Below are 57,671 nucleotides of genomic sequence, written 5' to 3'. Positions count from 1 at the left end.
AGCTCCCGGTAGATGCGGTACACCCACTTGTGGTTCCAGCCAAAGCCCTTCACGTTGCGTAGATGCAGGAAGCACAGGCCGAACCCCCAATCGCGATAGGTCGCGGTCAGTCTCACAAGCCAATCAGCAATCTGGGTGTTCTGCTCGCTGGCCTTGGGCTGATAACGAAAGCAGGTCTCGCTCAGAGCAAAGCTCTGGCAAACATGCCGGATGTTCGTGCGGCCTTCTTCCACCGCCCATCGGGCCATCTCCCGGCGTTGAGATGGCCTCACCATTTTTTGCCATCGCCTCCTTCAGCAGGTCAGCGCTGAGTTGGGCATCGGCGTACATCTTCTTCAGCCGCCGATTTTCGTCCTGCAGCTCCTTGAGCTGGGATATCAACGACGCATCCATGCCGCCGAACTTGCTGCGCCACTTATAGAACGTTGCCGAGCTGATGCCGTGTTCGCGGCACAACTGCGGCACTGGCGTGCCGGCCTCGGCCTGTTTGAGCACGGCGATGATCTGGCTGTCGGTGAAGCGGGATGTCTTCATGGAACCTACTCGGAAAAGGGTAAGAGAAAATTCCACTTCTGGCGTCAGCTAACCTGCGGGGGGATTACCCTACCGCTGCGAATTATCTTCGCGGCCTGTTTGACTGGCTATAAGGTGTGGCCCAGTGCTGCTGTGACCTTGCCGCCATTGTTACTCATGCCATTGAGCCGGGCCATTGCCGTTGGAGTTGATGAGTCAGATGTGCTCTCTCTCTTCATGCTAGCTGAGTGGTTCGCCTTGGTAAGCGCAATCCTAGGTGGTTGAGCTAGTGCCTGCGTAATCGCTTTATAGCCTGGCACCCAACACCAACACACCTCAGCCAATCGCCAATGCCCGCGAGCCGAGGATGATCATGCGCAGCATCGCGGTGATCTGGCGGATCAGTTGCGGATCTTTTTCCGGTGGCAAATCCATCGCTGTCGCGCCCATCGCGAAGACTAGCCGGGTGATCGCTTTGGACACCAGCGCCGGCTCGTGCAGCGGTGCGCCCTCCTGCGCAGCCAGGCGGATCAAGTCCACGCGGAGTTCGTCTTCGAAATAATTCAACTCACGGTCCACCGCACGCTTGAAGGCGTCCGAGCCGACCGTACCCTCGCGCAAGAGGACGTGCAGTAACTTGTCGTCAGCACGTAACTGCTCCATGAACGTCTCCACGGAGCTGAGGATGATGCTGCGGCGGTTGCCGGCGGCGCGCTGCCGGGCCTGGCCGATGATAGTGCGCAGCGAGCTGCCGGCCAGGTCGATCAGCGCCACCGCGAGCTCGTCCATGTCGCGGAATTGGCGGTAGAAGCTGTTCGGCGCGATGCCGGCCTCGCGGGTGACCTCGCGCAGGCTCAGCGTTGAGACGCTGCGGTGCGGTCCGATCAGCTTCAGCGCCGCCGCCAGCAGGTCTTCACGCGAGATCGCACCCTTGCGCGCGGGAAGCGCATCCTCGGGCTGGGGCAGGTGGATCGACGTCATGGACTGGGCCGGAGCAGGCAATGACGGATCATAGCGCTTTTGCTGAATATACAACTGTATAGACATTCGTATCTGTGTCTGTATAGTGTGTGCCATGAATGCCGCCCGCCGCCCCGCCAAGCTCCGTCCCGCCATGCGTGCGTTGCATGCTTGGGTGCGGCCGGATGTTTTCGATTTCTGGTCCACACGCCTGCATCCGCTGTGGACCTGGCAACGCCCGCGTGCGCGGTTGCTGCAGCGCGAGGCCGCCAGCAGCGATGCGGTGACCCTGGTCTTGCAGCCCAATCGCCACTGGCGCGGGTTGCGCGCCGGTCAGCATGTGGAACTGGGCGTGGAGATCGAAGGCCGTCGTTTGTTGCGCAGTTACAGCCCCACGCTATTGCCGGACGGGCGTCTGGCGATCACGGTCAAGGTGGTCGACGGTGGCCGGGTCAGCCAATATCTGGCCAATACGGCGCGGATCGGCGAAGTGTTCGAGCTGGGCCAGGCGTTCGGCGAGATGGTGCTGCCGGCGGCCTCGCGTGGTCGCTGGTTGTTGCTGGCTGCTGGCAGTGGCATCACGCCGATGCGTGCGTTGCTGCGGCAGTTGGCGGCGGAAGGGATGCCTGCCGATGTCGATCTGATCTATTGGGCGCGCCGCCACGAGCAAGTGTGCTTCCGCGACGAACTGCAGGCGCTGGCTGCAGCGCATCCGCGCTTCCATCTGCAATTGGCGATCACCGGCGAGGGCGATTCTCCCGCGCCGCGTGTGGACACGTTGCCGCTGGAGCATCTGCACGGCCTGGAGCAGGCGCAGGTGCTTGCCTGCGGCCCGGGCGGTTTCGTGCAGGCTGCGCGTGCGCGTCTGCAGCCGCATGTCGCGCGCTTCCAGGCCGAGGCGTTCAGCCCGCCGCCGGCGCTGGACGATATCGAGCAGGGCACGGTCGCGGTGACTCTGGCGCGCAGCGGCCGTGTGCTGCAATTGCCGCGCGGACAATCGCTGCTCACCGCGCTGGAAGCCGAGGGCCTGCGGCCCAAGCATGGGTGCCGCATGGGCATCTGTAATAGCTGCGCCTGCGGCAAGCAGTCCGGTGCGACCCGCGACATGCTCAGCGGTGCCCACACCACCGAACCCGGTTCGCTGAAGCTGTGTATCAACAGCGCCAGTAGTGACCTGACCCTGGACCTTTGAAGGATTTTCCCATGGCGGCTCCCCGTAACCGCGCACTGACTCCGGCCGAATTGCAAGCCTTTGGCGATGAACTGGACGCGCTGCGCACGCGCACACTCGCCGATTTGGGCGCACGCGATGCGCGCTACATCCGTCGTATCGTCGCGGCGGTGCGCTACACCGGTCTGGCGGGGCGCGCGTTGTTGTTCCTCGGCGCGTTCGTGCATAGCGTGTTGCTGCCGGCGTGGATCGCGGGCGTGTTGCTGCTCACGTTGTCCAAGATCCTGGAGAACATGGAGTTGGGCCACAACGTCATGCACGGCCAGTACGACTGGATGGGCGATGCGCAGTTGAATGGCAATACCTACGAATGGGACATCGTCGCCACTGGCGATAACTGGCGCAAGACGCACAACTTCAAGCACCACACCTATACCAACGTGCGCGGCATGGACGACGACATCGGCTATGGCCTGTTGCGCATCTTCCCCGAGCAGCGCTGGCGTCCGTTCTACCTGGCGCAGCCGTTCATCGCGGTGGTGTTCGCGGTGTTATTCGAATGGGGCGTGGCGATCCAGGATCTGCGCCTGGGCCGCTGGTTCGCGGGCAAGATGAAGCCTGGCCAGTTGCGCCGTGCGTTCGCTCCGGTCGGGCGCAAGATGCGCCGGCAGATCATCAAGGACTACGTGGTGTTTCCGGCGCTGGCTGGCCCGTTCTTCCTGCCGGTGTTGCTGGGAAACCTGGTCGCCAACGTGTTGCGCAGCATCTGGACGTTCGTGATTATTTTCTGCGGCCACTTCACCGCAGAAGTCGAGACGTTCCCCAAGGAGTCGATCAAGAACGAGTCGCGCGGTCACTGGTATCTGCGCCAGTTGCGCGGCTCGTCCAATCTGGCCGGCGGCAAGCTGCTGAATCTGCTCTCGGGCAATCTGAGCCATCAGATCGAACACCATTTCTATCCCGATGTGCCGGCCAACCGCTATGCGGGGCTAGCGCTGGAGGTGCGCAAGATCTGCGCGCGTTACGGTCAGCACTACAACACCGGGTCGCTGCCGCGTCAGTTCGGCCAGGTGATGTGGCGGATCGTGCGCCATGCTTTCCCCAGTCGGCCCCGGCCGGTGCGTGCCTTGCGGGCGGCGGCACAACAAGCAGGTTGAGTAAACGGCACGGCGCTGCAATAACGCGCCTTGGCCCGTCAGTGACGCAGCAGTCATGAGCTTGTGCGTATGCCCAGCGCATTCTCATGGCTGCCCTCAGATCGTGACCGCAAATGCGGCGCTGATCGTGGCGAAAAACGCCGCACCGTAACGTAACCGATCAACCTCATGGCGGTTGTCCCGTCGCAATGGCGCTGCATGTACTGCCTGCGCGTATCGCACAGATGCGTGCGCGTGTCGCCGAAGCAGGTTGGTCCGAGCATTGAGAACGACGCGTCATACGGTGCGCTGCGTCCCGCGCATGGCCGTGGCTTCGCCCCGCAGGTACGATCGGCTTCGTCGTTTCGTTTCGTGCAAAGGTCAGCCATGCCCCGTTCGCTGCTGCGCCAACTCCTGCTGATCTGGATCGTCATCGTCGCCGCCTGTGTCGGCATGGCGGTGGTGCTGGTCGGGCTGTATCGGCACAGCGAGGGCGTGCGTGCGCAGCGGGCGCAAGCGCAGTTGCAGGAGGTGTGTGCACACATGGTGCAGCGCTACAACGGCGCCAGTGTCGCCGCGCACGGCAGCGATGGCACCGGCCTGGCGGCGGTGGTGACGCAATTGGTTCTGGCCGATGCCGCTGGCGTGGAAGGTGGCATCTGGGATCGCCAGCGCGGCTTCCTGGCTTATGCCTACCCGACCTACGATGGCAGCGAACACAAAACCGACGTGCCCGCGGCCGAACGCGCGATGATCGTCGCCACGGCGCAGCGCGGCGTCGATGCGCGCCAGGCGGTGAGCTACCGGCGCGACGGGCAGCGCGAGACCTTGCTGATCGCGGCGTGTCCACTGGATCGCCATGCCGCCGCCTGGACCATGACCCGAGTCGCTTCCAGCGATGCTGCGGCCAGTCTGCCGCTGGCGCTGGGCATGGCGCTGATTCTGGTCTTGGTGGTGGGGTCGGCACTGGCGCTGGGATGGGTCGTGCGGCGCTGGAGCCAGCGCTTGCAGCGTATCCAGCAGGCGCTGGCGACGCAGGCCGAAATACCCGCCATTCCCGCGACCGGCGCACCGGAATTGGACCGCCTCGGTGCGGCGGTCACCGATTACGCCCAGCGCAGTGCGCAGGCGTTGGCGCAGACGCGTCAGCTTGGTGAGGAACTGTCGCGACACGAACGGCTGGTCGCGCTCGGGCGCATGACCGCCACCGTGGCGCATGAAATCCGCAATCCGATCGCAACTCTGCGTCTGGCGTTGGAGAATCAAATCGCAGCCGGTGGAGATGGGTTCGACGATGCGCAAGCGCAATTGATGCTGACGCAGATCCAGCGCTTGGATGGAGTGGTCGAGAGCCTACTCGGCATGGTCCAGCCGATCCGCCTGCAACAGCAAACCGTGCAGTTGCGGCCGTGGTTGCAGGCGTTGCTGGAGCCAGCCGAATGGAATGGGCAGGCACCGCCGATCGCGCTGCACATGGACGCGGCGCAGGTGCAGTGGCGGCTGGATCCGCAGCAGAGCGCGCGTGCCTTACACAACCTGTTGCGCAACGCGCTGCAGCACGCCGAGGCAGGGAGCGAGGTGATGCTGGTCGTGCACGTCGATGCGGATCTGCTGCGGCTAAGTGTGTGCAATCGCGGCGAACCGGTCGTCGCGCCAGTCGCCGCGCACTTGTTCGAGCCATTCGCCAGTGGTCGCAGCGATGGCAATGGGCTGGGTCTGGCATTGGTGCGTGAGATCGCCCGCGCACATGGCGGCGAGGTGCGTTACGCGCACCACGATGGCATCACCACGTTCACTTTGGAGCTGCCATGGCGCGCATCCTGATCATCGACGACGACCAGGCGTTCCTTGCGACGTTGCAGGCGACATTGCGCTCTTTCGGCCACGAGGTGATCGCGCTGGCCGATCCGCACGCTGGGCTGGCGCGATTGGGCGAGGGCGACATCGACCTGGCCTTCGTGGATTTCCGCATGCCAGGGATGGATGGCATCGCACTGATGCGCGCACGCCAGGACGATGTGCAGGCCGCGCGCGTGCCGTTGGTGATGCTCACCGCCCATGCTTCCAGCAGCAATACCATCGAAGCGATGAAACTTGGCGCGTTCGATCATCTGGTCAAGCCGGTGGGCCGTGCCGATATCGCCGCGGTGGTCGAACGCGCACTGCTCAATAGTGCCGAACAGGCGCCAGCGTCAACGTCGGCGGCACTGGTCGAGGACGACGATGCACTGCTTGGACACAGTGCGGCGATGCGCACCGTGCACAAGCGTATCGGTCTGGCTGCTGCTTCCGATCTGCCGGTGTTGATCTGCGGCGAAACCGGCACCGGCAAGGAATTGGCCGCGCGTGCCTTGCACCGTGCCAGCGCTCGCGCCGGGCAGCCCTTCGTTGCGGTCAATTGCGCGGCCATTCCCACCGAGCTGATGGAGAGCGAGTTGTTCGGTTACCGCAAGGGGGCGTTCTCCGGCGCGGTTGCCGACCGCAGTGGCCTGATTCGCGATGCCGACGGTGGCACGTTGTTCCTCGACGAAATCGGCGACATGCCATTGCCGATGCAGGCCAAACTGCTGCGCTTCCTACAGGAAGGCGAAGTGTCGCCGCTGGGCGGGCGCGGCGCGCAAAAAGTGGACGTGCGGGTGATCGCCGCAACGCACCGCGATCTGGCTCAGGCGGTGGAGGCGGGAAGCTTCCGTAGCGATCTGCGCTACCGGCTCAACGTCGTGCCGATCGAACTGCCGCCGCTACGCGAGCGCGGCGACGACATCCTGCTGTTGGCGCAACACTTTCTACAGGCCGGCGCGAGCAGCGCGCAGACGTTATCGCCCACGGCGCAGGCACGACTGCGCGCCTATCCCTGGCCGGGCAACGTGCGCGAATTGCGTAACGCCATGCAGCGTTGCCAGGTGCTGGTGCGCGCGCCAGTGATCGAAGCGCACGATCTTGACGAACTACTGGCCGAGCCGAGCGATGCGACGGTTGTCGACACCGATGCGATGACCCTGCCGCAGGCGATTGCGCAACTGGAGCGACGCATGATCCAGGCGGCGTTGGCGCACACCCATGGTAATCGCGCCGAGGCAGCGCGTCGGCTCGGTATCCATCGCCAATTGCTGTACCGCAAGCTCGACGAATACGGTTTGCAGTGAGTGTCCGTCGCGGGCGGCGTAGGCCGGGAAGGTGTCCGAAAAACGGACGGATGTGGATGCAATGAGGACGTCGCGATGCTGAGAGTTCCCTTCTATTTCTTTATATATCAATGATTTGAAGGTTGGCACGGTGCCTGCTTTATCTCTATGCAAGCGGCCCTCCTTGCCGCTTTGGAGAACATCTCATGATCCGTCGTCACGCACTCGCTCTGTCCTTGGTCTTTGTTGCCACCACTGCCGGCGCACAGGTGTATGCGCAGCCCGCTCCGCCGCCTGTCCCGCCCGCACCGCTGGGAGCCGACGCGCCAGTGGCTGCCGCGCCGGTGCAGGTGGACGGCACCGTCGAACGTTTCATGATCAACCCGAATGGCGATGTCGATGGGATGTGGTTGGTGGACGGTACCCAGGTCAACTTCCCGCCACATCTATCGGGCGATCTGCAAGCGGCGGTGCGCCGTGGTGATGCGGTGTCGGTGCAGGGCTATCGCCTGGGCAGCCTGCCGGTATTGCAGGCCAGTACGATCACCGCGCGCCGCAGTGGCAAGCAGGTGGTGGACCGCCCGCCGAACCCGATGACGCCGCCGCCCGCCCCGCCGTCGCCGCCGTCGCTCACCCCGCTGCAGACCGATGGCCGTATCGAACGGTTGATCTACGGGCCGCGTGGCGAAACCGCTGGTGCGTTGCTCAGCGACGGCACGGTGGTGCGGATGCCGCCCCCGGCCGCGCTGCAATACAGCGAGTTGTTGCGTCCCGGCGCACGCCTGAGCGTGAGCGGCTTTGGTGTGATCACCAATGTGGGGCGTGCGGTGGAAGCGACTCAAGTGGGTCGTGACCGTGCCTCGCAACAAGCGGTGTTTGCGCAGCCGGCCCCGCCGCCGCCGCCGGCTGTGCCGGGACAACCTGGCGTTCCGGTGGTGCCGCCGCCTTCGCGTTGATCGGTTGCCCCTTGCGACATCGTGCCCGCCGTATGCGGCGGGCACGTTCGTTTGCCTGACGCCTGCGTTTTATTTTTTGAGCATGCTTGGAGCATGCAATACATTGGGTCGATCCCGATGTGCGCCCCGCAACCTGCGGCACGCTCTTCGCATTCCCTTCGATACAAAGCCGATGTCGATGGCCTGCTGGTGGACGATGGCACCGACGTGCATGCCTCGCCACAATCGGGGTGATGGGCGATGACCCGGTCCTGACGGTATGCGCATCGTCATCGCTGCCGCAGTTGCTTGCCTGGAGCGGGTTTGTATTCTTGAGCCGAGCTGCGTTGACGATCAATCGTGCGCAGAGGCGGATGGTCAAGGCCAAGCGCACGTTTTGTCGGTGCGCTCCGCTGCTTCGCACGCATCTGTACGGATAGCGCACGCGCGCTGCGCTTGCCTTAATGCAATGCGACGCCGGGGATCACATCGCAGGCAATGCCGGCGGCAGTGAGCTCGGCGGCCAGCGTGGCGTGTGGGGGCTGTCGGAATGCATCGCCGGGCAACAGACTGACCACGCGCTGTCCCGCGCGGGCCTGTTCGCACAGCAGCGTCAGGTGTGCGGCTGGATCGCCAGGCAGTGGCTGGCGGGTGGCGTCGCGGCGCGCCAGGCTCAGCACCGCGGCGCTGACGTCGGTACCGCACAGCAGCAGATCGGCCTGATTGAGTGCGCGCAGTGCTTTCAGCGTCAGCGCACCTGGGTCACCGGTGCCGGTGCCGACCAAGCAGGCGCTGCCTTGTCGCGGTACTGCGTCGTTGCGCTGCAGGCTGTCGGCGAACGCCTGTTCGGCCGCGTCGTGCTGGCCGCTCTGCAGCAGCGTCTGCACCGGCCCTTCCAGCACTTGCTCGAACCAGCGCCGGCGCTGTGGCAACTGCGGCAGGCGTGTGCGGATCGCCTCGCGGTGGCGCGCGAACAATTGCGCCAGTGCGGCGTAGGAGTGATCCAATTCGGTTTCCCAGCGTTCGCGCAGACGCCGCGCCAGCATCGGCGCCGCGCCGCTGGAAGAGATCGCCACCAAGAGCGGATCACGGTCGATGATCGCCGGCACCTGGAAGGTGGAGAGCGCCGCGTCGTCGACCACGTTGACCCACTTGCGGCGCAGCCCGGCTTGTTCGGCCAGATGTCGATTGAAGGCCTCGTCGTCCGTGGCCGCCACCACCAGCCAGGCGGCATCCAGCCACTGCGGATCGAAATCGCCATCGACACGCCGCAGCCGGCCCTGTGCCAGCCACTGCGCCACGGTGTCGTTGAGCGCATGCGCGTAGACCAGCAGGTCCGCACCAGCATGCAGTAGCGCTTCGATCTTGCGCATCGCCACCTCGCCCCCGCCGACCACCAACACGCGGCGCCCGAGCAGATCGGCAAACAAGGGATACAACGGCATGCGGACTCCTGGAAGCTGAGGGGGACGGCTCGCGGCAGGGCATGTCGCATGGCACCATGCGGTGAAGCCAACCACCGTTCGCCATGACCGAATGCTGCGTGTCCTGCTGGTCAACGATACCGAAAAGCCGATCGGGCAACTGCGCCAGGCGCTGCTCGATGCCGGCTACGCGGTGTTGGACGAAGTCGCCGCGGCACCGGCGTTGCTCAAGGCGGTGTCCACCCAGCAGCCGGACGTGGTCATTCTCGATGTCGATTCGCCTTCGCGCGATACGCTGGAACAACTGGCGCTGATCCATCGTCAAGCACCGCGCCCGGTGGTGATGTTCTCCGCCGATGGCGACGACCAGTTGATCCGTGCCGCAGTCGGCGCCGGCGTCACTACCTACGTGGTCGATGGTCTGGCGCCGGCGCGGCTGGCGCCGATCGTGCAGGTTGCGTTGGCGCGTTTTGAACAGGAAGCGGGCATGCGCCGGCAACTGGACGAAGTGCAGCGCAAACTGCGCGAACGCGAACGCATCGACCGTGCCAAGCGCCTGCTGATGGACAAGCGCGGCATGAGCGAGAACGATGCCTACGCCGCGCTGCGGCAACAGGCGATGAAGCAAGGACTGAAACTGGCCGAGGTCGCCGAGCGCATCCTCGCCATGGCCGATTTGCTGGGATGAGGCACCGATGAACGCACCATTGCACCCCATCCCGCCCACGCTGCGCCTGGGCTACCTGCCGCTGATCGATTGCGCGCCGCTGATCGTGGCCGCGCGCCTGGGCCTGGATTTACGCTATGGCCTGCGCTTGGACTTGCAGCGCCAAGCGTCGTGGGCAGCGGTGCGCGACAAGCTGCTATCTGGCGAGCTCGACGCCGCGCATGCACTGGCCGGCTTGGTCTATGGCGTGGAATGCGGCATCGGCGGCCCGCAGGCGGAACTGGCGATCCTGCTCACCCTCAACCAGAACGGTCAGGCCATCGTGTTGGCACCGACACTTGCCGCCGCGCTGACGCAAGGCACGCCGTTGCCCGCAGCGTTCGCCGCGCTGGGTCGTGTGCCGGTGTTCGCGCAGACCTTTCCCACCGGCACCCACGCCATGTGGTTGTACGCCTGGCTGGCAGCGCAGGGCGTGGACCCACTGCGCGACATTCGTGCGGTGACGCTGCCGCCAGCGCATATGCCCGACGCCTTGGCGCGCGGCGAACTGGATGGCTACTGCGCTGGCGAACCCTGGGCCGCCCAGGCCGAGAGCGTCGGCGTTGGCCGGCGCATCATCCGTAGCGGTGAACTGTGGCCCGGCCATCCGGAAAAGGTGCTGGCCTGTCGCCGCGCCTTCGCCGCGTTGCAACCCGAGCTCGCCATCGCGCTGACCGCCACGGTGCTTGATGCCTGCCGCTGGCTCGACGATGCCGCACACCGTCGTGAGGCCGTGGCCTGGCTCGCCGACCCGAGCGTGATCGATCTGCCCGCCGAGCGCATCGCCGCCTGCCTGCTGCCGGGTGGCCTGGCCGACCACGGCGCCGACCCGCACGGCTTGCGCTTCCACGCGGGCGGCCTGACGAACTTCCCGTGGCTGTCGGACGGACGTTGGTTCCTGCAGCAGTTCCGTCGCTGCGGCTGGCTACCGGGCAGCGGCCCGGGGAGTGAGCAGGATGCGGCCCATGATGCGGACCTCGTGGCGCGCGTGCATCGGTTGCAGACGTATCGCGCGGCGGCGGCGTTGGTGGGGGTGGAGGTGCCACGGTGCGACGAGAGGGTGTATGGCTTGCTGGATCGGCATGCCCAGCGTTTGTCTGATTAGCACCTGGGTGTGCCGGAGTTACGCAATATCGGCATTCATCGGCATAGTTCATGCGGTTTTTCAGATGGGCGTGAACTATATGAAATTAAATCAATGTGGTGCCGTGATGAGTGCCGTATGTATGCTGCTGGCTGCGTTGGATAAACGTCGTGTTGTGGTTACATCGTATATATAGTAGTGGCTGTGCAGGAGTGCTTTTATAGGCATGTATGGATAATTTGGAAAAGGGAGGTGCGTTATTCGATGCGCACCTGAAGAGTGGTTCGGTGATCCGTTGCATGTTTAGAGGACGGGTTCTTTGTGGGGATTTTGCAGCTTAATACCTTCAGATCGATTGACGATTGCATTGGCTGTATGACTTCGTGTGCAGTGTCGGAGCTGGCGGAATGGTCGCTGGAATAGCGACGTCAGAATGATCTGTCCGCCGCGAAATGCGCGCTGGGTTTGGGTAATGTAGTTAATATTCGCGCATTGAAGTTGGTAAATTTACGTTTCTTGTCGGTCGTAGGTAAGTGCCTATGGGGAAGAGCTCTAGTGAATTATTTCTATCGGAATTTAAAAAATTATAGGGGGAGTGATGGTGGCGATAACAGAATTGAAGGGGCGTGCTCAGCAAGCGCAGGAGATTCTTCACCTGGCTCGTAAAGCAGTGGCAGATCTGGGCTTGAAGGCTGACGAGCGCGTTGCCACTTCTCTACCACTCGTACTGGCATCCATGGATCATGCAGACACGATCCTAGTTCTTCTGTGTGATCTACCTTATCGTTTCTGGTTGTCTAGTTTGGTGTTGCAGCGTACCCAGATGGAATACGTGCTTCGTGCTGCGTTCTTCGCCAAGGCCGCGAGTGAGAATGAGCTTAGGCGCTTCCGTGCGAAAGGAAAGATGCCTAACAGAGGGGAATCCAAAATCCACCTAGGGCGTATGGCTGAAGAAGCAATTGACCACCTGGGGTGGGAGGACAAGGAAAATTTTCTTGCCTCAGTGAGGGCTCATCAAAGACAACTTTCCACTATCGTCCATGGTGGTAAGGAAATCCTGTTGATCTATACCAAGAATAAAGAATGGGGCAGCAGCGATGCCGATGGGGCTAAGCTTGCGGGAAGCATCGATACGGTCTTGGTTTACGTTATGGTTGCTATGGCTGTTGTTATGTCACTTTCCCCTTTGGATAACGTCCAGATCGATGCAGTGGTACGGCCCGCTTTCGAGGCGTTCGAGCAGTATTCTAAGTTTGTCAATAATCCAATTGAAGATGAATGTCATGGAAGAGAGGCGTAGGCCCAACTCCAGCGGAGGGTGCCATTGCAGCAGCGATCAAGCGAAAAGCCAGCATCGTTGAAATTGCCGCAGAGCACAATAAAGGTGCGTCGCGCACCATTTCTGTTCGTTGATGCCTGACGCGGCGGCCGCGGAACGCGGCCGCAGTGCGCAGATGGCGTCTATAAGTCATTAAATTTAAAGTAAATAAAATCTCAATCCCTGTCCTGCGGACAGTTGGCACACCCCTTGCGATAGTTCCACCTGCGGACGCAACGGCGCGTCCGCATCAATCTGATCCGGCAGGCGGGCCAACGGCGGTCCTCCTGCTCCGACAACGGCGTCTTCCGGTGCGAACCGGACGGCGCCGTTTTCGTTTTTCTCCCTATGACTTTCCGCGCGCTGCGGGTGGTGTGCAGCGCTGCGGCCCCACGTTTCTCGGAGATGGCGCGGATGAATCGATCGTTCTGGCAAGCCGGGCATACGCCCACGCTCTTGGCGGCGTTCCTGTATTTCGATCTGAGTTTCATGGTCTGGTATCTGCTCGGTCCGTTGCAGGTGCAGATTGCGGCCGCGCTAGAACTGCAGACGCAGCAGCGCGCGCTGATGGTGGCGGTACCGATTTTGTGCGGGGCGGTGTTGCGATTGTTCCTGGGCATGTTGGCCGACACGATCGGAGCCAGACGGGCGGGGTTGCTGGCGCAGGGGGTGGTGATCGCGACGCTGGCGGTGGCATGGCAGGTGGGCGTGCACAGTTTTGCGCAGGTGCTGTTGCTGGGGCTGATGCTGGGTGTGGCCGGGGCTTCGTTCGCGGTGGCGTTGCCGCTGGCCTCGCGCTGGTATCCGCCGCAGCATCAGGGCACGGCGATGGGCATCGCCGGGGCGGGCAATTCCGGCACGGTGTTCGCAGCGCTGTTTGCGCCAGTGTTGGCGGCCGCGTTCGGTTATCAGGCGGTGTTCGGGTTTGCCTGCATCCCGTTGTTGTTGACGTTGCTGGTGTTCGCGCTGTGCGCCAAGGATGCGCCGGTGGTGGTGGGACGCAAGCACCTGGGCGATTACGCACGGGTGCTGGTCGGTAATCGCGATGCGTGGTGGTTCATGCTGTTTTACGCGATCACGTTCGGCGGTTTTGCCGGATTCGCCAGTGCGTTGCCTGGCTATTTCCATGATCAGTTCGATTTTTCGCCCAAGCAGGCTGGCTGGGCCACTGCGGCTTGCGTGCTGGCCGGTTCGGTGATGCGGCCGTTGGGCGGGGCGATTGCTGACCGCATCGGTGGTACCCGCACGTTGTTGGCGATCTATCTGTTGGTGGCGTTGCTGGTGTCGGCGGCGGCGGTCGGTGTCGGCGGGTCGGCGGCGACGGTGGCGCTGTTCGTACTCACTCTGCTCAGCCTGGGCACTGGCAATGGTGCGGTGTTCCAACTGGTGCCGCAGCGCTTCGGCGGCGATATCGGATTGATGACCGGATTGATCGGCATGGCCGGTGGCATCGGTGGGTTCGTACTCGCTGCGGGGTTGGGCGTGGTCAAGCAGCACACCGGGAGCTATGCGCTTGGGTTGTGGTTATTCGCTGGTTGCGCGCTGCTCGCCTGGGGGTTGCTGTCCAACGTCAAGCAGCATTGGCGCCAGCAATGGTCGGCCGCCGGTGCGGTGCGTGTCTGATTGCCACGGGAGCCAAATGCGAATGAACAAGCCAAGACTGGTGGTGGTGGGCAACGGCATGGCCGGCATCCGCACCGTGGAAGAACTGCTCAAGCTGATGCCAGGTATGTACGACATCACCGTATTCGGAGCAGAGCCGCATCCGAACTACAACCGCATCCTGCTCTCGCCGGTGTTGGCCGGTGAGCAGCAGTTCGACGAGATCGTGCTCAATTCGCTGGAGTGGTACGCCGAGTACGGCATCCGTTTGCATCTGGGCAAGGAGGTGGCGCGGATCGACCGGGTCAAGCGCAAGGTGATCGCCGTCGATGGTACCGAAGCGCCCTACGACAGGCTGTTGCTGGCGACCGGTTCGCTGCCCATCGTGTTGCCGGTGCCGGGCAAGGATCTCAAGGGCGTCATCAGTTACCGCGACATGCACGACACCCAGACGATGATCGACACCGCCGCGTGCAAGCGTCACGCGGTGGTGATCGGTGGTGGTCTGCTGGGGTTGGAGGCGGCCAACGGATTGAAGCTGCGCGGCATGCAGGTGACGGTGGTGCATTTGGCCGGTTGGTTGATGGAGCGCCAGCTCGATCCGGTGGCCGGAGCCATGTTGCAGCGTTCGCTGGTTGAACGCGGGTTGGAGTTCCGTCTCAACACCTCCACCACCGAGTTGGTCGGCAATGTCGCCGGTGAGGTGACAGCGGTGCGCTTCTCCGACGGCAGCCAGGTGCCGGCGGATCTGGTGGTGATGGCAGCCGGCATCCGTCCCAACATCGCGTTGGCGCAGGCTGCTGGCATCCATTGCACGCGCGGTATCGTGGTCAACGATACGCTGCAAACCTTCGATCCGCGGGTGTACGCGGTGGGCGAGTGCGCCAGCCATCGCGGCATCGCGTATGGCTTGGTGGCGCCGTTGTTCGAGCAGGCCAAGATCTGCGCCAATCACTTGGCCGGTTACGGGATCGGCATTTATCGCGGCTCGGTGGCCTCGACCAAGCTCAAGGTCACCGGCATCGATCTGTTTTCCGCGGGCGATTTCATGGGAGGGGAGGGCAGCGAGGAGATCGTGTTGTCCGATCCGGCCGGCGGCGTTTACAAGAAATTGGTGCTGAAGGACGACAAGCTGGTCGGTGCCTGCTTGTATGGCGATACCAACGATGGTGCCTGGTATTTTCAGTTGCTCAAGGACGCCAGCCCGATCGGCGAGCGTCGCGAGCGGCTGATGTTTGGCGAGAGCGCGCTGGGCGATGCTGGCACCGCCGGTCAGGATCGTGCCAGCGCGATGCGCGACAGCGACGAGGTGTGCGGCTGCAACGGTGTGTGCAAGGGCACCATCGTCAAGGCGATCAATGCGCAGGGCCTGTTCACCGTGGACGAGGTCAAGAAGCACACCAAGGCCGCCAGTTCCTGCGGTTCGTGCACCGGCTTGGTCGAGCAGATTCTGATGAATTGCCTGGGCTCCAATTTCCAGCAGACGTCCAAGACCAAGGCGGTGTGCGGTTGTACCGATCTGAGCCATGGCGATGTGCGCAAGGCGATCCGTCAGGGCAAGTTGCTCACCCACGCGGCGGTGTATACGCAACTGGAGTGGCGCAGCCCCAATGGATGTGCGATCTGCCGCCCGGCGATCAATTACTACTTGCTTTCGACCTGGCCGCGCGAGGCGGTGGACGATCCGCAGTCGCGTTTCATCAACGAGCGTGCGCACGCCAACATCCAGAAAGACGGCACGTTCTCGGTGATTCCACAGATGAAGGGCGGAGTGACCAACGCCTCGGAGTTGCGCCGCATCGCCGATGTGGCCGACAAGTACGCGGTGCCGATGGTCAAGGTCACCGGCGGCCAGCGCATCGATTTGCTCGGGGTGAAGAAGGAAGACTTGATCGACGTGTGGAAGGACCTGGGAATGAACTCCGGGCATGCCTACGGCAAGTCGATCCGCACGGTGAAGACCTGCGTGGGCACCGATTTCTGCCGCTTCGGCACGCAGAACAGCACGCAGATGGGCATCGACCTGGAGACGATGCTGGCCAATATGTGGAGCCCGCACAAAGTGAAACTGGCGGTGTCCGGCTGCCCGCGCAATTGTGCCGAGTCCGGAATCAAGGACGTGGGCATCATCGCGGTGGAATCGGGTTGGGAGATCCACATCGGCGGCAACGGCGGCATGAAGACCGAGGTCGCCAAGTTTTTGGTCAAAGTGCGCAGCGCCGAGGAGGTCAAGGAATACACCGGCGCGTTCCTGCAGTTGTACCGCGAGGAGGCGTACTACCTGGACCGCACCGTGCACTACATCGAGCGGGTGGGCATGGAATACGTGCGCCAACGCGTGGTCGAGGATGCGGATAACCGCCGCGCGTTGTACGAGCGCCTGCTGTACGCGTTGGAAGGTTTGCCTGATCCGTGGGCCGAGCGCATCGCCGGGGCCAAACAACGCGAGTATCAGCCGCTACGCGTGGCGCCGCCGCTGGCGCTGGTGGAGGACTGAACCATGGCGAGCGTTTCCGACCCGAGTGTCAGCGTGGCTGTCGGCAGCATCGGCGATGGCATGCGTCAGTGGATTCGCATCTGCCACCTCGACGACATTCCCGTGCTCGGCGCGCGCGTATTGCAGATGCCAGGAGTGGAGCCGATTGCGTTGTTCCGTAGCGAGGGCGAGCGTGTGTTCGCGCTGCTCGATCGCTGCCCGCACAAGGGCGGCCCGCTGTCGCAGGGCCTGGTCGCTGGCGATAGCGTGACCTGTCCACTGCATGCCTGGCAGATCGATCTGAACAGCGGCCAGGCCTGCGCGCCGGACGTGGGCTGCGCACGGCGTTTCCCGGTGCGTGTGCAGGCCGGCGAGGTCTGGTTGTCATTGCAGGATCCCGGCTGATGGAGAACGCGTCGATGCCGACCTCGTCCGTCAGCGCGCCGCGTCGCGTGACCCACTCCACCTGTTGCTATTGCGGTGTGGGCTGCGGCGTGCGTATCGAGACCGAACACGCCGCCGACGGCACCGCGCGGATCGTCGGCATCGATGGCGATCCGGCGCATCCTGCCAACTATGGCCGCTTGTGCAGCAAGGGCCGCACGCTGCCGCAGACCACGCACAGTCTGCACGGTCGCGCGTTGCAGCCGGAGCTGCGCGCGCACCGCGATGCGCCACGGCGCGCGGTGGATTGGGCGGTGGCGCTGGACAGCGTGGCCGAGCGGCTGACCAGCATCATCGAGCGGCACGGCCCGGACGCGGTGGCGTTTTATCTGTCCGGGCAATTGCTGACCGAGGATTACTACGTCTTCAACAAGTTGGCCAAGGGGTTGATTGGTACCAACAACATCGACACCAACTCGCGCTTGTGCATGTCCAGCGCGGTCAGCGGCTACAAGCTTGCCCTGGGCGCCGACGGTCCGCCGACCTGCTACGAGGATCTGGAACTGGCCAAGACCGTGCTGCTGGCCGGCAGCAACCTGGCCTATGCGCATCCGGTACTGTTGCGCCGTTTGGAAGAGGCACGCGCACGCGATCCGGACGTGCGCTGGATCGTGGTCGATCCGCGCCGGACCGACACCGCCTCGCTGGCCGATCTGCACCTGGCGATCCAGCCCGGCACCGACGTGGCGTTGTTCAACGGCATGTTGCATCACCTGATCTGGGAAGATCGCATCGACCGTGCATTCATCGCCGCGCACACCGCCGGTTTCGCCGAACTGCGGCAGACCCTGCGCGATTACACGCCCACGATGACCGCAGATTTATGTGGCGTGCCGGCAGCCGATCTGGTGCAGGCGGCGGAGTGGTTCGCGCGCGATCTGCCGGCGCTGTCGCTGTACTGCATGGGCTTGAATCAGTCCGCGCACGGCACCGACAAAAACCTTGCGCTGATCCATCTGCATCTGGCCACCGCGCAGATCGGCAAGCCCGGCGCTGGTCCGTTTTCGTTGACCGGTCAACCCAATGCGATGGGCGGGCGCGAGGTCGGCGGCATGGCGACCATGCTCGCGGCGCATCGCGAGATCGCTGACGCCGGCGACCGCGCTGAATTGGAGCGGCTGTGGGGCTTGCCGGAGCATCACCTCTCCGCGCAGCCTGGACTGCCGGCGGTGGCGCTGTTCGACGCGCTGCGTCGCGGTCAGGTCAAGGCGGTGTGGATCGCCTGCACCAACCCCGTGCATTCGATGCCGGATATCGCGCAGGTACGCGAGGCATTGCGTCAGGCGGAACTGGTGATCGTGCAGGAGGCCTTTGTCCATACCGACACAGTGCCGTTCGCCGACGTGCTGTTGCCAGCGGCGAGCTGGGGCGAGAAAGATGGCACCGTCACCAACTCCGAGCGGCGCATCTCGCGCGTGCGTCAGGCGCTGCCGGCGCCGGGCGCGGCGCGACCGGATTGGTGGATCGCCAACGAGGTGGCGCGGCGTCTGGAAGCACGCCTGGGCGCGCATGCTCCGCTGACGCGGTTCGGCTTTGCCGATCCGGCGTCGGTATTCGCCGAGCATCGCATGCTGACGGTTGGTCGCGACCTGGATATCGGCGGTCTCGATTACGCGCGGCTGGAGACGCAGGGACCGCAACAGTGGCCGCTGCCGGTCGGCGCTGCGCAGGGGCAGGCGCGGCGCTATGCCGATGGCGTGTTCGCCACCGCCGATGGTCGCGCGCGTTTTCATCCCACGCCCTACAAGCCCGTTGCCGAGCCGACCTCCGCGCGCTTCCCGCTGCGCCTGCTGAGCGGGCGCCTGCGCGATCAATGGCATGGCATGTCGCGTACTGGCCGGGTGCCGGCGTTGTTCGCGCACAGTCCGCAACCGTGTCTGCGCATGCATCCACAGGACGCGGTGCGGCGCGGTCTGCGCGAAGGCGAACTGCTGCGTATCGCCAGCAAGCGCGGCACGCTGGTGTTGCCGTTGCAGCTTTGCGAGGAGATGCGTTCGGGCGACGTATTCGCGGCGATGCACTGGAATGGACAATTTCTCGCCAGTGGCGGGATCAACGAAGTCAGTCTGGCGGCGGTGGACGCGCGCTCACAGCAGCCGGAACTCAAGCATGCCGCGGTGCGCGTGGAGAAGGCCGAGTTCGGCTGGCATCTGCTGTTGGCGCGGCGGGGGGATGCGCTGGCGCTACAGGCGGTCGCGCAACCGTGGTTGCGCAGCTTCGCCTATGCGTCGCTGAGTTTGCAGCCAGAGGCGCGGCAGGGCGCAGATCCGAACGCGGATGCGCCTGCATGGCTGGTGCTGCGCGCCGCCGCTGAACAGCCGCCGGCACAGGCGACATTGGAGGCATTGGCGGTGGCGCTGGATCTTGCAGGTGGCACCGACACCCTCGAATACCGCGACGCGCGCCGTGGCCTGCTCAAGCGTGTGGTCTGGCGCGGCGATGCTGGTGCTGGCTATCTGGATGGTCTGCTGCTGGCCGGCAGTCAGCCCGATTCTGGCGGCGATGCCCTGCTTGAGCGTGCGCTCACCGGCACGGTCTGGGATGGGCCGCGTTTGGCGGTGTTCGCCCAGGCCGCTGGCGGGGTGCGTGATCCGCTGGTGTGCCAGTGCGTGCAGGTGCGCGCCTCGGCGATCTGTGCCGAGGCCGCGCGTGGCGCGACGCCGGCGCAGGTCCGTGCACGCCTGGGGTGTGGCAGCGTCTGCGGGTCGTGCATGCCGCAGGTGCAGCGGCTGTGCGCCGAGGTGGTGGTCGCATGAGCGGGCCTGCGCGTCTGGCCAGCCTCAGCGCACGCTGCGTGCGAGGTGGTGCCGAGGAGCGTGGCGGAATGCCATTGCGTTTTCGGCGTCGTTTGCCGCGATCGATCTTGGTATCGGCGAGGGTGTATCGATCTGCTGGCCGCCAATCCGCTGGCGTCGTTGCCAGCCGTTTTTGTGGGGGTGGATGGTTGCGCGCGGATCCAGGGGTGGTGTGTGTTCCTTCGATGGGGAGTGAGCGATGAAGCATGTCAGTGTGTCCGCCGCGCGTGGCGACGGCGAGGTGGTGTTGTTGTCGGCTGGTCCGGGCGATCTGCAACTGTTGACGCTCCAGGCGGTGAATGCGCTACGCAGTGCGCAGGTGTTGCTGCTCGACGATCTGGTCAATCCGCAGATCGTGCAATTCGCGCCGCAGGCACGGGTGATTCGCGTCGGCAAGCGCGGCGGTTGTCGTTCCACGCCGCAGGCGTTCATCTGCCGATTGATGCGTCGCTACGCGTTGCAGGGGGCGACGGTGGTGCGTGCCAAGGGGGGCGAGGCGTTGTTGTTCGGGCGTGCCGGCGAGGAGATCGCGTTCTTGCGCGCAGCCGGCGTGCCGGTGCGCATCGTCAATGGCGTCAGTGCCGGCATCGCCGCAGCGGCCGGACTCGGCATGTCGCTGACCCACCGCACGCATTGCCATGGCATCACCTTCGTGACCGCACACACCCGCGACCATGGCGAGCCGGACTGGGCCGCGCTGTGCGCCACCCGCACCACGTTGGCGATCTACATGGGCATGGCCCGCGTCGCGACGCTGGCCGACAGCCTATTGCGGCATCTGCCCGCCGATACGCCGGCGGCAGTGGTGCAGTCGGTGAGCCTGCCGCGGCAGGTGCAACTTTTGACCACGCTGGCGCGTTTGGCGGCCGATGTCGCGATGCTCGTCCCGGGCGCGCCAGGAGTGATCCTGGTCGGCGAGGCGGTCGCCGAGGCGCGCGTGCAGGAGGCGCCGCTGCAATCGATGTGTGCGATGGTGTGAGTCGGCAATACAACGCTGCGTGCGTCATTGCGAACCGCTCGTGGGTACGGCTTCGGACGATCTTGAGCCATCCGCCTCAGCGCGATGCAATAGCGCGTCTTCGAGGGCGCGCGAGGTGGAATAAGAAAAAGCGATGTGCTTGCGAGTATCGAAGCAATTTTGCGCTGTTCAATCAGGCGCTGATTCACGCAATAAACGGTGCATGAAATGCCGCCTTGTCTAAGCTGGTCAGCAGGTGGCGTTAGAACGCAAAACCGTTGTCATGCAGATGCAGCAAAACATGTGCGTCAATGAATCGTTTAGTTTTACTGTGCGTGGATGATGCGCAGACACTGTGCAATGACTGTGGTGTGCGCTGTCATTTCTGCGGTGCTGGTATGCAGTGGCGAGATGATGCGAGTTGCGGTGCGTTCGCCACTGGAATTGAACGGGAATTGAACGGTTTTATTTTTGTGGGCACATTCAGCGTGCGGTTCGATGGCGCGCTGGCGTCGGTCGCCGATGCTAGACGCTTCCACTTTGCAAGCGATGCAGTGCGGCGAGCAGTTCGCTGCGGCGGTATGGTTTGGGCAGAAAGTCGGTTTGCGCGGGCAGATGGTCTGCCTCTGGGGTGTGCAGGCCCGAGGTCAGCAGGACTGGGAGCTCGATCCCTTTGCGCCGCAGTTGGCGGACCATGCCGAGGCCGTCGCAACGGGGCATCTGCACATCGCTGAAGATCAGATCCACGTCCGGATGCCGCGCCAGCTTCTCCATGGCTTCGTGCGCTGTACTTGCCGCCAGCACGCGGTAGCCATCGGCGGCGAGCATGTCGGCGGCGAGCTCGCGTATGGTTTGATCGTCTTCCACCAAAAGAATGGTGGCCAGGGCGCGTGTTGCGCGCATAACGCTGTCACCGCAGAATGCTGAGGTACGCAGCTTCGCGGTTTTCCAGTGAAGCGCTGGTGATGCTGGGGCAATCCCGATACTCTCGACTTCATTATGACTGCGAGAAGCAGCTTGTCCACTCACGCCCGCTATCGGCAGATCGTCGAACTCTCGCACGATTGCATCAAAGAAGTCGGTTGCGATGGCGTCGTGCGTTCGATCAATACCCACGGGCTGACCTTGCTTGGGGTGGCCGAGCCCAAGAGCATCGTCGGGCGGCCCTGGGTGGAGCTGTGGCCGGAGGATATGCAGCCGCTTGCCGATGCCGCGTTCGCTGCGGCCTTGCGCAACGAGCAGAACGAATTCTGGGCGCAGCGTCCCTCCCAGGATGGGCGGCAACGGTGGTGGCATGTGATGGTCAGTCCGCTGGCCAATGCGTCGGCACTGGTCGAAAGCGTGTTGGTGATCAGTCGCGACGTCACTCCGCAACGCCAGATCGAGCAGGCACTGCGTACCCTGGGCGATCTGACGCTCGGGCGCGCACAGAGGCATGCCGAGGCTGAGGCCATGGTGCAGGCCGAGGCTGCCGCGCTTGGTCGGCATTGGCAGGTGCAGCACTCGCAGTTGCGTGGGCAACTGGATATCGCTCTGGCGGCGCAGCGCGTCGCCGAGCGCGCCATGGCTCAGGCGCAGAAGGGCGAGGCAGTCGGACAGATGCTCGCCGGCGTCGTTCATGACTTCAACAACATGCTGCAGACCGCGATGACCTCGGTGAGTATGGTCGCCGACCAGCCGCAGCGTCTGCAGCCGGACCAGCTCAGGTTGCTGAGCATCGCCGGCGATGCGCTACAGCATGGTGCGCGGATGACCCGGCGCCTGCTCGGCTTCGCGCGGGCGCATCCAGTCAAACCAGAGTGGTTGGACCTGTGCGACTTGGTCGTGCAGATGCAGCCGCTGCTGGCGCAGGCACTGGGAAGCGAGATGCGGCTGCAGTTGGAGACATCCGCCAGCCCCGCAACGACCTATGCCGACCGCAATTCGGTCGAACAGGCGGTGATGAATCTGGCCCTGAACGCGCGCGATGCCTGCCGCCCGGGCGACGTGGTCTGGATTCGTTGCGGGACGCTGGAAGTGCCGCCTTTGCGCGCGGCGGCGATGCGCCAACCCGGTACATACGTCACCCTGACGGTGAGCGATCACGGCGAGGGGATGTCGGAAGAGACCAAGTCGCGTCTGTTCGAGGCGTATTTCACCACCAAGCCGGAGGGAAAGGGGACCGGGCTGGGGTTGGCTCAGGTCTATGGTTTGGTGCGTCAGGCTGGTGGATTCGTCGATGTCGATTCCGAATTGGGTCGCGGCACCACGATCACGCTGGCCTTTCCGCTGGTGCCACGGCCGCTTGGCGATAGCGCCGATTCCATCGTTTCCTAGCGCGCTCAGGTGTTCGCCCGTGCCGGTGGCGGTTGCCGTCGTTTCTGGCCCGAGTCTGGGTGGGCTCCGGATCCTGGGTGGCGGTGAAGGCTGGCATGCCTGAACGGATCTGACGCTGGGACCGCCGTCACGTCTGTGACAGCCTTCGTGAAGGCTTACTATCTAGGCTTTACAGTGGCAGTGGTGCGTGCCTGCGCACAGGAGCGAACGTGGTATCGAGTGGCGAACACAACAAGGCTCGCGCGGTCGCGACGTTAAACGTCGCGATGTCTGTGCGCGCACAGGTCCAATGCTGGCGTGGCGCTGTCCGAAGCGGTCGGCGGATCGCATGAGTACCATCGCCCCACCCATGCCCATGCCCGCTGTAGTGTCCCTGGATGCCGGTCATGCGGTGTTGCCGCCGGAGTCACCGCTGGCGATGCCGCTGCAGTCGCTGGGCGAGGGTAAGTTGCGCAATGAGCGTCTGCCCAGTACGCCAGTCGGTATCGGTTGGCGGCGTTTGTATGTCTTCGGCACCACCGCAGCGATGACCGCCTATGCCAGCATGCTGATCGGCAAGGTCTTGCTGATCGGCGGAGTCAGCGTGCTCGAAGGCTGTCTGATGGTGTTGTTCGTCCCGATGTTCGCCTGGATCACGCTGTCCTTTGTCAGTGCGCTGGCCGGATTCTTCACCCTGGTGTTCGGCCATGGCCGCAAGCTGGGCATCGATCCGGATGCGCCGCTGCCCAGCGTGCATTGCCGCACCGCCTTGTTGATGCCCACTTACAACGAAGATCCGCATAGGCTGATGGCCGGTTTGCAGGCGATCTACGAGTCGGTGCAGGCCACTGGTCAGCTCGATCGCTTCGATTTCTTCATCCTCAGCGATACCACGCGTCCGGCCATCGGCGCAGAGGAAGAAGTGGTCTATGCCGACCTGGTGGCGCGTGTCGGCGGCCATGGCCGGTTGTTCTACCGTCGTCGTGCCAGCAACACCGGGCGCAAGGCCGGCAATATCGCCGATTGGGTCCGCCGCTTCGGTGGCGCCTATCCGCAGATGTTGATCCTGGACGCGGATAGTTTGATGACCGGCGACAGCATCGTGCGCCTGGCAGCGGGGATGGAAGCCAATCCGGATGTCGGCCTGATCCAGACGCTGCCGGAAGTGGTCAATGGCAATACCCTGTTTGCTCGCATGCAGCAGTTCGGTGGCCGCGTTTACGGCCCGGTGATCGCCTTCGGCGTGGCCTGGTGGCACGGTGCGGAAAGCAATTATTGGGGCCACAACGCGATGATTCGTACCGAGGCCTTTGCCGCGCATGCTGGCCTGCCGGCGCTGCCAGGACGCAAGCCGTTCTGCGGTCATGTGCTCAGCCACGATTTCGTCGAGGCCGCGTTGATGCGTCGTGGCGGTTGGGCAATGCACATGGTGCCGTATCTGCAGGGCAGCTACGAAGAAGGCCCGCCGACGCTGACCGATTTGCTGGTGCGCGACCGTCGCTGGTGCCAGGGCAATTTGCAGCATTCCAAGGTAGTGACTGCGCGCGGCCTGCACTGGGTCAGTCGCATGCACATGCTGGTCGGTATCGGCCATTACTTCACCGCGCCGATGTGGGGCATGTTGATGTTGATCGGCATCGCCGTCCCGTTACAGAACGGCGGCATTGATCTGGTTGCCTCGGTGTTGGCGCCGTTTTCGCCTGCGCGCTACTGGCACCAGCAGGATTCCAGCCGGATGTTCTGGGTGTTCGCGGTGACCATGTTCGTGCTGTTGGCACCCAAGATGCTGGGTTATCTGGCGATGGTATTCGCGCCTGAGAAACGACGCGCTTGCGGCGGTGCATTGCGCGCGCTGTTGAGCATGTTGCTGGAGACGCTGTTGGCTGCGTTGATGGCGCCGGTGGTGATGTACGTGCAGTCGCGCGGTGTTGCCGAGGTGCTGGCCGGCAAGGATTCGGGTTGGGATGCGCAGCAGCGCGACGACGGTCGTCTGTCGTGGCGGGCGCTGTTGCGCAGCTATGGCGGGTTGAGTGTGTTTGGCTTGTTGATGGGGAGCATGGCCTATGCGGTTTCGCCATCGCTGGCTGCGTGGATGGCGCCAGTCGTGATCGGAATGGCGTTGGCCGTGCCGGTGGTGGCGATCAGCTCCTCGCGCGCGGTGGGCCTTTGGTTGCGCAAGCTGCGTATTCTCGCCATCCCCGAGGAATCGCAGCCGCCGGCGGTGTTGTTGCGCGCGGCAGAGTTACGCCGCGAGGCCGCCGCTCGGCGCGCCGAAGCGTGAGGCACCGGGCATAATGTCGGGCATCACGATAGGGGTCTGACATGCTGGAAACCGTGGAGCACGAAACCGGCGCCGCGCCGCGCTGGAGCGTTCTTTGGCTGCATGGGCTGGGGGCGGATGGTCACGACTTCGCGCCATTGGTGCCGCAGTTGGTCCGGCCGGGCTGGCCGCCGTTGCGCTTCGTGTTCCCGCACGCGCCGATGCGCGCGGTGACCATCAACAACGGCGTGCGTATGCGTGCCTGGTACGACATTGTCAGCATGGACTTTGCACACCGCGCCGATAGCAGCGGAGTCGCTGCCTCGGTCGGCCAGGTCGAGGAGCTGATTGCGCGCGAGCATGCGCGTGGTGTTCCAGCTGAGTGCCTACTATTGGCCGGTTTCTCCCAGGGTGGGGCCATCACCCTGGCGGCTGGGTTGCGCCGGGAACAGCCGTTGGCAGGTCTGATTGGTCTGTCGACGTATTTGCCTGAATTGGCCGAGGTGGCCCGCTGGCATGCTCCAGCGGCGCTGTCGCAGCCGCTGTTCATGGCCCATGGTCAGAGCGATCCGGTGATCCCGCAGGTCTATGCCGAGCAGACCGCGCAGGCGCTGCAGGCGCTAGGCATGCCGGTGCAATGGCAGCGTTATCCGATGGCGCATCAGGTGTGTGCCGAGGAAATCGCCGATCTTGGCGATTGGATGGCGGCGCGTTTCGCTGCCGTCTGAGTCCGGGTTTGCTGCTGGCGGGATTGCGTGCCCCGATGGCAGGTGGCAAGGGTGCCCGCTACTATGCTCCAGAGCGCACGCCAGCCGACCGAGGAGACGCAGGTGAAAGTGCTGATCGCCGACGACGAACCCCTGGCCCGCGAGCGTCTGCGTGTCTTGTTGGCCGAGCATTCCGGTGTCGAGGTGGTGGCCGAGGCCAGCAGTGGCTTGGAGGCCTTGGATGCCTGCGATCAGTGGCGTCCGGATCTGGTGTTGCTGGATATTGCGATGCCCGGTCTCGATGGCCTGGAGGCCGCCCGCTACCTCGCTGCGTTCGAGCCCCGGCCGGCGGTGGTGTTTTGCACGGCTTACGACGCGCATGCCTTGTCCGCGTTCGAAGCGGCGGCGATCGACTATCTGATGAAGCCGGTGCGTGCCGAGCGTCTGGCGGCGGCATTGCAGCGTGCGCGCATGTTCGTGGCCGGGCGTGCCGACAGCGCCGCTGTGCCGATGCAACGCCGTACCCAGTTGTGCGCACGTTTGCGCGGTAGTCTGCGCTTGATTCCGCTCGATACCATCCACTATCTGCAGGCCGAGGAAAAGTACGTGGTGGTCCACCATGCCGCGGGCGAAGATTTGATCGAGGAATCGCTGCGCTCGCTGGAGGAGGAGTTCGCCGAGCGCTTCGTTCGCATCCATCGCAACTGTCTGGTCGCGCGCCAGGAACTGGTCGAACTGCGTCGCCTTGGCGATGGCCAGGTGCAGGCGGTATTGCGCCATGGCAAGCAGCCGTTGGAAGTGAGCCGTCGTTGCTTGGCGCAGTTGCGGCAGGGGATCCGTCAGCGCTGAAGGTGCTGCATTCCCATTGCGGCAGCGTCACATGCCGGCTTTCCGCGATAATGCGCGGATGAAGATCCTGCGTATCGCCACTCGCAAGAGTCCGCTCGCCTTGTGGCAGAGCGAATATGTCGCCGCCTGTCTGCGGCGCGCGCACCCGCAACTTGAGGTGGTGCTTGTGCCGATGAGCACACGCGGCGACGAAGTGCTGGACCGCTCGTTGGCGGCAATCGGCGGCAAAGGGCTGTTTCTGAAGGAATTGGAGCTGGCGATGTTGCGCGGCGAAGCCGATTGCGCGGTGCATTCGCTCAAGGATGTGCCGATGGAATTGGAGCCGCCGTTCGTGCTGCCGGCGATCCTGCCGCGTGCCGATTCGGCCGATGCACTGATTTCCAATCTGTACGCGGCATTGGATGCGCTGCCGCTTGGTGCCCGCGTGGGAACCTCGTCGTTGCGCCGGCAGGCGCAACTGCGCGCGCGGCGTCCGGACCTGCAACTGCTGGACCTGCGCGGCAACGTCAACACGCGTCTGGCCAAGCTGGACAATGCGGATTACGACGCGATCATACTGGCCTGTGCCGGCCTGCAGCGGCTGGGTCTGGAGCCTCGCATCACTCAGCGGTTGCAGGCGCCGGACTGGCTGCCGGCTCCGGCGCAGGGGGCGATTGCGCTGGAATGCCGCCAGGACGCGACCGCGGCACGGGCGTTGTTCGCCGTGCTGGACGATGCCGCGACGCGTGCCTGCGTGGAGGCCGAGCGGGCGATGAATCGCGCGCTGCACGGCAGTTGTCACGTTCCGGTCGCTGCCTTCGCCCAGTGGCGGGGCGAGGATCTGTTGTTGCAGGGGCTGGTCGGTGATGCTGCCGACGGACGCCTGGTACGCGCGCAGTTACAGGGCAGCGCACAGGATCCTCAGGCACTGGGTCAGGCTGTGGCTGATGCCCTGCTCAGTGCTGGCGCTGGCGCATTGCTCGACATCGACCGAGCCACTTGAACGTGTGCTATTGCCGCACGAGCAGGCATCCATCCGCTGTCGCCTGATGCCGCCTGCGACGCAGTGAGTGCCCAATCGCGAGTTTTATTTGAACTTGTAGACCACGTTCACCGTCGTCAGCGTGTCGGTTTTTTCCTTTCCGACGCTGACGACGCTGTTGTAGCGTGCTTGCCAAGCGGCTTTGAGCGCCAGACGCTCGTTCATGTTCACCGAGATGCCCAGGTCGTTCTGGGCAAAGGTGTCGTAGGCGCCCGATTCGACCAGCAGGGTATTGTCCAGTTCGGTGTTATGGGTGAGTCGATATTTGAAATCGACCAGGCCGCGGCCGATCAGCCCGGTTTCGGTGCGGTCCTGCGCCGCGTCGTGGGCGCGGCGCACACCGGGGCCGATCTGTACGTCGATGCTTCTGTGGTCGCCATCCATGATCCGCGTGCCGTAGCCGATACCAATCGTGCCCAGCCGGTCGTAGGTGGCGAAGTCGTCGCGTTCGTAGCGCAGGGAGGCGGTCAGTTGACGGTGCTCGCCGAGTTGCAACGCGCTGCCGGCGCTGCCGGTGTAGCGGTTGGAGGTGGTCTGGCGCAAGCGTGTGATTGTGCCGTCCGTGTTGGTGTTGGTGTACTCGGCGCTGGCGCGTAGCGCGAACAAGTCCAGGCTGTGGATCCAGTCGCCGTCCACGTATTGGCCCTTGAACCTGCCGTTGATGCTCTCGTTTGAGCTGTTGCCGTGCGAGGACGCGATGCCCAGTTCACCCGATCCGCTCCAAGGCGAGCTGGCCGGATCCGTGTCAGCGGCCCATGCCGAAGACGTGCTCAGCAGCAATGAGGCGATGGTGGATGCGATGGGGGCACGGCGGGACATGAGCTTCTCTCAGCAGGTGGGGGGCGGGACGCAGCCTTCGGCTAACGAGTTGGAAACGATTTCATCATACCGGATCCACATCCCATCCTGGTCACGGACTGCATGATCGATTTGGGCGCTGGCGCTGCCGGTCTGCGCTGCAGCGGGCGTTTTCAGCCTCGGACTCAGACATAATTGGGGCATGGACCGCTACGAACGCATCAATGCACTGCACCGCCAGCTCAAGTCCGCGCGCTATCCGGTGACGGTGGCGCGGCTGCAGGACGAACTGGGCTGTTCCCGCGCCACGGTTTACCGCGATCTGGCGTTTCTGCGCGATGCGTTGATGGCGCCGGTCGAGGGCGATGGTGAAGCGGGTTTCCGCTACGAATCCGCCGAAAGCGACCGTTTCGAACTGCCGGGACTTTGGCTGAGTTCCGAGGAATTGCATGCGCTGCTGGCCTCGCAACAGTTGCTGGCGCGCACGGGTGGCGGAGTATTGTCCTCTGTGCTGGCGCCGCTGCAGCAACGGATCGAAAGTCTGCTCGCCGCGCAGGCCGGAGTGACCCAATGGCCGGTGGAGCGGGTGCGGGTGATTCCACATCGCGGTCGCAAACTCGACGAGGCCAGCTTCCGCACCGTTGCCTCGGCGGTGCTGGAGCGTAAGCGGCTCTCGTTCGACTACCGCGCACGTTCCACCGACGAATCGACCAAGCGTACCGTTTCGCCGCAGCGCATCACCCACTACCGCGACAACTGGTACCTGGATGCCTGGGACCATGGCCGCGATGCGGTACGTAGTTTCGCGGTGGACCGGATCAATCATGCGCGGTTGCTCGATCAGCCGGCACAGGACGTCGCCGACGCCGAGCTGGATTCCCAGCTTTCATCCAGCTATGGGATTTTCTCCGGTGCGCCCAAGGGGTGGGCCACGATCGTGTTCAGCCCCAAGGCGGCGCGCTGGGTGGCCGACGAGCACTGGCACTCCAAGCAACAGGGGCGATTTTTGCCCGATGGTCGCTACGAACTGAAAGTACCCTACAGCGTCTCGCGTGAGTTGCTGATGGATGTGTTGCACTATGGTTCCGATGCCGAGATCGTCGAGCCGCGCTCGTTGCGCGAGCAGGCCAAGGCGCTGCTCGCGCTGGCATTGAGCAATTACAGCGACGATTGAGCCGGCCAGCATCGCGGTGGCCGCGCCCTGTTGGGCTATTCCGGAAGGGCCTGTGCGACGGCGCTGTTGCTGAGGATGGTGCCGATGTTGCGCTCGATGCAGTCGACCAGTGCGTGCACATGCACGGCCATCTCTTCGCCGAGCGGAGTCAGGGTGTACTCCACATGCGGCGGTACCACTGGGTAGGCGGTGCGCTGCACGAATCCGTCCGCTTCCAGCGCGTGCAACGTCTGCGACAGCATCTTCTCGCTGACTCCCTCCAGGCTGCGGCGAAGGTCGCCGAAGCGGTGCGTGCCCTTGCTCAGCGCTACCAACACCAGCACGCCCCAGCGGCTGGTCACGTGGCTCAGGATCGCGCGGGAGGGGCAGTTCTGCGCGAACACCTGTCCGCGTAGCATCGCCGGGTTGGCGGAGGAGCAGGCTGGGTTGTGAGTGGATTCGGGAAGTACGCTGGCCAAGGGGATGCACCTGTCTGTGGGGGAAGGTTTCCCGATCATACGAGCAGCGCCGTCGGCTTCGCTGAGCGGCAGGTGATCGTTGCGTGCCGGGACGCTCAGGGCTTTTGCGGGACCTCGAAGCCAAGCCGTCCGACCTGCTCGCGGCGTTGCGCCACGCGCAGGAGCTTGTCGGTGTTGATCCCGTATTTATGATCCATTTTGTCCACCAATTCGCGGTATTGCTTTTGGCTCATGTCTGGATCACGCGCGAATACCCAGGCCAGATCGCGTCCGGGATAGTCGATCAGCGCCCAGGAATAGTCCGGCGCCACTTCCAGGATGCGGTACTTGGTGGGCAGCACGGCGAAGAACCAGGTGGTCCAGCGATGGTTGCCGGTTCCTTCGTTGATCGTGGCGTGAGAGGTGATTTCCTTGATTGGCTCGTCGAAGCCTTTGCGGTACTGGTAGCGCACGGCGATCTTGCCATTGTCCTTGAGCGTGTACTCGTCGCTGCTGGCGACATGGCCGCGTTCAGCGAAGTACGGGATATGTGCGATCACGTACCAACGGCCCATGAAGCGCTGCAGATCGATCGGCGGTTGCGCTGTTTCCTGCTCCTGCGGGCTTTGTGACTTTGCCCGCACTGTCGACGCAGGGGCGAGGATGCCGAGCAGCAACACGGAGGCAAACAGAGCAATCAGGCGCATGGGGGAGTTCCGAGAGGTAGGGTCGAGCGTAACGGATTGTGCGCTTCCGGCGTGTCAATAGTGCGTCGCAGTCCTTGAGATGTGACCGCGGCACCTTGTGTGCCTTGGTCATTACAGGAGTCACCGTCATGCAGAATATCGCCGTTTCAGGTCGGGTCCATGTCCCGCATCCGGGCCTGTGTCGCCTGCTGCAACAGCTGATGCTGGTCGGGCTCGCCATGGTCGCGATGTGGCCCGCCGCGCGCGGGGATAGCGCATGGCTGGGCTGGCGACCGCTGTGGTTGTTGGGCATGCCACTGAGCGCCTGGTGGGCGTTGCACCGCTTCCCGATGCCGCTGCGGCCGCTGTTAGCCTGGATGCGGGCCCGGCCGCGTGTGCAGGCGCGGCGGCGTGTGCCGGTGCGCTAGCCTCCCGGCGCGGCCTGACCTTCGGCAGGGGGAGGTCGCGGTGGCGCGTGCTACGGTGCGCTGCCCTTTTCCAGGATCCCATCGCCCATGTCGCCTCTCGCGCAGGCTTGCTTGCTCGTCGCTTTGCTTACGGCCGGCTCCGTTGCCGCCAAGGAACCCGCAATGCCCCAAGATCCCTATGTCTGGCTTGAAGATGTCACCGGTGCCAAGGCCCTGGACTGGGTCAAGACGCAGAACGCCAAGACCGAGGCGCGGCTGGCTGACACGCCGGCGTTCAAGGCGACAGAAGCCAGTATCCGCCAGGTGATGGATTCCGATGCCAAGATCCCGTGGGTGGAGAAGATGGGCCCTTACTACTACAACCTGTGGCAGGACCGTGAGCACGAGCGTGGCCTGTGGCGTCGTACTACCTTGGAGGAGTACCGCAAGCCCGAGCCGAAGTGGGAGACGGTGCTGGACCTGGACGCGTTGAACAAAGCCGAAGGCGAGAACTGGGTGTGGCATGGTGTCGATTGTTTGCGCCCGCAGTACCGCCGCTGCCTGATCGCGCTGTCGCGCGGTGGCGCCGATGCGGCCGTCACCCGTGAGTTCGACCTGGGCACCAAACAGTGGGTCAAGGACGGCTTCTTCCGACCCGAGGCCAAGGGCGGCATGAGCTGGATCGATGTCGACACGGTCTACGTCTACACCGACTTCGGTCCCGGGTCGATGAGCTCGTCCGGCTATCCGCGCCTCCTCAAACAATGGAAGCGCGGCACTCCGATGCGCAGCGCGACGCTGGTGTACGAGGGCAAGCCGCAGGACATGTCAGTCAGTGCGAAGCACGACGACACGCCCGGTTACGAGCGTGATGTCGTTTCCCGCGCGTTGGCTTTTTACAATGACGAGTTGTATCTGCGTGATCCCCATGCCGACGGTGGGTTGCGCAGGATCGATGTGCCCAATTCGGCGGCCAAAAATGTGTACCGGCAATGGTTGACCGTGCAATTGCGCGATCCGTGGACCGTGGATGGCACCACGTATCCCGCCGGCGCCTTGCTGGTGACCAAATTCGACGACTTCATGGCGGGTAAGCGTGCGTTCCAGGTGTTGTTCGCGCCGACCAAGACGACGTCGCTGGAGTCCTTCGCCTGGACCAAGTCGCGGCTGGTGCTGAATGTTCTCGACGACGTCAAGAGCCGGTTGTGGGTGCTGACCCCGGGCGAGGGCGAGTGGGCGCGGGCGCCGTTTCCGGTGAGCAATATGGCGTTCGGCAGCATTTTTGCCGAAACGGTCGATGCTGACGAAAACGATCAGGTCTGGCTGACTGTCACCGACTTCCTCACCCCGACCACGCTGATGCTGGCCGATGTGCAGCGCGGTCCGCAGAGCATCGAGAAGCTCAAAGCAACGCCGAGCTTCTTCGATGCGTCCAAGGACGAAGTCGAGCAGTATTTCGCGGTGTCCAAGGATGGTACCAAGGTGCCGTATTTCCTGATCCGGCCGAAGCAGTTCAAGCGCGATGGCAGTCATCCGACCCTGTTGTATGGCTATGGTGGCTTCGAGATCTCGATGACGCCGGGCTACTCGGGCAGCTTGGGCCGCGCCTGGCTCGATCAGGGCGGCGTGTATGCCTTGGCCAACATCCGTGGGGGGGGCGAATATGGCCCGGGCTGGCATCAGGCCGCCTTGAAGCAGAACCGGCATAAGGCTTATGAAGATATGGCGGCGGTCGCGCAGGATCTGATCGCGCGCAAGATCACCTCGGCCAAGCACTTGGGGGTGGAAGGCGGCAGCAACGGCGGGCTGATGGCTGGCAACATGCTGGTGCAGTACCCGCAGTTGTTCGGCGCGGTGGTTGTGCAGGTGCCGTTGCTGGACATGAAGCGCTATAGCCACCTGCTGGCTGGCGCTTCGTGGATGGCCGAGTACGGCAATCCGGACACCGACGATTGGAAATTCATTCGGACCTTCTCGCCTTATCACCTGTTCGATCCCAAGAAGGCCTATCCTCCAGTGATTTTCCTTACCTCCACCCGCGACGACCGGGTGCATCCGGGGCACGCGCGCAAGATGGCGGCGAAGATGCTCGATGCCGGCAAGGACGTGACCTTCTACGAGAACATCGAAGGCGGCCACGGCGGCGCGGCCAATAACGCGCAGCAAGCGCACATGCAGGCGCTGGCTTACAGTTTCCTATGGGAGCATCTTGCCAAGTGAGAGCGTCGTGGTCCGCTGCCTAGCAGGTGGCGGACCTGTGTGTTTCTCTCTCAGTGGTGAGAATCATGCGGACGCAGCCGCACGAACGCAGCATGCCGGAGTGCTGCGTTCGTGTCGCAGGCACCGACGGCGTACCGGTGGCTTAGCGCTGCCATTGCGCCAGTCCGCGCGTCATTCGCGCAACTGCCTCCTGCAGTCGCGGCAGGCTTTGCGTGTAGGCGATGCGCACGTGCTGGTGGGCGCGGTGGTGGCCAAAATCCACCCCGGGGGTGAACGCCACATGCTCGGTTTCCAGTAAGTGCGTACAGAGCGCTTGTGCGTCGTCGGTGAACGCGCCGACGTCGGCATACAGATAGAACGCGCCCTGCGGCTCGACGTCGATGCGGAAGCCGAGTGTGCGTAACGCCGGTAACAGGTAATCGCGGCGCCGTGCGAATTCGGCGCGACGTGCTTCCAGGATCTGCAACGTCTCGGGATGGAAGCATGCCAGCGCCGCCTGTTGTGCAATGCTGGATGCGCTGATGTACAAGTGCTGCGCCAGTTTCTCCAGTGACGGTACCGCTGCGCGCGGTGCCACCAGCCAGCCAAGACGCCAGCCGGTCATGCCGAAATACTTGGAGAAACTGTTGAGGATGTAGGCGTCGTCGTCGACCTCCAGCACGCTGGGCGCGTCGATGCCGTAACTCAGGCCGTGGTAGATCTCGTCCACGACAAAGTGGCCGCCACGTGCGCGCAGTGCCTGTGCCAGCGCGGCCAACTCGGCGCGCGACAATAGCGTGCCAGTCGGGTTGGCCGGTGAGGCCGTCAGCGCGCCGATGCAGGCAGGGGTCCAGTGCTGTTCCAGTAATGCCGGCGTTAGCTGGTAGCCGCTGTCCGGTCCGGTCGGGACCAACTGCGCGTTGCCTTCCACTAGACGCAAAAAGTTCCGGTTGCAGGGGTAGCTCGGGTCGGCCATCAGCCAGTGTCTGCCAGGATCGACCAGCAGCGCGCTGGTCAGCAGGAGCGCACCGGAGCCGCCGGGGGTGATCAGGATCCGCGCCGGGTCCAGGTCGATGTTGTGGCGTTGTTGGTAGAAATTCGCCAGAGCCTGGCGTAAAGCTGGCAATCCCCGTGCGGCGGTGTAACGGGTGTGGCCGGCGGCGAGCGCAGCCTGACCGGCGGCGACGATTGGCGCGGCGGTGGTGAAGTCCGGCTCGCCGATTTCCAGATGAATCACATCGTGGCCGGCGTGTTCCAGTTCGTTGGCCCGCGCCAGCAGTGCCATCACGTGGAACGGTGCGATCTCGCGGCTGCGCTGGCTGTACTGCGGTCCAGTCGGTGGCGATGCAGGGGTGTCGCCGGGCAGGGGAGTCATGCTCGCGATGGTAGCTGATGGCCAGGGTGTCTGAAGCGATTGTCGTGGGCTTGCCAGGATGCGGCGTTATGGAGAGACTCGGCTGCTATCGCACCATGCCGCCTGCTCCGGTCGGGCGAACTGCCATTGCGTTTCCGTCGTCTGAGCCCAATTACATGTCCCATCGTCCTTTGCTAGCGTGCTTCCTCATCTTCATGACGACTTCTCTCGCCTCTGCCTCCGATGTCACCCCTCCCCATCCGGCCAAGCACCCGCATGCGGTCAAGGCGCCGTTCGGCGCGGTGCGTCAGGATCCCTATTACTGGCTGCGCGACGACACCCGCGAAAACCCGAAGATGCTGGCCTATCTCAATGCCGAGAACGCCTACGCCGATCATGTGCTCAAGCCGCTCAAGCCGCTGGAGGACACGCTATACACTGAGATCGTCGGTCGCATTAAGCAGGACGACAGTACCGTCCCGTATCGCGAGCGCGGCTACTGGTATTACGGCCGCTACGAGAGCGGTAAGGACTATATGATTTATGCGCGGCGCAAGGGCGGCATGGATGCGCCCGAGCAAATTCTGCTCGACGTCAATGCGATGGCCGCGGGCAAGGGATATTTCAACGTGGGCGATACTCAGGTGAGCCATGACAACCGTCTGCTGGCCTGGACCGAAGACGAGGTCGGCCGTCGCCAGTACGTCGTGCGCTTCAAGAACCTGGACACGGGTGAGGTGTATGCCGACCGCATTCCGAGTGTATCGCCGGATGTGGTCTGGGCCGACGACAACAAGACCCTGTTCTACATCGAGAACGATCCGGAAACCTTGCTCAGTGTGCGGGTCAAGAAGCATGTGCTGGGCACGCCGACGACCCAAGATGCACTTGTCTACGAGGAAAAGGACGATAGTTTCTACCTGAGTTTGGGACGTACCCGCGATGACAAGTACATCGTCATCACTATGGAAAGCACTGTGTCGTCCGAGCAGCGCTATGCGTCCGCTGCCGATCCGCAACACTTCGTGGTGCTGGCGCCGCGCGAGCGCGATGTCCAATACCACGCCGATCATTTCCATGGACGCTGGGTGATCCGCACCAACTGGAAGGCCAAGAACTACGCGCTGATGAGTGCGCCCGACGGTGCGACTGCGCGCACGCAGTGGCAGCCCTGGCTGCCTTACGACGAAAACGTGTTCATCGAAGAATTTGTGTTGTTCGATGGCTTTACTGCCATTGCCGAGCGCTCCGACGGCCTGGAGCGGATTCGCCTGCATTTCGCCGACGGCAAGGAGGAATACGTCAAGGCCGACGAGCCGGCGTATTCGATGGGGTTGTCGGTCAACTCCGAACCCGACACGCCGCTGCTGCGTTACAGCTACACCTCGTTGACCACGCCTGTCACGGTCTATGAACTCAATACCCGCACCGGCGAACGCAAACTGCTCAAGCAGCAGCCAGTGATCGGTTACGACGCCAGCAAATATCAGACCGAACGCCTGTGGGTCACCGCGCGCGACGGGGTCAAGGTGCCGGTGTCGTTGGTCTACAAGAAGGGCTTCAAGAAGGACGGTCGCGCGGCGCTGTACCAGTACGCCTACGGCAGCTACGGCATATCCACCGACCCCGGCTTCAATCTGCCTGCGGTCAGCTTGCTCGACCGTGGTGTGGTCTATGCCATTGCTCACATCCGTGGTGGCCAGGAAATGGGACGCGCCTGGTACGATCAAGGCAAGTTGTTGCACAAGAAAAACACCTTCAACGATTTCATCGACGTGACTCGCGCGCTGGTAAAGCAAGGCTATGCGGCGCCGGACCGTGTCGCTGCCGGCGGCGGCAGTGCCGGCGGTCTGTTGATGGGCGCGGTGGCGAATATGGCACCGCAGGAGTACCGCGTGCTGGTGGCGCAGGTGCCGTTCGTCGATGTGGTCACCACCATGCTCGATCCGAGTATCCCGCTGACCACCAACGAATACGACGAGTGGGGCAATCCCGAGCACAAGACCTATTACGACTACATGCTCAGCTACTCGCCCTACGACAACGTCAAGCGCCAGGCGTATCCGGCGATGTATGTCGGCACCGGCTTGTGGGATTCGCAAGTGCAGTACTGGGAGCCAGCCAAGTGGGTGGCCAAGCTGCGCCAGGACGATACCAGCACGCGGCCGATCCTATTCCGGGTCAATATGGAGGCCGGCCACGGCGGCAAGTCCGGACGGTTCCGCCGCTATCGTGAATTGGCCGAATCCTACGCGTTCGTGCTCGATCAGTTGGGCGTGGAGCACGTTGCGAAGTGAGGCGTGCGCGGTGCTGTGAGCCGATAGGGCTTGGAGGCGCGGATGTCGTCACATCTGGATGGCGGCGCTGACGAGGGTGCTGTGCGTGCGGTGACTGCTGTGGCATCGGCAGTCGTCGCACGATGGGCTGTGGCGTGATCGCGCTTGCGCGCGCGAAGGCGACGCGGCAAGGCGACGCAGCCAGATTCATGCCGGTGTGGCTATACTCGGCAGATGAGCACATTGTTTTCTCATTCGATCCGTATTGTCCTGGCCGCTGCCGTGCTACTCGCGCTGGCCGGATGCGGCAACAAGGGGCCGCTGGTGATGCCGCAGAAGCCGGTGCCGGTGGAGGTCACGCCAGCCGCCGCGCCCGAGGCCACGCCGCCAGCAAGCGCCGACCCCGCCGCTCCGTCCACCCCGGCCGACGGTCACTCCTCGCAACCGACCAACCTCAGCGGCCCCTCCGTCGATGGAAAAGGCTGAGGCCAGTCGCGGTGGGCGCCTGCGCTTCACCAAGATGCAGGGTGCGGGCAATGATTTCGTGGTGCTCGATTTGCGCGATGGCAGTTCCCCGCCGGATGCTGCGTTGGCGGTGCGTCTGGCCGATCGCCACTTCGGTATCGGCTGCGATCAGATCCTGACCATCGAGCCCGCGCGCAACGCGGCGGCGCTGGCCAGTTATCGTATCTGGAACACCGATGGCAGCGCCGCTGGGCAGTGCGGCAATGGTGCGCGTTGCGTGGCCGCATGGTTGGTGCGCGACGGCAGCGCCGGCGCTGATGGCTTCGTCATCGAGAGTCCCGCTGGAATCCACCACATTGAACGCTGCGACGATGGCCAGTTCGCCGTGGCGATGGGCGTGCCACGCTTTGCACCGGAAGACGTGCCGCTGATCGGTTTTGCGCATGCGCAGGACGAATATCTGCTGCCGATCCAAGACGAGAGCGTGCGTTTCGGCGCGGTGTCGATGGGGAATCCGCATGCGGTAGTGGAAGTGAGTTTGGTCGATGCCGCGCCAGTCGAACGGCTGGGGCCGCGATTGCAGCAGCATGCCTCGTTTCCGGATTCGGTCAATGTTGGTTTCGTGCAAGTGATCGATCGCGCTCGGCTGCGCCTGCGTGTGTACGAGCGCGGTGTCGGTGAAACGCTGGCCTGCGGCAGCGGCGCTTGCGCGGCGGCGGCGGTGTTGATGCAGCGTGGTCGTGTGGATCGCGATGTGCGTGTGGCCTTGCCCGGCGGCGAGTTGCGTGTGCAATGGCCGCACGCTACCGCGCCGCTGGTGATGTCGGGGCCTGCCGCGTTCGTTTTCGATGGAGAGTGGATTCAATGAGCGAGAGTCTGGACAAGATCGGTGCACACGAAGTCGCGGCATGGTTGCGCCGTCATCCGAGCTTTCTGAAGCAATTTCCGGATCTGGCGCTGACCCTGGTGGTGCCGCGCGATGATGGCCCGACCGCGTCGTTGGCGAGTTACCAGTTGGAAGTGCTGCGCGACAAAAATCGCGAGTTGTCGCGACGCTTGACCGAACTGGCCGCCAACGCGCAGGTCAACGAACGTCTGGCGGTGCGTACCCATCAGTTGACCCTGGCGCTGATGCGACAAGCCAGCGCCGCCGACAGCGTGCGCGCGATGGCGGCGTCGTTGCAGGAAGATTTTCACGGCGATCTGGTCAGCATCGTGTTGCTGCAACCGTTACCCGGCCTGGAGCAGGCGCCGTGGTTGCAGATCGTGGCGCAGGACGATCCGCGTCTGGCGCCGTTCCACGATTGCCTGAAGGATGGCGAGCCGATCTGCGGACGCCTGCAACCGGAAAAACAGGCGTTGCTGTACGCCGAGCGGATCGATAGCGTGCAATCCACCGCATTGCTGCCGCTGCCTGGTCTGGGCTTGATCGCGGTCGGTAGCCGCGATCTCAATCGCTTCTATCCCGGCATGGGGACATTGTTCTTGCGCATGATGGGTGAGGCGCTGGTGGTGGCGCTGCAACGATGAAGGTGGAGGCGACAAAGGCCAAACGCAGAACGCGCGCGAGTCGCCCTGGCGCGGTAGCCGATGCGGCTGTTGCTCATGCCGACTCTTCCGCGACATGTCGCGTCGTCGAGTTTCTTGCCTATCTCCAGGTCGAGCGCCGGATGTCCGCGCATACGGTGGATGCCTATCGCCGCGATCTGGCAGCGCTGACCACGTGGGCGGCCGATCACATGTTGGGCGATCCGACGTTGCTCGCTGCCGAACAACTGCGTCAGTTCATCGCCGCCGAGCATCGCCGCGGCTTGTCGCCGAAGAGCTTGCAGCGGCGTCTGTCGGCCTGTCGCAGTTTCTATGTCTGGCTGCTCAAGCATGGTCATCTCCAGGCCAGTCCGGCCGCAGCGTTGCGTGCACCGAAGGCCCCGCGCAAGTTGCCGCAGGTACTCGATGCGGACGAGGCAGTGCGCCTGGTCGAAGTTCCCACCGACGTGCCACTGGGCATGCGCGATCGGGCCTTGCTGGAATTGTTCTACTCCTGCGGCTTGCGCCTGAGCGAACTGTGCGCGTTGCGTTGGCGCGATCTGGATGCCGCCAGTGGTCTGGTCAGCGTGCATGGCAAGGGCGGTAAACAACGCTTGGTGCCGATTGGCTCGCATGCGCGCAAGGCGCTGTCGCAGTGGCGCGCAGAGCGCGGCGCCGATGCCGCCGCACCGGTATTTCCTGGTCGTGGCGGGGCACCGATCGGCGCGCGCGCGGTGCAGATCCGGATCAAACAGTTGGCCGCTCGCCAGGGGCTGTTCAAGCACGTGCATCCGCACATGCTGCGACACAGCTTTGCCAGCCATATTCTCGAATCTTCCGGTGACTTGCGTGGAGTGCAGGAACTGCTCGGCCATGCCGATATTGCCACCACGCAGATCTACACCCATCTGGATTTCCAGCACCTGGCCAAGGTCTACGATGCCGCGCATCCGCGCGCCAAACGCAAATCCTGAGCGCTGCATGTCTGGCGGCGCTACCGCTGGTGTGGCGCAAGCATGCGATCAAGCATGCTGCGGTAGTTAAGAGCGGCTAACAAAACCACTGCGTTGCCGTTGGACGGGAGCGGTAGTGCTCGGAATTCTCATGTCCCCACGTGGACACCGCGGTTCCTGCGTGCTGTCCGCGCCCAGCCGACAGCGACTCGCAAGGTGTTGTTAGCCGCTCTCAGCAGCAGTGAGGCAGCGATGCCATTGTGCGAGTGGGGATGTTGTCGATTCCTTTCGTCGTGTGGGTGCGCGGCGGTGGCCTCGCTATCGCGAGTGAGTGCGAGTCAGGGGCACGATGCGTTGTACGCGCAGGTGTGGCTCAGGGCTGGGCATGATTGTCGGCGTGGGTATTGTCGTGTCGGTGGATTGCCGTGGTGCGGGGACGCGGACGGCAGCGGCAGCGCTTGAACCCGGTGTCGCCCGCCCCCACAACTCATTCACCGCTTCGGAGGCCGTATGGATCCCAGTCAGAACCCCAACGTGTTCCACGCCACTACGATTTTGTCGGTGCGCCGCGATGGCCGTGTCGCCGTCGCCGGCGACGGCCAAGTGACGTTGGGCCATACTGTGATGAAAGGTAATGCCCGCAAGGTGCGCCGGCTCGGTCGCGACGGCCAGGTGCTGGCTGGTTTCGCCGGTGCCGCCGCCGATGCCTTCACCTTGTTCGAACTGTTCGAGGCCAAGCTGGAAAAGCACGGCCAACTGACCCGCGCGGCAGTGGAGTTGGCGAAGGACTGGCGCACCGAGCGCCGCCTGGGCAAGCTCGAAGCATTGCTGGCGGTGGCCGACCGGGAAACCTCGCTAATCATCGGCGGCACCGGCGATGTGATCGAGCCGGAGGACGGCATCATTGCCATTGGCTCAGGCGGTTCCTATGCCTTGTCGGCCGCGCGCGCGCTGCTCGGTCATACCAGCCTTGACGCCAGAACCATCGCGGTGGAAGCGTTGAACATTGCCGGGGACATCTGCATCTATACCAACCGCAACGTGGTGGTCGAAGAGCTGTGATCGGCATGCGCCATTGGTTTGCCTCGATGCCATCGGATTCGTGCTGTGGCGTGTGCGGCATTCTTGCGCAGCTTCTTTTCACATCGGTCGGCTACACGCCGTGCGCAGGGCGTGGTGAGCCAGGTGCAGCGTCGCGTGTGCCGATCTCCCAATGTCATTCGTGAGTACATCCATGTCGCACAAGATCGAATCCGCCGCCGCCGCCATGACTCCGCGCGAGATCGTGCAGGAGTTGGATCGCCACATCGTCGGTCAGCACGACGCCAAGCGCGCGGTGGCAATCGCCCTGCGTAACCGTTGGCGACGCATGCAGTTACCCGATGCGCTACGCAACGAAGTGATGCCGAAGAACATCTTGATGATTGGTCCGACCGGCGTCGGCAAGACCGAGATTGCGCGACGTCTGGCGACGTTGGCCAATGCGCCGTTCGTCAAGGTCGAGGCCACCCGCTTCACCGAAGTCGGCTACGTCGGCAAGGACGTGGAGCAGATCGTGCGCGATCTGGCCGATACCGCCGTCAAACTGTATCGCGAACAGGCCAAGGCCCGCGTGCGGACCCAGGCGGAGGAATGTGCCGAGGAGCGTATCTTGGATGCACTGCTGCCGCGGCGCAGCGCCGGCATCGGTTTTGATCCGGACCTCGCGCGGCAAGAACCATCGGCACAGGACGGCGACACGCGCAGCAAGTTCCGGCGCATGTTGCGTGCCGGCGAGCTGGATGAGCGTGAGATCGAACTGGACGTGCCGGTCAACGTCAGCATGGACATCATGACCCCGCCAGGCATGGAGGAGATGGGGCAGCAGTTGCGGCACATGTTTTCCAACCTCGGCGGCGGCAAGTCGCAGTCGCGCCGGCTCACCATCAAAGCGGCGCGGCCGCTGTTGATCGAGGAAGAAGCCGGCAAGCTGGTCAACGAGGACGATGTGCGTGACGCGGCGATCGATGCCTGCGAGCAGCATGGCATCGTGTTCATCGACGAAATCGACAAGGTCGCCAAGCGCGGCGAAGCCGGCGTGTCCGGCGGTGACGTCTCGCGTGAGGGAGTGCAGCGCGATCTGTTGCCGCTGGTGGAAGGTTCCAACGTCAGCACCAAGTACGGCACGGTCAAGACCGACCACATCCTGTTCATCGCTTCGGGCGCGTTCCATCTGGCCAAACCCAGCGATTTGATCCCGGAGTTGCAGGGGCGCTTTCCGATCCGGGTGGAGTTGTCGGCGCTGTCAAAGGACGATTTCATTCGCATCCTCACCGAGCCAAAGGCCGCGCTGATCAAGCAATACGAAGCATTGTTGCTGACCGAGGGCGTGAGCCTGCGCTTCACCGACGATGCAATCGCCCGTCTCGCCGAAATCGCGTTCCTGGTCAATGAGCGTCAGGAGAACATCGGCGCGCGGCGCTTGCATACCGTGCTTGAGCGCCTGCTCGACAGGCTGAGCTACGAAGCACCCGACCGCGAGGGCGAGAGTGTCACCGTGGACGCCGGCTATGTCGATGCACACCTGGGCGAACTGGTACAAGATCCGGATCTGAGTCGCTACATCTTGTAATCGTGTCGCGGCGCAAGCCGCTGCAAGCGTTCGCAAGAACGCCTGTTGCACGACGGCGTGCGCTGCTGCCCGCTGTCTCGCAGTGCGGGCAGGTCCGATGGTGTGCATCTTGCCGCTCCCTGGCATTTGCGGCGCGACACCGCTGTGTGCGCGGTATTAGCGTGGCTAACAACACCTCGCCAGTCACTGCCGGGTGGGTGCGGACAGTGCTCAGCAATCGCAGTGTGCAGGGTGCATGAGGATTCCGCGCACTGCCCGCGTCCGTCTGGCGGCGAGGCAGTCGTCTTGTTAGCGATTCCTAGTACAGCGGTGTCCCTGCCTTGTACGCGGCCACGAAGGATTGCCAATCCAATTGCACCTGCGCGGCATAATCGAATGCGAACCGGCGCAGCTCCCACTTCAGCCCGCTTGTGCTGGTGACGGCTTTGTCGATTTGCTTGTCGATGTTGTAAGGCACCATCTTGGGGTTGTTGTCCCGGTCGGCCAACGCATGTGCCGAGGCCAGTGCTTGCCCTGCATAAATCGCTGCGGTGGCGAACGTGTCGGTGCTGTTGAGCATGCTCGGATCGAAGTCTTCCTGGAACGGCGATTTTTCGTGCACGTAGAACGACGTGCCGTTGAGCCAGGTGTAGCCGATCAGCACGTCGGCGGCGATGGTCTGCGCTTTGGCGGTGCGCGCTACACGCGCGCCTTCGTTGTTGTCATAGGTGAAAGCGGGCATCTGCCATGGCGCGGCGATTGCCACCGCACTGCTGGCTTCCTGCTTCCATTCCAGGATGACATCATCGTCGGTGGAGGTTGTGGGGCCTTCGATCAGCACATACAGACGCAGCCGACCGAGGCTGCCGACGCCAGAGCCCAGCTTCTGACGCACGTCTTTGATCGTGTAGTAGCTGGATGGATAACGTTCGGAGGTGGAGATCGAGTCGATGTAGCCAGGCATTGCCGCTGCGACTGCCGTGGTAGTGGCATTGTCCACGGCGACCAGATCTTTCAGCGTCTGGAACGTGCGCTTGCCATCGCTGACCTCGGTGTACTTGGACAGTAACTTGTCGCGACTCTTGCCATCGGCCTTGTCGATGATCTTGGCAACGGCGCCGCTGGTGTTGTCCTTGGTCAACTGGAAGCTCTTTTCCGCATCGCTGCCACTGAACTGGCGGATCTTGTCCATGTAGGCGCCGACCATGGTGTCAATCGCATTGCCGATGTCGCTGTCGGACAGGCCGTTGTCGCGTCCGGCCAGCACCATGCTCGCCGCCAGCCGGCGCAGGTCCCAGATGTACTGGCCGAGATGGCCTTCGTCGAAGTCGGAGACTTTGAAGGCGGCCACGCCGTTGCTGTTACGTGCCGCATCGAAGTTGTTGATGTGCGCGTCGCCGTTGAGCCAGGTGTAGCTGGTCTGCGGAGATGTCCACGGCGAACACGGCAAGCGCTTCATGTCGTGATAGAAGATGGTGTCGGTGCCGCGATAGAAGGCGTAGGCGCTTGCGGCCATCTTTGCCATCTTGGTATCCAGTTCGCCGTGTTGCGCGGCATAGGGATGGTTGTCGTTGTAGATCTGCTGCACCACCCATGCGTCGCGTTTGCTGGCTTCCAGCGCATCGCAACTGCTTGTGGCGAGGGTCATGCCGATCAATAACCAAAGTGGTCTGCGGGCGGACATCTTGGATCTCCAAGCCTGGACAAGGAAATTCATTCGATCATGCAGGGATTGCTTGCGGATGAATCTGCTGTGTCTGGGGTGGTGTCTGCCGCGCTCTGGCGTTGCAAAGTGAAAGATGCGTTGGGATGGATGTGCCGCGGTACGGCGCGTAGCGATTGTCCCGGCATGAGAGCCATTGCTTGCAGGAGGGGTGGTCCATGACGCGCATCAGGCTGTGGTTTGCGTCACATCAGGTCCAGAGTGCTCAGGGGGCGTGTCGGCAACTGCGTGGGGGGATCCGTGTCACATCGGCCGGATTGCCAAGGTGCCGATCTTGCCAACGCCACGACCACCATAGAACGGCTGGCAGTGCGATAATCCCGGGCATGAGCGAATCTCCTTACACCACTGGTACGACCCATTTCGGTTTCCGCGACGTTGCCGCCAAGGACAAGCAAAAGCTGGTCGGCGAGGTGTTCACCTCGGTCGCGGGCAATTACGATCTGATGAACGATCTGATGAGTCTGGGCATTCATCGGGTGTGGAAGCGTTATTTCGTGGCCACAGCCCAGGTCAAACCGGGCGACCGCGTCCTCGATCTGGCGGGCGGCACTGGCGATATCGCCGCGCTGCTCAAGGAGCGCGTCGGCAGCGACGGCGCGGTGGTGCTTGGCGACATCAACGCCGGCATGTTGTCGGTGGGGCGCGACCGGCTGACCAATCGTGGCTTGGTGGCTGGCCTGGAGTATGTGCAATGCAATGCCGAGGCGCTGCCGTTCCCGGACCAGTGCTTCGATCTGGTCACCATCGCCTTCGGTCTGCGCAACGTGACCGACAAGGACGCGGCATTGCGCGAGATGTACCGTGTCCTCAAGGTTGGCGGACAAGTGCGGGTGTTGGAGTTCTCAGAGGTCACCGTCGATTGGTTCAAGCCGCTTTACGACTTCCACTCGTTCAAGGTGCTGCCGCGGCTGGGTAAATTGTTCGCCAAGGATGCCGAGAGCTACCAGTACCTGGCTGAAAGTATCCGCAAGCATCCGCCGCAGGAGCCGTTGAAAGCGATGATGGAAGAGGCCGGCTTTGCCCGCAGTCACTACAAGAATATGACGGGTGGAATCGTGGCGATCCATTCCGGCTATAAGATCTGAGCCTATCATTTTGCTGGTGGCGAATGCGTCGCGTCGCTGTGGCGTCTGCCTGCGCAGTTGTGCATCCAGAAGGCGTTCAAGGTAGTGGCCAGACCGCCCAACATTGGCCTGACTGATTGAGTCTTGGCGGATGCGTTGGTTTACGGCATGCCGTGCCTCGCATCGCCATGTGAAGCTTAATATTACTGAATTTGCATCGGATCGATCAGTGGTATAATGATCGAATAATTCACGCGTCATCAATAAATACATTAAGAGTCGTTAACAAAACGACTGTGCCGTAGATGGACGTTGCGCGGGCAACGCGCAATCTTATGTCCCTCTTTACACAACCTTTCTGCGCGCTGTGCGCACCTACCCGACAGCGACGGGCGAGGTTTTGTTAACCACTCTAAGCAATATAGAGGCTGCTGTAAGATGGTGAGTCGATTTCATGATTTTGAAACGCATTTCTTTGAAGAATAGTTCCCTCGGCATGGTGTGCAAGCTGTTGTAGTCGATGCGTTTCGCAATACGTTTCTTCTGTCTAGATTTATCGGGATGGTTGGTGGCGAATGGCGATTTCTCCTGAATGCGGTAGCCGCGATACCTTTGAATGGCTGGCACTGATGGATGTCCTTGGTTTCGAGGACTTCGAATTCACCGCTCTTTGCGGCCAGTTAACACCGTTAATGTTGGGTCTGCCGCAGACTGGCCTGCTGAAATTCAGCCTTGCGAGCGGCAATCGGTTTTTTTTGATAGGCGATGGCGATGCACAATCCGATCCGTGCTTCCGCTCCTCCGATATCGCTTGCTTCTATTCGTCCATGCCGTTGGTGGCGGGGGACGTATTAATCGCACGAGCAGAGCACTTCAATGCACTAGTCCGGCAAGGCGTGCGAACGTGTCTTCTATATCGATGCGAAGGGCAAGCGTTGGGTCGAGAGCTTGAGGAATGCACCGACGCTGCTGTCCGGATCGAATGGGAAACACCTTATATGCACGCCGAGGAGCAGCGCAGTGGTCTGATCCTGTCCTCGGGCTGGAGGGAGGGAATCCGTGAGCATGCGGTCAACTTGATTGCCAACTACATGCATACCTGTGCCCGGTCGGGCGATGCGCTTACGCACAGGCCATGCCTGGAAGAGACCGGCGAGCGATGAGCGGGACGTTGCATTTGATCTGGGGGCCGACTTGCAGCGGCAAGACTGCGCTCGCCGTGGCGTTGGCTGAGCAGACCGGATGGCCGGTCATCGCGCTGGATCGCATTCAGTGCTATCCCGAACTGGCGACCGGCAGCGGGCGTCCGTTGTCGTCAGAGCTGCGCGGCACTCGCAGGATCTATCTCGCCTCGCGCGCGGTGCGCGAGGGCATCATCGCAGCGGATGAGGCGCACGCCTTACTCAAGGATATGGTTGACCGGCACAGCGCTGCTGGCGGCGTGATCCTGGAGGGAGGGTCGATTTCGCTGATCAATCGCATGATCATCGATCCGCACTGGGCGAGCGGTTGGCAGTGGCATTCGCGCAGATTGCGCATGGGCGATCCTGCCGCGTTCCTCGGCAGGGCGCTGCGCCGCGTCGAGCAGATGCTGCGCACGCGGCAGGAGGAGGGCTCCTCGTTGCTGGAAGAACTGGTGGCGCTATGGCCCGATCCTGCGCTGCGCCCGATCCTTGAGGATGTCGACGGATATCGGTATGCGATCCGTTTCGCGCGACGCCGGAATTTGCCGGTCGCCGAGCTGCTGTCCATGGGAGATGAGATGAAACAGCAACTGATTCGTGGCATTGCCGAGGAATACCTTGAACATGCGCAATGGCAGGAGCGCGATTTCCTGGCGTTGCCGACAAGCTGGCACGCACAGGAGTTATCGACCTAACGGGGTGGCATGCGCCCAATTGGGTGCCGCACGGCATGCGGGCGGGCTGCGTTAGAATCCGGTTTTGCCCGATGCGGTGGCCTGTATGCGATCTCCCTTGCTGTTGACCTTGACTGTCGCGATCGGCGTGGCGGGCTGTTCCAACGACCAGACTCCTGCCGCCGCCGCTCCCGCAACCCCTGCCGCCGCGCCGCGCGTGGATCGCAGCCACGACGAGACCTCGTATGCCGAGCCCTCCAAGGTCGTCATCAAGGATCTGGCGCTGGATCTCAAGCTGGATTTCGACCACAAGCAGATCGGCGGCACCGCGACCTACACCTTGGACTGGAAGGATCGCAACGCCAAACAACTGGTCCTGGATACCCGCGAGCTGACCATCGAGAAGGTGCAGGCCGACGATGGCAAGGGCGATCTGGCGCCGCTGCAGTACGCGCTGGCGCCGGCCAACCCGATCTACGGCAGCAAGCTGACGATCGATGCGCCGAACCGGCCACAGAAGATCACCATCGCCTACCACACCTCCGCCACTGCCTCCGGCTTGCAGTGGCTGGAGCCGGCGATGACCGAGGGCAAAAAGCTGCCCTTTATGTTCAGCCAGTCGCAAGCCATCCACGCACGCTCGTGGGTGCCGTTGCAGGACACGCCGAGCGTGCGCTTCACCTACAGCGCGCATGTGGTCTCGCGTCCGGACGTGATGGTGTTGATGAGCGCCGACAACGATCCGAACGCGGTGCGCGACGGCGACTACACGTTCAAGATGCCGCAGCCGATCCCGTCTTATTTACTCGCCATCGCCGCTGGTGACTTGGTGTTCAAGCCGATCTCCGCACGTTCTGGCGTGTGGGCCGAACCGGCGATGGCCGACAAGGCGGCCAAGGAATTTGAAGACACCGAAAAAATGATCGTCACCGCCGAGACGCTGTACGGCCCGTATCGCTGGGGCCGCTACGACATGCTGGTGTTGCCGCCGTCGTTCCCGTTCGGTGGCATGGAGAATCCGCGTCTGACTTTCGCCACGCCGACCGTGATTGTCGGCGACAAGTCGCTGGTGTCGCTGATCGCGCACGAACTGGCACATAGCTGGTCCGGCAACCTGGTGACCAATGCCAGTTGGAAAGATATCTGGCTCAACGAAGGATTCACCACCTATGTACAGGCACGCATCACCGAAGCGCTGTACGGTGCCGAAGCGGCCGAGATGGAGCGCCAGATCGACCAAACCGATTTACTGGCCGATCTGCAGGGCATCCGTCCGGCCGACCAACTGCTGGCGCTGCCAGCGCTGACCGAGCGCGATCCAGACGATGCTCTGAGTCAGATTGCCTATGTCAAAGGTGCTTGGTTCCTGCAATTTCTGGAGCAACGTTTCGGTCGCGACACGTTCGATGCGTTCCTGCGCGGTTGGTTCGATGACCACGCTTTCCAGAGTGCCAACACCGACCAATTCGTCGATTATCTGAAAACCCATTTGCTGGCCAAGAAGCCGGGCGTGGTGAGTGAGAAGGAGTTGCATGCGTGGCTGGACGAGCCGGGTATTCCCGCTTTCGCACAGAAGGCGCGCTCGCGCAATTTCACGATGGTCGACACCGCACGCATCGCCTGGAATGGTAGTGGCACGTTGCCGGGCAAGCAGATCACCGATGCCTGGAGCACGCAGGAATGGGTGCGTTTCCTCAGTGGCCTGCCGCCTGTACTCAGTCTGGAACAGATCAAGCAGCTCGACGCGGCCTACCATTTCACCGGTACGCCGAACGGCGAGATCGCGATGCGCTGGTACCCGCTGGCCATCCGCAGCGGCGACCTCGATGCGCGCCCGGCGGCTGGGCAATTCATCGCCCGCATCGGTCGCCGTCGGCTGATCCTGCCGATCTACGCGGAGCTGGTGAAGACCCCGGACGGCCTGGCGTTCGCCGAGCAGGTCTTCGCCCAGGCCAAGCCTGGATACCATCCGATCACCGCGGTGTCGGTGCAGGACATGCTGGACAAGGCCAAGGCCGGCGCAGTCGCGCATTGAACTGATAGCGCCCACAGACGGTGTCGGTGGGCGTGCGCGGCGCCGGGGTGATCCCGGCGCTGGGCATTCGCGCTATCCTCGGCAAATCCCGATGGCCTCATCGTCCATGCGTGCTTGACCTTCGTCCGCCTGCCGACCCGACGCTCCGGCATTTGCCGTCGTCTTGGTCCTCCGCTCCCAGGTTCAGCCTGGCTGGACCGGCTGCCATCTGCCGAGCAGAATGCCCTGACATGACCGATCTCTCTACCACGTTCGGGAAGCTGCTGACGCCGCTGCCGGATGCCACTGGCGGTGAAGTCTTCACCGAACTGCTCAAGCGCTCCGGCTGTCGCATCGAACGCATCGTCTCGCATGGGCAAACCACTCCCAAGGACGCGCCCTATCTGCAAGCGCACGATGAATGGGTGATGGTACTGAGTGGCCGCGCGCGGGTGCTCGTGCACGACCAGGAAATCTCGCTTGCGCCAGGCGACTATGTGTTGATCCCCGCCGATACGCCGCACTGGGTGACCTTCACCGACCTCGACCGCGCCACCGTTTGGCTGGCGATCCATCTTGGCGAAGCCGACGCGGCGGCCTGAGCGCATGGCATGCTGTTGCTTCCTGGTTCTTTCATGGCGTCGATGATGATGTGGCCGTGGGTGCTGTTCACCGTGCTGGCCGTTGTGTTGCTGCTGTTGCCAGGTGTTGCGTTGCTGTTGTGGCACAAGCCATTCCTGCTGCTGCGCTTGGAAGGCCGGCGTCAGTGTTGCGGCACTGGCTTGCAACGGTGTCAGGCGCAGGTTGCCGGGCACCGCTGGACGTATCTGCAACGCGCCGCGTCCGATCCCACCGCACCGACGCTGCTGCTGCTGCACGGATTCACGGGTAGCAAGGAAAACTGGCTAGCGCTGGCGCGCGTGCTGGGGACGCGTTATCACCTGATCATCCCCGATCTGCCCGGCTGGGCGGAGAGCCAGCGCATTGCCGGCGAAGATTATGGTTTCCTCGCGCAGGCCGAACGCGTCGCTGCATTCGCCGCGCATTGCGTGCGCCGTGCCGGCAGCCAGTGCGTGCTGATTGGGCATTCGATGGGCGGCGGCATCGCCGCCTTGGCCGCCGCGCGTCATCCCGCACGATTTGACCGCGTCGGTTTGCTCAATGCGGCCGGCGTGCGTTTTGCCGACAACGCGTTCGGCCAGACGGTGTTGGAAGGTCATAACCCGTTCGCAGTGCACGATGCCGCTTCGTTGCGCCGTTACATCCAGACCGCATTCGTGCTTGAGCGTAGCAAGCCGCGCATCCCGGCATGGGCGGTGCCGGTGGTGGTTGCCTGGCGCCGCCAAGAGGCCGATTTCGAGCAGCAGGTACTGGCGCGGATCGGTCGCGGCGAAGAGGCGTTTCTGCCGTTCGAGGAGGCCGCGTCGATCCGTCAGCCGGTCTTGCTGCTGTACTGCGTGCAGGATGCGGTGATCGATGTCAGTGCGTTGGCGTTGTACGCGCAGCGCCTGCCGCAGGCGATCCAAGTGATGCTCGAGGGCAGCGGCCACATGTCCATTGTCGAAAAACCCAACGACGTCGCGCAGGCGATCGCGACCCTGATCCAACGAGGAACCCCACGATGAAACGTTTCCTGCTCGGCGCGCTGTGTGCCGTTGTTCTGGCCGGTTGCGGCGACCACGAAGCCGAACGCAAGGCGCAAGCCGCCGCGCAAGCACAGGCCAAGGCGCAGGCCGCCGAGGACCTGGCCAAGCAATACGCTGCCGCCGTCGCATCCGCCAACTGGGACTTGGCGCGGATTCACGGCGCCGCATTGCTGGAGCAATATCCCGGCTCTGCTGCCGCCGAACGCATTCGGCCCGGCTATGCCGAGGTCAAGGCCAAGGGCGAGGCCGCGCGCGAACTGCGGCGCATGCAGGCCGCCTGGCAGTATTCGCAGGTGCCAGTGGGCAAGGGTGTGCAGCGCGCGGCGATGCTGTACAGCCGCGACAAGGTGGACGTGGACGGCAGTGGACCCAAGCCGGTGCAACTGGTGTTCCGCGATCATCCCGAGTGGAAGCGCAGCGCGTACCTGGTGCTGCAGTCCGGCGATTTCCGTTGCGCCAGCGGCTGCAAGGTGGAATTGAAGGCCGATGCCGGTGCGCCGCGGACTGCTGCGGCGAGCCGCCCGAAGACCGACGAAGCCATCGCCATGTTCATCACCGACAACAAAGCGCTGTGGAAGCTGGCGCGCAAGACCACGGTCCTGCAGATCACGTTTCCCGTGAAGGCGGGTGGGACGCGCACGGCAGTGTTCGAGACCGGCGGGCTGGATGGCGCGCAGATGCCGGGGTGGGATTGAGTCGCATGGATTTCACCACGTCACAGGCACGGACGTTGCGCCAGGTGCGGCATTGGGTGTTCGACATGGATGGCACCTTGACCCGCGCCGTGCACGATTTCAGCGTGATTCGCGACGCCCTGCAGATTCCGCTGCATGCCGACATCCTGCAGCACCTGGCGGCGTTGCCGGAGGCGCAGCGCGCCTCCAAGCATGCTTGGTTGCTCGAACACGAACGCGCATTGGCGCATGAAGCGATCGCGGCCAATGGTGCCTCGTTACTACTGCGCACGTTGCATGCCGCCGATTGCCGGTTGGCCGTACTGACCCGCAATGCGCGCGAACTGGCGCAACTGACCCTGGAAGAGATCGAACTCGATGATCTGTTCGACACGGTGACCATCCTCGGCCGCGATGACGCTCCGCCCAAGCCGCATCCGGGTGGCCTGCTGCATCTGGCAGAACAGTGGGGCGTGGCGCCGCAGGCGATGGCGATGGTGGGCGATCACGAGTACGACCTGCAATGCGGTCGCAATGCAGGGGCCACCACGGTTTTGCTGCGTGCGGATAACCCATGGCCTGCGCTAGCTGACCTGCATTTCACTGATTGTGCTGCGCTGCTGGCGTGGTGGCAGGATGCGGCGTGTGCTCCATCGCATGGAGCGTATTGAAGCGACGACGCACTTGATCCTTGAGACTGCCAAGGTCTGAACAAGTCAGACCTCCGATATCAGCAAGCTTAAAATTCAATGTGTTGGTCAGCTAAAAAACGGGGAGGGTGGGCAAGTTCAGACCTTCCCTAACAGAAACTGGCAAGTCAGACATGCCTTGTGCTGCACAAAACGCTTGCTACTGGTGGGGATGCGTGGTTTTTCATGGCGGCCTAGTTCTTCCATTTAATTTTTTTGGAAAACTTCGAGCATAAAAACCATATTGTTACTGGCAATGCTGATATTGCGTAAAATTCACACCAGCCACTCGATTTCGTGGAAGTAATTAAAAAGGTTAAGCTGACCAAGCAAAGGATGTATTGAGTATTATTCAATTTATACATGTCAATTACATGTTTCAAGGAAATCCAAAACACTGCAGTGGATGCGCTCGGAAATCGAACATCCACTATTGCTACCTTTACTCAAGCACTGAAGGCCTGATCTTCAAAACGTGACATCTCAAGTGATTGCTGCGGCCTTAATTCTTGCATGATCCGTCCATGCTCCATCACCAGGACGCGGTCAGCACTGGCAATGGTTTCAGGGCGGTGCGCCACGATCACCTTGGTCAGTTGCAATTGCTTCACCGCCTCGTTCACCAAGCGCTCGCGGGTGACATCCAGATGGCTGGTGGCCTCGTCGAGGAACAGCAGCTTCGGCTGCCGATACAGTGCGCGCGCCAGGATCAACCGCTGCTTCTGACCGCCCGACAATGAGCTTCCCATGTCGCCTATCAGACTGTGATAGCCCATCGGCATCGCCACGATGTCCTCATGCACAGCGGCTAGGCGCGCCGCCGCCTCGATCCTGTCCTGATCCGAATCCGGTTGGAAGAAACGGATATTGTCGGCGATGCTGCCCGCGAACAATTGGTCGTCCTGCATCACCGCGCCGACCATGCTGCGGACTGTGCGTGGGCCGAGCTTGTGCAGGTCGTGCCCACCAATGCGGATCGTCCCCGTGCTGGGCGTGAGTAACCCCAGTAACAGCTTCACCAACGTTGTCTTGCCGCAACCAGACCCGCCAATGATGGCCACCGATTCTCCCGGCGTAATCGTGAAACAGCAGTCCTTGACCACCCACGGCTCGCCGTCGGCGTAGCGAAACGACAATCCTTCCACCTCGATGCGTGGCTCGGCGGGTGGTAGTGCGTGGGGGTGTGCGTGATGCTCCTCCGGAGGAGTCAAAACGATATCGGCCAGCCGCTCGCCATGCAGACGCAGCATACGGAACTCGATCCATTTATCGATCAATCCACTCACGCGCGTGGCGAACTGGTCCTTGTAGGCCAGGTAGGCAACCAACATGCCGACCGAAAATACGTTGTCCAGCGCTAACCTGGCGCCGATCCAGATCACCGCGATGCGCTCCAGACCGAATACCAACTGGCTGGCCGTGTTGAAGCCCAGCGACATCCGTGCCAGTTTCACGTCCTGATTGACCGTGTCGTTGAGCAAGTTCTCGTAAGTGGAACGACGCACCGATTCTTCACCGGCCACTTTCAAGCTTTGCATGCCACGCAGCGATTCCAGCAGATGTGTCTGTTGCTTGGCCGCGGCCACCAATTGTTGTTCGGTGCGGTCGCGCATGGGCCGATAGGCAATGGCGCGGATGCCAAGATAGAGCGCGACCGCCAGCAGTGTCACCAATGCCAGCTTCCAGCTATAGATCAGCATCAGAACCAACGTGACCATCGCCATCACCCCATCGATTATTGCCTCGACGAAGCTGGTGGTGAGCGTGTGTTGAATGGTCTGCACCGAGGACATGCGCGAGGTGACATCGCCCAGGTGCCGTTTTTCGAAAAAATCCAACGGTAACTTGAGCAGGTGCGCGAACACGTTGCCCATCCACTGCAATCCGAGTCTGGAGGAGAGATACACCACCGACCAACCACGCAACAGGCCAATGCCGACTTGCAGCAGCAGCGCCAATCCGAAACCCAGCCCCAGCACCACGAGTAAATCGCGGTCCGCCGACACCAGCACTTGGTCCACCACCCATTGCGTGTAGAACGGCGCCAGGATGACGAAGACCTGCAACGCCATCGACAACAGCGCGATCTGCGACAGCGCACTCCACAGCCCACGGATGGGGCCGGTGAGTTGGCGCGCGGAAATGGAAGGGGCTGCCTTGTGCTGCTTGAACTCGGCAGTTGGCGTCAGTTCCAGCGCCACGCCGGTAAAGTGCTGGGACACCTCTTGGAGCGATAACCTACGCTCACCGATGGCCGGGTCGAGGATCGTCGCTTTGGTTTTTCCAACCTTAGCAAGTACCACGAAGTGGTTGAGATCCCAGTGCAGGACGCAAGGCAGGGCGAGTTGATCCAGTTGTTCCATCTCTAGCCGCAGCGGGCGGGTGGAGAAACCCAGCGTCTGGGCAATCTCGATCAATTGGTTGAGTCGGATGCCTTTGAGCGATAAATGGAAACGTCGGCGTAACTCGGGCAGGCCCAATTGCATGCCGTGCGCTGAAGCCACCATCGCCAATGAAGCCAGCCCGCATTCGCTTGCTTCTGCTTGCACAATCGCCTTCATCGCTCAGATCGCTCCAGTTCCTGAAGATGCCAATATTGGTTTTTTAAGCTCATGCTTCAATCCTATCTCCAATAAGCCAATCGTAAGCCCCAACAGCCAACCCGATGCATGCGCAAACCAACTCGTGCGAGGAGAAAGCAAGGAGGAAGCCAGCATCGTTGCCAATGCGAAATATGCAAACATCCACCAGAGAGCAGGCGGAAATATCTGGCGATTGCGTAGCGAGATGCCGACAATCCATCCATATAATGCAAATACTCCGCCGGAGATGCCAAGGAACGCATCCGAGCCGACCCAATGTGGGAGGAATGTCAACAAAAATGCGGGCAATAATACTCCGGATAAGAAAAGTATCCAGATAACCAGCGCCCGGCCAAGCGAGAAAGAAAGCCCGGCTGCAACCATGAGTAAAGAAAAGTTAGCGGCCCAGTGTGCAACACCGGAATGCAGGAAAGGCCCGCTGAGATAGCGCCATGGTTGGTGCGGCGCATCTTGGAAAACAAGTCCATACTGCTCGATCAGATTGAAAAGGCTACCGGCGCGTGTCTGTAGGTAGAGCTGAATTCCGCCGATCGCTATCATCATGACGGCGATTGAAAGTGGTTGCTTGCTCGTCTGTAAATAACACCATGCAGAGAATCGAGAGTATTCGCGCAGACTCGATAATTTTCGGAAAATAAGTAGATATTGAGAGATTAAAAATATTGCGAATAACGTGATTACTGTGCTTGCTTTGATGAAATAATTTCCATCGGTTTTGAAGCTTGCAATGGCGAAACCTATTGCCATGCATGACATCAGGGAAAATAATACAAGGAATTGGGAGAGCATTCTTTTTTGAATTTGAGGTGCCATGCGTGCAAAGCAAACAGGGGGTAGCATCGACTTTTCGCCCGGGATCGACACGATGATCGGGTCGAATGGATGCCATTGCCAGGTCGCGCGTCGTACTGCGGATTCACCCTCTAATCGACGTCCCCAAGGTGGTCGCCATGCTGACCATCTGTCTGGTGCAAGGGGAAAGCTCTCGTCTGAGTTCCAATGCATGATGCATATTCCCAATGCGTGGTACTGCGCTACTGTACAGGTAGTCAATTGATCTGATTAAGAAAAAACCGAACTATTCGATTTGGCCTGGCTCTGTAAGGCATCCAGGTGATATCCGACGAGGATCGTGTGCCGACGGGGTTGAGATGAAAAATAAAATCATACATTGCGTTCTATAATAATTAAATTTTAATTTTTACTACGAGTGCGGGCTTCCAGAAATTTTTATATATAAATAATGAAATTATAACGCCAGTAAAGATGACAGGGCAGCGAATGATGAGGTGTTCATGAAGGAGTGTGGAAATTGCCGTCGTCAGTAAGTATACGAATAGTGCAGCTAAGAGCGGAAGATTATTATTCATTTTTTGATTGCTGAAGTGGCGCATGGAATTTCCTGATAAATTGCCATTGCGATGTCAGCCAAGTCTAGCCATATGTGCGTACCTTGGATGGCAACATGCCTGAAATTTATGTTCTCAAAGTTTAATTTGCGAAATTGAAATTCATACATTAAAATTCAAGCTAATCCTGCGCAAAAATCATGGACTTTCTTGGAAATTAATTTTGGTGCGATAACTTTGCAGCCATCTTTTACGTCGATTAATTTCACTGAATTTTCTTTCCAGGATATAATCTTGGGGAGTTTGCTGAAGTATACAAATCCAGCCTGTTCCTCGCACCTTTTGTATCCAAGCTTATCCAATTTCCCTTGAACTTTATGGTGGAGTTCATTGGCGCTCATTCCTTCGACAATAAAGCTTTGGGGGATGACTTCGTAAACTGGGAAAAAAGATAGGAAAATGGATGGGGCCATTATGAATATCTTGTCCTCAATATCTCCAGGGAGGATTTCTATTAGGGCAAAAACAAGTATTTCAGCCAGAAAAAGGTAGAAAAAAAAGCTTACTACTTGACTGATCGACTGAAAGGGGATAACTCTTCTTTTAAGGCTTAATTCCCAGCGGAAGTCTTTAATTGGAGCCATTATTCCCTCCATTTTTAAGTGGCCCTCGCATTGGAGGGCCACTGCTACTGGTTAAGATGCCGGTGTAGTATAATACCAGATTACTCCGACGGCAGCTCCCACTGCTGCGCCACCAATCATTGCGATTGGACCGGCAACGCTTCCGACTTCAAGTCCTTCAAGAAAACCGCCAATTATAGCTGTTGCAGCACTTTGACCCAATGATGAACAGGCGGCGCCTGCTGCAGCATCGACGGGATTGAATCCGCCGCTCACGTCCATCATTTCCACAGCAGTCAATTCACGCATTGTAATATCCTTGTTAGAGCGTGTTATGAACTTGAGGCTTTCGCGGCTATCGTAAGCGGATGAAGCCAGCACGCTCCTATCCGACCGACGTATCCGATGAAGAATGGGCCTTCGCTGCACCCTACTTGACACTGATGGATCCGCAGGCACGGCAGAGCAAGTATGACCTGCGCTTGATGTTCAACGCATTGCGCTGGATGGCGCGAGCCGGGGCGCCCTGGCGCTTGATTCCCCACGAGTTTCCACCGTGGGAGGCGGTCTACCAGCAAACCCAACGGTGGTTACAGGCTGGCTGCTTTGAGGCCATGGTCAACGATTTGCGTTCGATCTTGCGGGTAGCGCAAGGCAAGCAGGGGCAAACCCAGCGCCGTGATCCTGGATGGTCGAACGCTACAGTCGACATGCGAAAGCGGACCACGTGCTGGCTACGACGGCTACAAGCGCAAGAAGGGCAGCAAGGTGCACATGGCG

47 protein-coding genes, 1 other RNA gene and 3 pseudogenes (1 of these 51 running past the window's edge) are annotated in these 57,671 nt (G+C 62.2%); 38 read left to right on the top strand and 13 right to left on the bottom strand.

Going from position 1 to position 57,671, the window contains the following annotated elements; genetic code table 11:
• Positions 1-534, bottom strand: a pseudogene (locus XALGPE39_RS12115) (IS3 family transposase) (it extends 552 nt beyond the left edge of the window).
• A 315-nt stretch (positions 535-849) separates the two neighbouring features.
• Positions 850-1,494 carry an HTH-type transcriptional repressor FabR gene (gene fabR, locus XALGPE39_RS12105; protein ID WP_045728405.1) on the bottom strand — a complete coding sequence of 215 codons (645 nt, stop codon included), beginning with the start codon at positions 1,492-1,494 and terminating at the stop codon, positions 850-852.
• 94 nt (positions 1,495-1,588) lie between these two features.
• Here fabR and XALGPE39_RS12100 point away from each other — a divergent pair, with 94 nt between their 5' ends.
• The 5 genes from XALGPE39_RS12100 (at position 1,589) to XALGPE39_RS12080 (ending at position 7,861) form a co-directional block, all read left to right on the top strand.
• Positions 1,589-2,665 carry a ferredoxin reductase gene (locus tag XALGPE39_RS12100; protein WP_045728404.1) on the top strand — a complete coding sequence of 359 codons (1,077 nt, stop codon included), beginning with the start codon at positions 1,589-1,591 and terminating at the stop codon, positions 2,663-2,665.
• 11 nt (positions 2,666-2,676) lie between these two features.
• Positions 2,677-3,801, top strand: a complete 1,125-nt coding sequence (locus XALGPE39_RS12095; RefSeq protein ID WP_045728403.1) for an acyl-CoA desaturase — start codon at positions 2,677-2,679, stop codon at positions 3,799-3,801.
• Positions 3,802-4,167: 366 nt separating this feature from the next.
• A complete protein-coding gene (locus XALGPE39_RS12090; protein WP_045728402.1) occupies positions 4,168-5,604 on the top strand; it encodes a HAMP domain-containing sensor histidine kinase in 1,437 nt (478 codons plus the stop codon).
• Positions 5,589-6,926, top strand: coding sequence for a sigma-54 dependent transcriptional regulator (locus XALGPE39_RS12085; RefSeq protein WP_045728401.1), 1,338 nt, complete (start codon positions 5,589-5,591; stop codon positions 6,924-6,926). Before XALGPE39_RS12090 ends, XALGPE39_RS12085 begins: the two co-directional genes overlap by 16 nt.
• 185 nt (positions 6,927-7,111) lie before the next feature.
• Positions 7,112-7,861 (top strand): hypothetical protein, encoded by a 750-nt coding sequence (locus XALGPE39_RS12080; RefSeq protein WP_045728400.1) that lies wholly within the window; start codon positions 7,112-7,114, stop codon positions 7,859-7,861.
• Between the two features lie 440 nt (positions 7,862-8,301).
• On the opposite strand, the gene XALGPE39_RS12075 is transcribed toward XALGPE39_RS12080, so the two are convergent.
• Entirely contained in the window at positions 8,302-9,285 is a 984-nt protein-coding gene (locus tag XALGPE39_RS12075; RefSeq protein ID WP_045728399.1) for an NAD(P)-dependent oxidoreductase, read from the bottom strand.
• 94 nt (positions 9,286-9,379) lie between these two features.
• Here XALGPE39_RS12075 and XALGPE39_RS12070 point away from each other — a divergent pair, with 94 nt between their 5' ends.
• The 8 genes from XALGPE39_RS12070 (at position 9,380) to cobA (ending at position 20,668) form a co-directional block, all read left to right on the top strand.
• Positions 9,380-9,952: an ANTAR domain-containing protein gene (locus tag XALGPE39_RS12070; RefSeq protein ID WP_152624971.1), complete on the top strand. Its 573-nt coding sequence runs from the start codon at positions 9,380-9,382 to the stop codon at positions 9,950-9,952.
• A gap of 7 nt (positions 9,953-9,959) precedes the next feature.
• Complete coding sequence (locus XALGPE39_RS12065) at positions 9,960-11,075, top strand: CmpA/NrtA family ABC transporter substrate-binding protein (RefSeq protein ID WP_045728397.1); 1,116 nt, start codon at positions 9,960-9,962, stop codon at positions 11,073-11,075.
• 580 nt (positions 11,076-11,655) lie between these two features.
• A complete protein-coding gene (locus XALGPE39_RS12060; RefSeq protein WP_152624900.1) occupies positions 11,656-12,354 on the top strand; it encodes a hypothetical protein in 699 nt (232 codons plus the stop codon).
• Positions 12,355-12,786: 432 nt separating this feature from the next.
• On the top strand, positions 12,787-13,995 hold the full coding sequence (locus XALGPE39_RS12055; RefSeq protein ID WP_045729184.1) for a nitrate/nitrite transporter: 1,209 nt from the start codon (positions 12,787-12,789) through the stop codon (positions 13,993-13,995).
• A gap of 58 nt (positions 13,996-14,053) precedes the next feature.
• Positions 14,054-16,471, top strand: a complete 2,418-nt coding sequence (gene nirB, locus XALGPE39_RS12050; RefSeq protein WP_235429908.1) for a nitrite reductase large subunit NirB — start codon at positions 14,054-14,056, stop codon at positions 16,469-16,471.
• Positions 16,472-16,531: 60 nt separating this feature from the next.
• Positions 16,532-16,855, top strand: a complete 324-nt coding sequence (gene nirD, locus XALGPE39_RS12045) for a nitrite reductase small subunit NirD (protein WP_045729183.1) — start codon at positions 16,532-16,534, stop codon at positions 16,853-16,855.
• Positions 16,856-16,869: 14 nt separating this feature from the next.
• Positions 16,870-19,650 (top strand): nitrate reductase, encoded by a 2,781-nt coding sequence (locus XALGPE39_RS12040; RefSeq protein ID WP_235429805.1) that lies wholly within the window; start codon positions 16,870-16,872, stop codon positions 19,648-19,650.
• Between the two features lie 280 nt (positions 19,651-19,930).
• Entirely contained in the window at positions 19,931-20,668 is a 738-nt protein-coding gene (gene cobA / locus XALGPE39_RS12035; RefSeq protein ID WP_200893922.1) for a uroporphyrinogen-III C-methyltransferase, read from the top strand.
• 504 nt (positions 20,669-21,172) lie between these two features.
• On the opposite strand, the gene XALGPE39_RS12025 is transcribed toward cobA, so the two are convergent.
• A complete protein-coding gene (locus tag XALGPE39_RS12025) occupies positions 21,173-21,550 on the bottom strand; it encodes a response regulator (protein ID WP_045728391.1) in 378 nt (125 codons plus the stop codon).
• A gap of 114 nt (positions 21,551-21,664) precedes the next feature.
• Between XALGPE39_RS12025 and XALGPE39_RS12020 the strand changes: the two genes are divergently transcribed.
• From XALGPE39_RS12020 to hemC, 5 genes are all read left to right on the top strand, one after another.
• Positions 21,665-22,963, top strand: coding sequence for an ATP-binding protein (locus XALGPE39_RS12020; RefSeq protein ID WP_045729182.1), 1,299 nt, complete (start codon positions 21,665-21,667; stop codon positions 22,961-22,963).
• Positions 22,964-23,291: 328 nt separating this feature from the next.
• Entirely contained in the window at positions 23,292-25,223 is a 1,932-nt protein-coding gene (gene mdoH / locus XALGPE39_RS12015) for a glucans biosynthesis glucosyltransferase MdoH (RefSeq protein ID WP_045728390.1), read from the top strand.
• Positions 25,224-25,264: 41 nt separating this feature from the next.
• The gene (locus XALGPE39_RS12010) at positions 25,265-25,930 is read left to right on the top strand and encodes a carboxylesterase (RefSeq protein ID WP_045728389.1); all 666 of its coding nucleotides are present in this window, start codon (positions 25,265-25,267) and stop codon (positions 25,928-25,930) included.
• A gap of 63 nt (positions 25,931-25,993) precedes the next feature.
• The gene (locus tag XALGPE39_RS12005; protein ID WP_200893881.1) at positions 25,994-26,758 is read left to right on the top strand and encodes a LytTR family DNA-binding domain-containing protein; all 765 of its coding nucleotides are present in this window, start codon (positions 25,994-25,996) and stop codon (positions 26,756-26,758) included.
• Positions 26,759-26,816: 58 nt separating this feature from the next.
• On the top strand, positions 26,817-27,740 hold the full coding sequence (hemC, locus tag XALGPE39_RS12000) for a hydroxymethylbilane synthase (RefSeq protein ID WP_045729180.1): 924 nt from the start codon (positions 26,817-26,819) through the stop codon (positions 27,738-27,740).
• Between the two features lie 84 nt (positions 27,741-27,824).
• Here hemC and XALGPE39_RS11995 read toward each other — a convergent pair whose 3' ends face one another.
• Entirely contained in the window at positions 27,825-28,598 is a 774-nt protein-coding gene (locus tag XALGPE39_RS11995; protein WP_045728388.1) for a DUF481 domain-containing protein, read from the bottom strand.
• A gap of 181 nt (positions 28,599-28,779) precedes the next feature.
• Between XALGPE39_RS11995 and XALGPE39_RS11990 the strand changes: the two genes are divergently transcribed.
• Positions 28,780-29,751: a YafY family protein gene (locus XALGPE39_RS11990; RefSeq protein WP_045728387.1), complete on the top strand. Its 972-nt coding sequence runs from the start codon at positions 28,780-28,782 to the stop codon at positions 29,749-29,751.
• Positions 29,752-29,786: 35 nt separating this feature from the next.
• Here XALGPE39_RS11990 and XALGPE39_RS11985 read toward each other — a convergent pair whose 3' ends face one another.
• Complete coding sequence (locus XALGPE39_RS11985) at positions 29,787-30,149, bottom strand: helix-turn-helix domain-containing protein (RefSeq protein WP_152624970.1); 363 nt, start codon at positions 30,147-30,149, stop codon at positions 29,787-29,789.
• 155 nt (positions 30,150-30,304) lie between these two features.
• Positions 30,305-30,895: a lipocalin family protein gene (locus XALGPE39_RS11980; RefSeq protein WP_045728385.1), complete on the bottom strand. Its 591-nt coding sequence runs from the start codon at positions 30,893-30,895 to the stop codon at positions 30,305-30,307.
• Between the two features lie 128 nt (positions 30,896-31,023).
• Between XALGPE39_RS11980 and XALGPE39_RS11975 the strand changes: the two genes are divergently transcribed.
• On the top strand, positions 31,024-31,302 hold the full coding sequence (locus XALGPE39_RS11975; protein WP_045728384.1) for a hypothetical protein: 279 nt from the start codon (positions 31,024-31,026) through the stop codon (positions 31,300-31,302).
• A gap of 87 nt (positions 31,303-31,389) precedes the next feature.
• Positions 31,390-33,501, top strand: a complete 2,112-nt coding sequence (locus tag XALGPE39_RS11970; protein WP_045728383.1) for a prolyl oligopeptidase family serine peptidase — start codon at positions 31,390-31,392, stop codon at positions 33,499-33,501.
• 142 nt (positions 33,502-33,643) lie between these two features.
• On the opposite strand, the gene XALGPE39_RS11965 is transcribed toward XALGPE39_RS11970, so the two are convergent.
• Positions 33,644-34,855 (bottom strand): pyridoxal phosphate-dependent aminotransferase, encoded by a 1,212-nt coding sequence (locus tag XALGPE39_RS11965; protein ID WP_045728382.1) that lies wholly within the window; start codon positions 34,853-34,855, stop codon positions 33,644-33,646.
• Between the two features lie 194 nt (positions 34,856-35,049).
• Between XALGPE39_RS11965 and XALGPE39_RS11960 the strand changes: the two genes are divergently transcribed.
• The 8 genes and pseudogenes from XALGPE39_RS11960 to hslU all read left to right on the top strand — a co-directional run bounded on the left by XALGPE39_RS11960 (position 35,050) and on the right by hslU (position 42,666).
• Entirely contained in the window at positions 35,050-37,131 is a 2,082-nt protein-coding gene (locus tag XALGPE39_RS11960) for a S9 family peptidase (RefSeq protein ID WP_200893880.1), read from the top strand.
• Between the two features lie 213 nt (positions 37,132-37,344).
• On the top strand, positions 37,345-37,596 hold the full coding sequence (locus tag XALGPE39_RS11955) for a lipoprotein (RefSeq protein WP_045728380.1): 252 nt from the start codon (positions 37,345-37,347) through the stop codon (positions 37,594-37,596).
• Entirely contained in the window at positions 37,583-38,443 is an 861-nt protein-coding gene (gene dapF / locus XALGPE39_RS11950; protein ID WP_045728379.1) for a diaminopimelate epimerase, read from the top strand. Before XALGPE39_RS11955 ends, dapF begins: the two co-directional genes overlap by 14 nt.
• On the top strand, positions 38,440-39,105 hold the full coding sequence (locus XALGPE39_RS11945) for a DUF484 family protein (RefSeq protein WP_045728378.1): 666 nt from the start codon (positions 38,440-38,442) through the stop codon (positions 39,103-39,105). The genes dapF and XALGPE39_RS11945 overlap by 4 nt, the downstream gene beginning before the upstream one ends.
• Before the next feature lie 104 nt (positions 39,106-39,209).
• Positions 39,210-40,076, top strand: a pseudogene (gene xerC / locus XALGPE39_RS11940) (tyrosine recombinase XerC); the annotation flags it as partial.
• Between the two features lie 130 nt (positions 40,077-40,206).
• Positions 40,207-40,283, top strand: a non-coding RNA gene (locus XALGPE39_RS15285) — sX9 sRNA.
• A 282-nt stretch (positions 40,284-40,565) separates the two neighbouring features.
• On the top strand, positions 40,566-41,117 hold the full coding sequence (hslV, locus tag XALGPE39_RS11935; protein ID WP_045728376.1) for an ATP-dependent protease subunit HslV: 552 nt from the start codon (positions 40,566-40,568) through the stop codon (positions 41,115-41,117).
• Positions 41,118-41,322: 205 nt separating this feature from the next.
• The gene (gene hslU, locus XALGPE39_RS11930; RefSeq protein ID WP_152624969.1) at positions 41,323-42,666 is read left to right on the top strand and encodes an ATP-dependent protease ATPase subunit HslU; all 1,344 of its coding nucleotides are present in this window, start codon (positions 41,323-41,325) and stop codon (positions 42,664-42,666) included.
• 298 nt (positions 42,667-42,964) lie between these two features.
• Here the strand turns inward: hslU and XALGPE39_RS11925 are convergent, their stop codons facing one another.
• Positions 42,965-44,329 carry a DUF2252 family protein gene (locus tag XALGPE39_RS11925; protein ID WP_045728374.1) on the bottom strand — a complete coding sequence of 455 codons (1,365 nt, stop codon included), beginning with the start codon at positions 44,327-44,329 and terminating at the stop codon, positions 42,965-42,967.
• Positions 44,330-44,694: 365 nt separating this feature from the next.
• Here XALGPE39_RS11925 and ubiE point away from each other — a divergent pair, with 365 nt between their 5' ends.
• From ubiE to XALGPE39_RS11885, 8 genes are all read left to right on the top strand, one after another.
• Complete coding sequence (gene ubiE, locus XALGPE39_RS11920) at positions 44,695-45,456, top strand: bifunctional demethylmenaquinone methyltransferase/2-methoxy-6-polyprenyl-1,4-benzoquinol methylase UbiE (RefSeq protein ID WP_045728373.1); 762 nt, start codon at positions 44,695-44,697, stop codon at positions 45,454-45,456.
• A gap of 554 nt (positions 45,457-46,010) precedes the next feature.
• Positions 46,011-46,598 carry a hypothetical protein gene (locus XALGPE39_RS11915; RefSeq protein ID WP_152624899.1) on the top strand — a complete coding sequence of 196 codons (588 nt, stop codon included), beginning with the start codon at positions 46,011-46,013 and terminating at the stop codon, positions 46,596-46,598.
• Complete coding sequence (locus tag XALGPE39_RS11910) at positions 46,595-47,314, top strand: isopentenyl transferase family protein (protein ID WP_045728371.1); 720 nt, start codon at positions 46,595-46,597, stop codon at positions 47,312-47,314. The genes XALGPE39_RS11915 and XALGPE39_RS11910 overlap by 4 nt, the downstream gene beginning before the upstream one ends.
• Before the next feature lie 85 nt (positions 47,315-47,399).
• Positions 47,400-49,328 (top strand): M1 family metallopeptidase, encoded by a 1,929-nt coding sequence (locus XALGPE39_RS11905; RefSeq protein ID WP_045728370.1) that lies wholly within the window; start codon positions 47,400-47,402, stop codon positions 49,326-49,328.
• A gap of 230 nt (positions 49,329-49,558) precedes the next feature.
• Positions 49,559-49,909, top strand: coding sequence for a cupin domain-containing protein (locus tag XALGPE39_RS11900; RefSeq protein WP_082061899.1), 351 nt, complete (start codon positions 49,559-49,561; stop codon positions 49,907-49,909).
• Positions 49,910-49,918: 9 nt separating this feature from the next.
• Entirely contained in the window at positions 49,919-50,932 is a 1,014-nt protein-coding gene (locus XALGPE39_RS11895) for an alpha/beta fold hydrolase (RefSeq protein WP_235429803.1), read from the top strand.
• The gene (locus XALGPE39_RS11890) at positions 50,929-51,648 is read left to right on the top strand and encodes a hypothetical protein (RefSeq protein WP_045728369.1); all 720 of its coding nucleotides are present in this window, start codon (positions 50,929-50,931) and stop codon (positions 51,646-51,648) included. The genes XALGPE39_RS11895 and XALGPE39_RS11890 overlap by 4 nt, the downstream gene beginning before the upstream one ends.
• A 5-nt stretch (positions 51,649-51,653) precedes the next feature.
• Positions 51,654-52,298 (top strand): HAD family hydrolase, encoded by a 645-nt coding sequence (locus XALGPE39_RS11885; RefSeq protein ID WP_045728368.1) that lies wholly within the window; start codon positions 51,654-51,656, stop codon positions 52,296-52,298.
• Positions 52,299-52,762: 464 nt separating this feature from the next.
• On the opposite strand, the gene XALGPE39_RS11880 is transcribed toward XALGPE39_RS11885, so the two are convergent.
• From XALGPE39_RS11880 to XALGPE39_RS15770, 4 genes are all read right to left on the bottom strand, one after another.
• Positions 52,763-54,877, bottom strand: coding sequence for a peptidase domain-containing ABC transporter (locus XALGPE39_RS11880; RefSeq protein WP_045728367.1), 2,115 nt, complete (start codon positions 54,875-54,877; stop codon positions 52,763-52,765).
• A 3-nt stretch (positions 54,878-54,880) separates the two neighbouring features.
• A complete protein-coding gene (locus XALGPE39_RS11875; protein WP_235429802.1) occupies positions 54,881-55,732 on the bottom strand; it encodes a rhomboid family intramembrane serine protease in 852 nt (283 codons plus the stop codon).
• A gap of 712 nt (positions 55,733-56,444) precedes the next feature.
• Positions 56,445-56,912 carry a hypothetical protein gene (locus XALGPE39_RS11870; protein ID WP_152624898.1) on the bottom strand — a complete coding sequence of 156 codons (468 nt, stop codon included), beginning with the start codon at positions 56,910-56,912 and terminating at the stop codon, positions 56,445-56,447.
• A gap of 51 nt (positions 56,913-56,963) precedes the next feature.
• Complete coding sequence (locus XALGPE39_RS15770) at positions 56,964-57,200, bottom strand: hypothetical protein (RefSeq protein ID WP_152624897.1); 237 nt, start codon at positions 57,198-57,200, stop codon at positions 56,964-56,966.
• Positions 57,201-57,259: 59 nt separating this feature from the next.
• On the opposite strand from XALGPE39_RS15770, the pseudogene XALGPE39_RS11865 reads away from it, so the two are divergent.
• A pseudogene (locus XALGPE39_RS11865) lies at positions 57,260-57,671 on the top strand (transposase); the annotation flags it as partial.

Source organism: Xanthomonas sp. GPE 39, assembly GCF_000963005.1.
GTDB lineage: Bacteria > Pseudomonadota > Gammaproteobacteria > Xanthomonadales > Xanthomonadaceae > Xanthomonas_A.
This window is presented reverse-complemented; position numbering and strand designations above follow the sequence as displayed.

Excerpts from the sequence above, each read along its gene's own strand:
- fabR (WP_045728405.1), bottom strand. The coding sequence starts at position 1,494 with ATGACGTCGATCCACCTGCCCCAGCCCGAGGATGCGCTTCCCGCGCGC.
- XALGPE39_RS12100 (WP_045728404.1), top strand. The coding sequence starts at position 1,589 with ATGAATGCCGCCCGCCGCCCCGCCAAGCTCCGTCCCGCCATGCGTGCG.
- XALGPE39_RS12095 (WP_045728403.1), top strand. The coding sequence starts at position 2,677 with ATGGCGGCTCCCCGTAACCGCGCACTGACTCCGGCCGAATTGCAAGCC.
- XALGPE39_RS12090 (WP_045728402.1), top strand. The coding sequence starts at position 4,168 with ATGCCCCGTTCGCTGCTGCGCCAACTCCTGCTGATCTGGATCGTCATC.
- XALGPE39_RS12085 (WP_045728401.1), top strand. The coding sequence starts at position 5,589 with ATGGCGCGCATCCTGATCATCGACGACGACCAGGCGTTCCTTGCGACG.
- XALGPE39_RS12080 (WP_045728400.1), top strand. The coding sequence starts at position 7,112 with ATGATCCGTCGTCACGCACTCGCTCTGTCCTTGGTCTTTGTTGCCACC.
- XALGPE39_RS12075 (WP_045728399.1), bottom strand. The coding sequence starts at position 9,285 with ATGCCGTTGTATCCCTTGTTTGCCGATCTGCTCGGGCGCCGCGTGTTG.
- XALGPE39_RS12065 (WP_045728397.1), top strand. The coding sequence starts at position 9,960 with ATGAACGCACCATTGCACCCCATCCCGCCCACGCTGCGCCTGGGCTAC.
- XALGPE39_RS12055 (WP_045729184.1), top strand. The coding sequence starts at position 12,787 with ATGAATCGATCGTTCTGGCAAGCCGGGCATACGCCCACGCTCTTGGCG.
- nirB (WP_235429908.1), top strand. The coding sequence starts at position 14,054 with ATGGCCGGCATCCGCACCGTGGAAGAACTGCTCAAGCTGATGCCAGGT.
- nirD (WP_045729183.1), top strand. The coding sequence starts at position 16,532 with ATGCGTCAGTGGATTCGCATCTGCCACCTCGACGACATTCCCGTGCTC.
- XALGPE39_RS12040 (WP_235429805.1), top strand. The coding sequence starts at position 16,870 with ATGCCGACCTCGTCCGTCAGCGCGCCGCGTCGCGTGACCCACTCCACC.
- XALGPE39_RS12025 (WP_045728391.1), bottom strand. The coding sequence starts at position 21,550 with ATGCGCGCAACACGCGCCCTGGCCACCATTCTTTTGGTGGAAGACGAT.
- mdoH (WP_045728390.1), top strand. The coding sequence starts at position 23,292 with ATGAGTACCATCGCCCCACCCATGCCCATGCCCGCTGTAGTGTCCCTG.
- XALGPE39_RS12010 (WP_045728389.1), top strand. The coding sequence starts at position 25,265 with ATGCTGGAAACCGTGGAGCACGAAACCGGCGCCGCGCCGCGCTGGAGC.
- XALGPE39_RS12005 (WP_200893881.1), top strand. The coding sequence starts at position 25,994 with ATGCTCCAGAGCGCACGCCAGCCGACCGAGGAGACGCAGGTGAAAGTG.
- hemC (WP_045729180.1), top strand. The coding sequence starts at position 26,817 with ATGAAGATCCTGCGTATCGCCACTCGCAAGAGTCCGCTCGCCTTGTGG.
- XALGPE39_RS11995 (WP_045728388.1), bottom strand. The coding sequence starts at position 28,598 with ATGTCCCGCCGTGCCCCCATCGCATCCACCATCGCCTCATTGCTGCTG.
- XALGPE39_RS11990 (WP_045728387.1), top strand. The coding sequence starts at position 28,780 with ATGGACCGCTACGAACGCATCAATGCACTGCACCGCCAGCTCAAGTCC.
- XALGPE39_RS11985 (WP_152624970.1), bottom strand. The coding sequence starts at position 30,149 with ATGCTACGCGGACAGGTGTTCGCGCAGAACTGCCCCTCCCGCGCGATC.
- XALGPE39_RS11980 (WP_045728385.1), bottom strand. The coding sequence starts at position 30,895 with ATGCGCCTGATTGCTCTGTTTGCCTCCGTGTTGCTGCTCGGCATCCTC.
- XALGPE39_RS11975 (WP_045728384.1), top strand. The coding sequence starts at position 31,024 with ATGCAGAATATCGCCGTTTCAGGTCGGGTCCATGTCCCGCATCCGGGC.
- XALGPE39_RS11970 (WP_045728383.1), top strand. The coding sequence starts at position 31,390 with ATGTCGCCTCTCGCGCAGGCTTGCTTGCTCGTCGCTTTGCTTACGGCC.
- XALGPE39_RS11965 (WP_045728382.1), bottom strand. The coding sequence starts at position 34,855 with ATGACTCCCCTGCCCGGCGACACCCCTGCATCGCCACCGACTGGACCG.
- XALGPE39_RS11960 (WP_200893880.1), top strand. The coding sequence starts at position 35,050 with ATGACGACTTCTCTCGCCTCTGCCTCCGATGTCACCCCTCCCCATCCG.
- XALGPE39_RS11955 (WP_045728380.1), top strand. The coding sequence starts at position 37,345 with ATGAGCACATTGTTTTCTCATTCGATCCGTATTGTCCTGGCCGCTGCC.
- dapF (WP_045728379.1), top strand. The coding sequence starts at position 37,583 with ATGGAAAAGGCTGAGGCCAGTCGCGGTGGGCGCCTGCGCTTCACCAAG.
- XALGPE39_RS11945 (WP_045728378.1), top strand. The coding sequence starts at position 38,440 with ATGAGCGAGAGTCTGGACAAGATCGGTGCACACGAAGTCGCGGCATGG.
- hslV (WP_045728376.1), top strand. The coding sequence starts at position 40,566 with ATGGATCCCAGTCAGAACCCCAACGTGTTCCACGCCACTACGATTTTG.
- hslU (WP_152624969.1), top strand. The coding sequence starts at position 41,323 with ATGACTCCGCGCGAGATCGTGCAGGAGTTGGATCGCCACATCGTCGGT.
- XALGPE39_RS11925 (WP_045728374.1), bottom strand. The coding sequence starts at position 44,329 with ATGTCCGCCCGCAGACCACTTTGGTTATTGATCGGCATGACCCTCGCC.
- ubiE (WP_045728373.1), top strand. The coding sequence starts at position 44,695 with ATGAGCGAATCTCCTTACACCACTGGTACGACCCATTTCGGTTTCCGC.
- XALGPE39_RS11915 (WP_152624899.1), top strand. The coding sequence starts at position 46,011 with ATGGCGATTTCTCCTGAATGCGGTAGCCGCGATACCTTTGAATGGCTG.
- XALGPE39_RS11910 (WP_045728371.1), top strand. The coding sequence starts at position 46,595 with ATGAGCGGGACGTTGCATTTGATCTGGGGGCCGACTTGCAGCGGCAAG.
- XALGPE39_RS11905 (WP_045728370.1), top strand. The coding sequence starts at position 47,400 with ATGCGATCTCCCTTGCTGTTGACCTTGACTGTCGCGATCGGCGTGGCG.
- XALGPE39_RS11900 (WP_082061899.1), top strand. The coding sequence starts at position 49,559 with ATGACCGATCTCTCTACCACGTTCGGGAAGCTGCTGACGCCGCTGCCG.
- XALGPE39_RS11895 (WP_235429803.1), top strand. The coding sequence starts at position 49,919 with ATGCTGTTGCTTCCTGGTTCTTTCATGGCGTCGATGATGATGTGGCCG.
- XALGPE39_RS11890 (WP_045728369.1), top strand. The coding sequence starts at position 50,929 with ATGAAACGTTTCCTGCTCGGCGCGCTGTGTGCCGTTGTTCTGGCCGGT.
- XALGPE39_RS11885 (WP_045728368.1), top strand. The coding sequence starts at position 51,654 with ATGGATTTCACCACGTCACAGGCACGGACGTTGCGCCAGGTGCGGCAT.
- XALGPE39_RS11880 (WP_045728367.1), bottom strand. The coding sequence starts at position 54,877 with ATGAAGGCGATTGTGCAAGCAGAAGCAAGCGAATGCGGGCTGGCTTCA.
- XALGPE39_RS11875 (WP_235429802.1), bottom strand. The coding sequence starts at position 55,732 with ATGGCACCTCAAATTCAAAAAAGAATGCTCTCCCAATTCCTTGTATTA.
- XALGPE39_RS11870 (WP_152624898.1), bottom strand. The coding sequence starts at position 56,912 with ATGGCTCCAATTAAAGACTTCCGCTGGGAATTAAGCCTTAAAAGAAGA.
- XALGPE39_RS15770 (WP_152624897.1), bottom strand. The coding sequence starts at position 57,200 with ATGCGTGAATTGACTGCTGTGGAAATGATGGACGTGAGCGGCGGATTC.